We start from the raw sequence: 57671 nt of genomic DNA, 5'->3' as shown, positions 1-57671 counted from the left end.
CATGAGGTATGGGATTGCGTGGCCGACTACCCCGACAGAAAACGCCCATATGACGTGTGGGTAGCCGGCATCCTCGATGAAGATGTTGTCTACGGGGTCAACCCTTTGGCGACTTTCCCCATGCCGAATGGATTGGTTGAGGTGCGCTGGAGAATGGAGGCTGAGCGCGTCGGTCTTTACAACTTGGGCAATGGACCTTTCTTCGCAGCAGATCTATCTAGTGGGCGGCTGGAGTTCACCATCACCAAGCTCGACGCCGAGGGTAATGAGATCGCGCCTGTTGTTCGCGAAGTGTTCTTTGAAGAGTTGGGTGCGGGCATTCAAGGGCCGACCACCGGACTTTTTTCTATCGGTGAAATGCACATCATGTTTCCGCCAACCAGTAGCTACAAGCTCTGGTCGATGAACCCGATGTTTGTGGCACTCAGTGACCATGAAATAGGGTTTGTCTGTTACGAGCAGTGGCAGGATTTCTCGCCAGACCTGCCATCAGCCGTAAAACTTGGGGTGTTGAACACTGAGACTGGTGTTGCCGAAGTTCGGTCTGAGCTGGGTTTTATGCATGACCCAAAGCTGCAGTATGAGCGGCAGATTCACCTGAACTGTATGCAGCGCACCATCTACGACGAAGAGGGTGAGGTGATTGTTGAGGGCGTCTTGTTTGTCAGCGGTGAACCGATAACCGCAGTGCTAATCAGCCGAGACAGCGGGCGGACGTGGCAGGAGTATTTGACGTTTCCACAGCCACTAGCTGGCGCTTATTACCTGGCCAATCCGCTTATGCCGCCAAATAGGGCAGGTTCTGCCGTCATGAAGGAATGAGCATGCCTACCCCACAACGAGGTGCCATATGGCCAATCAAGATCAAGTTGTAGCCTTCCTGCAGGACAATGTTGGTGATGTGCTTAGGACGGCGCGGGAGACAGCTTCTCGCATTCAGAACGGGGGGCTGGTACCACTACAAGGTGTTTCGCTTAACTATGAGGCGAATATCCCGGTTCTCGCGCCGCCACCCAAGTTCAGCGACTTGTTTCCGGGGGCAGACGGCACCAGCGCGGAGCTGCAACGCCTGGACTCTGAAACTGATAAGTGGTTTGAGCGTTACTTTCCTGAGTTTTCTGTTTTGCAGAACGATAGCCCGGAGGCCTGGGCCTGCAAGATCCTGTCGGGTAGTGATCCTTATGCAGACAGCAAGGCAGTGCTTGACCTGCTTTGGCATGAGGCGCGCGATCGCGCATATCGCGTCGGTGCAAGTGAGCGGCGTTCAATTGATGCTTCGTTTGCTGAGCGTGGTTTCCCGCTGCCACCAGGTGTTGCTGTTCGTCTGGGTGTTGAGGCCGAGCAGCGTGCTACTCAGGCCATCGCAGACATAAATCGACAGCAGACGGGCAGGATGCTGGAGCTGAAAGTAGAGCTGATCAAATTCGCTGAGGAACAGGCCGTGCGCTTGAAACTCGGTGTGATGGATGCGCTACGGGCCTTCTACACGACCTGGGTCAGCTTACCCGACAAGGACATTGAGCGTGCGAGGGTGCAGGCGCAGGCGCAGGCCTCTTTGTATGGCGCACTTAGCAGCTATTACAACGTGCAACTTGGCTTCGAAGGGTTGCGGTTGCGGGCGGCAGAGGCTGATGTTGAGGCCGCCTTGGGCATTGACCGTAACAAGATCGCTGCATTCACCAGCAACCGCTCTGCCAGTGCATTAAGCGACACGGTTCGTGGATTCACTGAGGTCGCATCTTCCGGGTTGAATGCCCAGTCTGCATTGTTTGCGGAAATAACAACGGGGTGATGAGCCATGGTTGCTGCTGTCTTTCAGGTCTATGGCATTGGTGATGATCACCACGTCGTTATGTCCAGATCCTCGGCCTCTCCGGCTGTTGTGACGAGATATGCGGAGAGTTGGGTTGTAGAGACATTTGCAAGTTTCGGGACGGCTGATTGGTATGCCCAGAACCGTGGCGTGCAAGCCGAGTTAAGCGGTGCCCGGCTGCTCGATGTGGATACGGTGCCAGCCAACCAGGGCGATGCCCAAAATTTTGGCCTGCCTTCGGTAGGCGGAACGGTGTTGAGCTTGCCGCTCAACGACAGCGAGTTTCTGGTGGCTCAGGGCATTTTTGTATATGTCACAACACCGGATAGTCCTGGGTATTCGACCAGGCTGACACTGAGCAACACTGTAAATTATCGGCCCGTAGCAATGTCTCGGCAGGGTGATACTGCACGCGTGGCGTATGCGACACGCGGTAATACAACCCGTGACCTGCGTGTTATCACTGTTGACCTCTCTGCACCGTTAAGTGGTACGGCCAATCTGTTAGCAGCACCGTCCTATGGCAGCAGTATTGCCGGCCCAGCGCCCTGGCAGGTATCTGAGGATTACCTGCTGAACTGGTACACCGGGCTTTTCCCATTCGCTATGGGAGCGTTTGAGTACTGCACCTTCTGTAGTGCAGACCGATCTGCTGATGGCCAGACAAAACACATGCTCGGCGTGGCAATCGGCTCGCCTTATGTGTCCGGTGGCGAGACGCTGATGGCGGGTTACCACGTAGATGTTTTCGAAAGTGTTGCGCGCTTTCAGGCTGTGACAATTGGCGGTGTGCTTTCGGGTTCAAACTTGACGGCGCAGAGCATTCTGGAAGTGCCCATCGCTGACAGTAGCGCCGTGCTGAACGCTGCCCCTGGTATAGACCCTGCCGATTACTACATTGATCCGGGTTACGCCGGCCTAGGACTTTCGTTCGAGCCGTTACCGGGACCGCCAGCGTTTTGGACAAACCTGCGGTTGGCTGTTGAGGTGATTTAGCCAACCCCCTGTAAGGTTTGAATCAGTTTCCGGTGGCGCAAACAATCGCAGCACATCATCAGGGGGATTACCTCATGTACGGCGTTCCCCATTATTCGATGAAGGCCAGTGGCGGCCTGGTAGAAGGCCCAGGCACTGGAACTTCTGACTCGATCAAAAAAGAGATCCCCACCGGGAGTTACATCATGCCTGCAGACTCGACAGCCAAGCTCGGCCTCAATCCCGAAATGATTAAGAAGTACAAAGAATCACAGGCCGCAAAGGAGGCCGAATTGCCGCGGCTGGGGGTGCCTGGATATGGCAAGAAGGTGCCGGTGAACCTGAGTAACGGTGAGTACGAACTGCCGCCAGAGCAGGTGCATGCAGTTGGTGTGGAAGCGCTCAATCAGGTCAAGGATGCAACCCATTCGCCAGAGGCGCCTGGACTCGGCGTCGATTTGGAAGCGCTCAAGCGGTTCAAGCAGGAAAAGGAAAACCTGCCGCGCCTGGGTGTAAGCCCAGAAATGCGCCGTCAGTACCAGGAGAGGCAGGGCAAAGAGCAGTTCTTTGCTGACGGCGGACTGGTGGATGATCCTGATAAGTTGCCACGGTTTGGCGCACGGCCTCAGAAGCCTGGGTTTACTGATGGCCTGGCAGGCGGTGCTAAGGCGCTAGTTGGTGCCGCGCTGGTGCCACAAGCAGCGATCGCTGATGGTGTGCGTGCTGGTGCTGCGCGGTTGGCTGGCGGTGACCCAGCAACCCTTGAGGGTGGCGCTGGGAAATATCGCGATATGGCCACAAGCCTGGCTAGTGAAGGCTGGAAGCAAGCTTCAGGTGCTGCTGAGCAGATCCAGTCTGCAGGACGCGAAGCGTTGGGCGTTAAGCCGTTGGCCAAGCCTACTGCACAACCTGCTGTTGCAACTCAGCCTGTCGGCGGTGTGCCGGGTTACAACGGCATACCGCGTCCTGCTGCGCCAGAGTTGCCGCGCCTCGGGGTGCCTGGCTGGAACAAGACCGGCGTTGGAGCTGATCGTCAGGGTGGTGAAATTGCCACCCGTGCAGGTGCTGGTGGGGTGCCTGAGTTCAGCAACGATCAATCTGCTGTTGCCGGGGCTCAAGAGCTGCCGCGACTGGGAGTCGGCCGTGTTGGTAATGGCGTCGGTACGTTCTCGCAGGCAAATGCCGGTGATGCTCAGTTGGCATACGGCCGCAACGAGCGGGCTATTACCGAGCGCGACAAAATGATCGATATCAGCCGTCGCGGTGAGCTTGGCGAAGGTGGTGGCCGGGTGACAGTTGTGGCGGATAGCTCGCGGGCGCCAACCTTGGCCGAAGTCCAGCGGGCTAAACTTGAAGGCCGTCAGGCCCAGACAGCAGCACTGCAATCTCAAACCCAGCAGAGTGGCGCTGAGTCCAGTCAGCGGATGACAACCGCGCAGCTGGAGCAGCAGAAGCTCCAACAGGATCTGGCTACTGGCCAATACAGCGTGCAGGACCGCCAGCGCATCGCAGAGTTGCAAGCGCGCATGGTCGACCCAGCCCTGAGCGAGGAAGAGCGCACCAGCGCCCGTGAGGCCTATACCGCGCTGAGCACCCAGGCGAAAGACCGTTACCAGTCGCAGGACGTGATCCTGGGCCGTGATGAGAGCGGTAAAGATATTCGTGGTACGCAGCTGATCGATGTGACTACCGGGCGCCCGGTAGCGGGTGGGCAGCCGGTTGGGAATATGCCAGCGGGTGTAACCAGGGAGTCTGCGTTGGCTGAGGCGCGTGCTGCTGTTGATTCAGGTGTGAGCAGAGATGCAATCAACCAGCGGCTGCAACAATGGGGGTTGGAGCCGATCTAAGTTATTCGACTGGCTTTAAGTCATCGAATAAGCCAACAGGCTTGTTGTAAAGGCGGTTGCAGGCGACTCGCATCATGCCTGCTGCCGTGTTGCTTTGGGTTTTTGCTGCCTTATCTAGTGCACATTCAGCACCTGACTTATATGAAAAGAGCCCACGGCCTGATCCTTGAGCGATCGATTCATAGCCGCCGGGGTACTCAGCACGGCAGACTTTTGCGGCAGCATATGCGGTGGTGTCGTTGTGTACGCCAGGCAGTGCGCTCAGCAGGCATTCTGCGTAGTTGTCCGCCATAGCCAGGGAAGGGCATACGAGCAGGGCGATGATGGCTAGGTGCTTTTTCATGATGAGGTCGCGGCCTTTCCTTGATTAAATTGCCAGCCAGATCAGGCTACACCACTTAGCCATCGCTAGGCGATCCGCCCGGGCGTGCTGTTGACTACCATATGTTGTGTCCCTATAATTTGCGGCGTGCGCAAGTAAAGCCTAGGGAACCCGCGACGCGTAAGTATCGTAAGCGCTCTGTAAGAGCGTCGGGCCTAGGGGTTGCGCCACCAATTCCCCAAACCGCTTTCCTAATGACAAAGATATTCATCTATTTAGACGAAAGCGGCGACCTTGGCTGGAAGTTCGATGCCCCATATAGGCGGGGCGGTTCCAGCAGGTATCTCACCATCGCAGCGTTGGTTGCGAGCGAAGAAAAGCGTCATCTTGCCAAAAGGCTAATCAAAAAGCTTTACCAGAAATTCAACTGGCCTACCGGCGAGGAGAAGAAATGGTCTGGCATGTCTGCTGACGAGAGATTGGCGTTTGCTAGCACAACAAAGCGCTTGCTTGCTGATAATCCCGGGCATTTTCGCTTTATCTCCATTACGGTGAAGAAAGAAAACGTGCGGGATCACATTCGTCGAGATGAAAACAAGCTCTACAACTACATGATCGCTAAGGCGCTGCTGAACGAAATGAGCCGGCATGCTGAGGTTCATTTTGTTCCGGATCCGCGAAGCGTGAAGGTTAAAAGCGGTAATAGCCTTCATGACTACCTTCAGACGCAGCTTTGGTTTGAGCATAAGAGTGAGGCTGTGATCACGACTCTTCCATGCGATAGCTCGCAGTGCTCTCAGATCCAGTTTGCCGACATGTTGTCAGGATTGGTGCAAACCCACTTTGAAGATGGAAACTCTGCGCCATGGGCTGAATTGCGAGACAGCATCAGCTACCAGACCCTGTTCTTCTGAGCCCCGCTAATGCGGGGCTTTTCATTTCTGACGTATACGATTCCGTCCCTCGTCACCCCCTGTAGGGTTCGCCTTTCCAGTACCACCCCAAGAGACTTGACCCGCTACGGCGGGTTTTCTTTTTGGAGGGTGGATGATGGCTGGTTTGTTTGATGACCTGAAAGACGTCGCCCCGGGTGGTGCGCCGAGAAAGCAAGGGTTGTTCGACGACCTGAAAGCCCCGATTCAAAACACCTCGCTGGCCGGCGACCTAGGCACTGACCTAAAGCGCGGTGTGCAAAAACTGCCAGGTATTGCCACCGGCCTTGCCGATATCCCCGTTGCTGCCATTACCAACAAGCGTTTTGTTGACGAAACCGCCGACAAGCTAGGGGAAGTCACTGGCTTCCAGCCAAGCCAGTGGGCGGAAGAGGCGCGGGACGAATACAGCCCAGAGCGCCAGGCGGGCAGCGCTGAAATCGATCAGGCTTGGGAAGATGGCAGCGCTATGGATGTGGCCGGCGCGTATGCCTCTAATCCTGGGAATGTTGCCGGGCTGGTTGCTGAATCGCTGCCTCAGATGCTGGCAGGCGGTGTGCTTGGCCGTGGTGCCTTGGCTGCTGGCCGCGTGACTGGTGTTATTGGTGCGCCTGCTACTGCCGCGCAGGCCGCCACTCAGGGTGCGATCGCTGGTGGTGTTGGTGAGGGTGCTGTAATTGCCGGCGGCACCATGGATCAGATTAGCGACGATGTAGATCCTCGCCGGGCGGCTGCAGCAGCTGCTGGTGCTGGCGTTGCTGGTGCTGCGCTTGGCGTGCTGGGCGCAAAAGCAGCGCAGCGCCTGGGCGTGCTGGACGCGGAGAGCGCGATTGCTGGTGGTGCTGGTCAGGTTGCCGGTGAGGCGCCAGGTCTGGCGCGGCGTGTTGCTGGTGGTGCGCTGACCGAGGGCGTGCTTGAAGAGCTGCCGCAGTCCGCTGCTGAAACCGTGATCCAGAACTGGGCCGAAGAGAAGGATCTGACTGAGGGTCTGGCGCGGGCTGCAGTTGAAGGAACCCTTGCCGGTTCGGCTATCGGTGCCGGCGTGAACGTGATGCCTCGCAAGCGCTCGGAAGAAATGGGCCTCGACCCGAATGCTGGACCGCTTTCTGCAGCTGCAGTCACTGCTGTTGATAGCGAACAGGCACTACTGCCAGCTCCTGAGCGCCTGGCACTGCCGGCGCCAGACCAGACCCTGTACGCCGATGAGCAGGGCAATGTCAGCGAGCAAGGCACGGCGCGTGACGTGGACCGTGAGCAGCGGCCAGTACCAGGGCGTGAACAGTCGGTGCGTGACTTTGGCCCGGGGATGGATCAGCAAGTTGAGCGCGGCACTGTGCCGGTCGCTGGTGAGCTGATGCCAGCTGCACAGCCAAATGCGCCAGTGCAGGGCAGTGCAGAGCCACGGACCTTTGATGCTCAGCCTGAGCGCCAGGGCATTCCTGATCTGCGCGAAAGCTCGATCACCGTGGATGCTGAAGGCAATGCGGTACCCGGCAGAATTCCAACCCCACGCCCAGCCGACTATGTACCGGGCGGTCGCGGTATGGACCAGCAAACGCCAATCGGCAAGAAGTACAGCAACCCTCTGGCTGCAAAGAACGCCATTCAAAAGTCTGGTAAGGCTGATGTGTTGGAGGCTGTTCAGGTTGGGCCAAAGCAGTTTGAGGTTAGGTCTAAGCAGCAGCCCAAGCGCAAACCAGTGAACCGCGACCGTGACTCTGTAATGCAGGCCGCCATCCGCCTGGGCGGGATAAAAACCGAGTGGCGCCAGGACACAACCGGCGACAGCAAAGGCAATAAATTTGTGCCAGGTGTGGGTGCGCTCTGGAGCGATAAAACCGGCACCAGTTTGGACGATATGGCTTCGCTGTTGGACCAGCGTGGATATGTGCCTGCCGGCGAAATGCAGCGCGATGGCGGTGTGAGTTGGCTACAGGCAGCTTTACGCGATGAAGCTGGCGGTATTAGGAAGCATGCTGCGCCAGGGTCTAAGCTGCAGGAAGAAATAGCGCTCCAGGCTGAGGCGCGGCGTCAGGCTGATATAGCTGCGCAGGAAGAGGCGGCCGGCGATTTTGATTCGGCGGAATCAATCAAGTCGGATTTGCTTGATGATTCGGATATTCTGGAAATACGCGCGACCCGTGCGGCTGCATTTGCCGCCGAACTCGATGCGCTCTTTGAGGACAACAGCAATGAACCTGTCGCCAGCACGCAAAGCGGAGATAGCAGCTCTGCAGAAACACAACGCGCTGAAGCTGAATCGAGTCGAAGCGCTGGAGCGCGAGAACAAGGCGCGTTACGACGCTCTGACGCCCGAGCAGAAGGCGAAGATCAAGTTGCCCCTGCCTTGGAACTCAGAAGCCAAACCGAGCAAGAGCTAGCCCAGCAGGCCGACGCTCAGGCGACTGCGCGCGCTGCTGAAGCTGCGACAGTAAAAGCCGAGCAGGACAAGGTCCAGGCCGATAAAGACCGCAGCGACTTCACCCTTACTGGATCTGATCGCGTATCTGATATGGCCGCTGCGCGCGGCCAGAACGATATGTTCGCGCCGCCGACCCGTGGCCAGGCTAAGGCCGAATGGGTCAGCTTCCCGGCCAACTCTGGCACCCTCAATATTCCCCGGGCAGAAATGCCGCAAATCAAGGCCGAGCACCGCGGTGCGATGGTCAATTTCCTTAATGCGCGCGGTGTGGCGCATGCCGAGGAAATCATTGCGGCCGATCAGCTGAAGCCAACCCAGGCTGAGTACTCGACCAAGAAGGTTGAGGCAGCCAAAGCTTTCGAGGGCGGCGATCGCTCCATTCTGATTTCCGGCGATGGGCATGTGCTGGACGGCCACCACCAGTGGTTGGCCAAGCGTGATGCCGGCCAGGATGTGAAGGTGATCCGCCTGGATGCGCCTATCCGCCAGTTGCTGGACACGGTCGCCGAGTTTCCCAGCGCCACCGTCGACGAAGCCAGTGCGCCGGCCGCCAGCAGCGCGCCGAAAGCCTCAGCTGCCAAGGTAGAGGACTTTGGCGAGAAGATCGGTGGTGCTAGAAAGGACACGTCTACCCCAGGCAAGAAGAAGGCAGCCAAGGAAGCGGACAGCCGCCCAGCCTGGCAGCGCCGCTACGAGGTCACTCAGGTGGTCACCAGCACTGTGCCTGGAGAGGCGGGGCGCTGGGTAATCAGTGATACGCGCAAACTCGACTGGAAGAAGCAGCCAAAGCAGCTGCGCGGTAACTACGCGACCGAAGAAGAAGCCATGCAAATGCTGCCGGTAATCGCGGTGGCGCAGAAGCATCGTGTTCTGTCTGTTCGCGACGGTGATGGTACCGGCTTTGAAATCTGGCGGGATGTTACTGACCGCAAGCGCGTGAAGGTTGTTGATCAGGTATTCCCGTCCAGAGAAGCCGGGATGGAATACATGGCCAGGAACGCCAAGGCAATCATCGAAACCAACACCACGTTCGGTGAGGCTGACTTGCCGCGGCCGGATAGCACTGTGCGCAAGGGTGCTGAGCGCCGTACCGGCCCGGTGAAGGACAGTGCATTTACCGAGGCCTTTGGTTTCCGTGGTGTGGAGTTCGGTAATTGGAACAACCAGGAAGAGCGTCAGCAGCTTCTGGATGATGCCTACGATGGCCTGATGGATCTGGCTGAAGTGATGGGTATCCCGCCGCGCGCCATCAGTTTGAATGGTGACTTGGCGCTGGCATTCGGCGCACGGGGTCAAGGCCTGAGTGGCGCCAGAGCGCACTATGAGCCTGGTAAGGTAGTGATCAACCTGACCAAGCTGAACGGCGCCGGCTCGCTGGCGCATGAGTGGTTCCATGCGCTTGATCACTACTTTGCCCGTCAGGATGGAAAGTCATCGTCCGCATGGGCGGTTGATAAGGACGGCACGCGGTCGCTGAAGATTACGAGCAACTTCGAGAACGATGCGGCCAGCTCGGGCTTTTTGCGTAACAACTCTGGTGTGCGCGAGGTGCTGCGCGATTCGTACACCGACTTGATGAAAACCATGTTCAGCAAGGGCGAAACCTATGTTGAGGACACGGCTCGCGTTGACGAGTTTGTGGGGCGCTCACGTAAGGAGTTGACCGACCGTCTTGATGAAATTCGCCGTGACCTGACCGAGCAGAAAGATCCAAAGTACTGGAAGCGGAACAACAAACCGGCTAGCGCTGAGCAGCTTGCCGAGTTCGATACCGTTGCCCAGCTTGTGCGCGATGGCACTGCACTAAGTACCGAGCTGCGCCCAACCCCAGGCAAATCACGCTCTGTTCTAACCAGCATGCGTTGGACCAATGACGCGCTGGAGAAGATGAGCGAAATCTACAAAGCGGTGCGTGGTCGTACAGGGTTTAACGCAGAAAACAACGGTGTATTCGATCGGCTGCGCCAGACCATGAGCGCGTATTCATCCCGCCTCAAGCTGCTTGCTGATGCGCAGAACGGCGAGGAAAAGGTCAAGAAGGTGCCAACCCAGTTTGCGATGGACGCCAAAGAGCTGGATCAGGGGCGAGGCACCGACTACTGGACCACGCCGCATGAAATGGCAGCGCGAGCTTTCCAGGGGTATGTGGAAGATAAGGTCGCTGAGCGTGGCGGTCAGAGCCCATTCCTGAACTTCGGCCCGGAGAATGTGGGAATCCTTACGCCGTGGGGGTGGAAGCGACCATTCCCGGCAGGTGAAGAGCGGCAGTCGATTAATCGCGCCTTCGACAAGCTGATAGGCGTGATTCAGACCCGTGAGACTGAGGGGGGCAATGTAGCCCTGTATCGGCTGAGTTCAAGCCAGGCAGCAGGTATCCCGCTGTTCAGTGCTCGCGCCATCGCTAACAAGATCAGCAAAGCCACCGGCCTGCAGGTTGAAACGGTAGCCAATGAGGCAGGCTTGCCGGCGGCGGTGCAGGCGCAGATCAAGCGCGACGGCGTGAGTGGGCGCGTGGCCGGGGTTTACCACAACGGTACCTCCTACCTGATCGCCAGCAACGTGCGCGACACGAAACACGCCATGAGTACTGTGCTGCATGAGGCCGTAGGCCATGGTGGTGTGAAAGCCGTGCTGGGCAACCGGATCAACCCGGTGATGCGCGGGATCTACCGTGATATGCCGGCGGCGATGAAGCGTGAGCTGGAGCGCCGGTATGCCGGGCAAACTGCAGGCATGAACACTTTGGATGCCCAGGTGCTGATCGCTGAAGAGTATGTGGCGCACCTGGCCGAGACAGACCCGAAGAACGGGATCATTGATCGACTGGTGGCCATGTTGCGCCAGTTTATCCGCTCGACTTTCGGCGATTCGGCTGCACTGAAGTGGAGCCGCAACGACCTGGTGCAGTTATTGGCCCAGGCGCGGCAGGCTGCTGGCACTGGTGGTGCGGATGCCCGGTACCGCCAATCTGCTGCTGCAGAAGCTCTGGCTGCATTGCCTGATGTATCCGAGGCCAGCGAGGCCGAGTTTGTTGAAAGTCTGAGCGATCAGCAGGCCAGCTCCTTTGCTCGAGCAATCTATAAGGCGCGCGGCACTGATTCGCCATTCTTCCAGCGCTGGTTTGGTAAGAGTCGAATGGTCGACAAACAGGGGCAGCCGATTGTCTTTGTGCACCGCAGCTACGGCGAGCGCGATACCTTCAATGATGCCGACCTTGGCAAAAATACTGGCACACCGACTGCAACGCTCGGGCACTTCCTGGCGCGTAAGGATGTGGGCAATGTCGATCGCTACGGCCCGGTAGTTGAGCAGTTCTATATCCGCATGGCCAAGCCGAAGGTCGTCACCCAAGACCAGTTCGAGGCTATGGGCGATTGGTCGCTGACCAAGGTGAAGGCCTACCGCAAGACCCTGATGGACCAAGGCTATGACGGCATGTACATCCAGGGCCTGGCCTGGCCGGTTGTGTTTGAAGGAAAGAACATCAAGGCCAAGCGCAATGCTGGAACCTTCAACGAAAGCGCCAGTGCTCGATACAACGTCAACGACCAGACCAAAACCCCAGCGTTTGTGCGTTGGTTTGGTGATTGGCAGGCCGCCCGTGCCGAAGCCAGGCTGGATGCTATGAAGCCCATCACCATCCGCACACCTGCAGAGTGGAGTGGTCTGCCGTTGGCGGATCTGCGTCGTCGTGTTGAGGCTTCACTAGAAGCGCTTGGCGACTCCAATAAGCCGCTGCAGCACCCTGAGATTGGCGAAGTCAGAATTGTGAAGCGCGGTATCAGTAAGGCACTGTCTGCTAGTGCAGACCCGGCGAAGTTGCTGGTTCTGGGCGATCTGCGTAAGGCTTTCGAGGGCAGTATCTACGCATCATCCAAACCGGCAGAAGGCAAGCCAAATGTGATGGGCTACGACAAGTTGCTTGCGCGGGTGAATGTCGATGGCCAGGAAATGGTGGCGGTGCTGACAGTGGAAACCCTGCGCAATGGGCAGCAGTTCTACAACGCGGTGACCCTGAATGACGGGCAAAAAAAAGCCCCAGTAGCATCTCCGCGGGATACCCCCATTGCTGGGGAACGCGCCACATCGGCCAATACTGGGACCACGAACTTTGTACGCCGAGAGCTGGAGCGAGTCAACCCGGATAACGTCTCGAAGGTGGTAGATGCCGATGGACGGCCGCTGGTGGTGTATCACGGAACTACTGGTGATTTTTCTGCGTTTTCCAGTGAGTTTTTTGGTGATGGTGATGGGCGCCTTGATTGGGGTGAGGGTTTCTACTTCACCGATCGTGCCGACGCAGCCAATGGCTATGCGAGTGGTGACGGTGGCAATGTGATGCCGGTGTTTCTTAGCATCAAGAATCCAGCAACGAATCAGGTGATGCTTTCGCCAGAAGTGCAGGATGCTCTGGGTGATGATATGGGCTTCGAAGACATTTCGAGTCTATTGGAGTCGAAAGGCTACGACGGGGTTGAGTTCACTCATCGCGACGGAGCCAAAGAGTATGTTGCTTTCCGCTCTGAGCAGATTAAGTCAGCCACCGGCAACAACGGCGACTTCGACCCAGCCAACCCCGATATCCGCTACAGCCTGAACGATGACGCGGCCACCACCGAAGCGCTGCGCAAGCTTGGCCTGGGCGGCAAGGATGCTGATGGCGTAGTCGAGCAGATCCGCAACATGACGCTGGGCGGCCTGCAGGCGAAGCTTAGCGAATGGTCTACCCGCTCTGAGGAAGGCTTGTTCGATGGACTGGCCGGTATTCGCCTTGCTGAAGAGGCTGTAGGCGTTACGGACGCCAACAATCAGGGTTATGTATCCGCACGGATGGCTAGCGGTATTGCTGACGTGATGCATGGCGTACTGCATTACGCTGCACCCGAGTGGCGCAATGGCGTGATTGCTGGCAAAGCGGACACTCGCGGCGTGCTGGAGATACTGGGTGATCTGGGGCAGGACAACCTGACCCCTTGGTTGGCCTGGCTGGGCGGTAAGCGTGCGCAGATGCTCAAAGCGCAAGGGCGTGAGAACAACCTGACCGATGCCGATATCGCCGAGCTGATCGCAATGGGTAATGGCAAGGAAGTACTGTTCGAAAAGGTGTACCAGGACTATGCCAAGGTAAACGAGGCGGTGCTGGACCTGGCTGAGCAGGCGGGGCTGATTGACCAGAGCGCCCGGGCGAAGTGGGCGACCGAGTACTACGTGCCGTTTTACCGTGTTGATGAGAGCGAAGGCCTGTTCAGTGGCCCGCGCTCGAAAAAAGGCCTTTCCCACCAGTCGGCCGCGATCAAAGCGTTGAAGGGCGGCACACTGCCGACCAATGATCTGCTGACCAACATGCTGCAGGGCTGGACCAAGCGCATTGACGCCTCGATGAAGAACAAGGCGCTGATGGAGGTGGTCGATAACCTGCAGGGCAGCGAGTATCTGACGGACGAGAGCCCGCGCTACCAGCAGGTGCTTATATCCCGCAGCCAGATTGCCGACCAGATCCGCAAGGATCGGAAAGCGCTGGCCATGGCCGCTGAAATGCTGGGGCTGCCGGCCGAGAGTAAGTTCCTCAAGGTGGCAAACCAGCTAATGAAGCCAGAAAACGAGGGCTTTGAGCAGCTTTGGACGCGGGTGGCGCCGACTGATCCGGACATCATCCGGCTGCAGCGTGGCGGAAAGAATGAGTACTACCGCGTCAACGATGAGAGCCTGCTGCGCGGCCTGAAGTTTATGGAAGGCAGTGTGTTCAATGACCCGATCACCCGCATCGGTCGGACGTTTAAGCGCCTGCTGACCACGGGTGTTACGGCCTCGCCTGATTTTATCCTGCGCAACTTTATCCGCGATGCGGCGCATGCCTGGATGATCAACAAAGATGGCTTTGTGCTGGGCAAGGACTCGATCAAGGGTATGCGCGACGCGCTGCGTGAGGATCAGGACTATCGCGATTTGATGTTTGCCGGCGGCAGTTTCCAGGGCGGTTATGTTCACGGTACCGACCCTGAGGCCTCGGCGCAGATCATCCGTCGCGCGCTAGAGAAGAAAGGCTTAACTAGCGAGCAGCAGAGCGCCTACATGGGCAGCCTGGTGAATACCCCGGCCAAGGTGGCGGGCATGTTGGGTAAAGGCTGGCAGGCTTACCGCACGCTGGGCGACAAGGTGGAGAACGCCAACCGGTTGAGCACCTACAAGGCAGCACTGGCCGCCGGCAAGTCACCGCGCCAGGCCGCTTATGAGGCGAAGGATCTGATGGACTACAGCCTGCGCGGCAACTTCGCCGCGGCGCAGTGGTTTACCGACGTGGTGCCATTCCTCAATGCGCGCATGCAGGGCCTGTACAAGCTGGGTCGGGCGGTTAGGGGTGACAAGACTCTGATCGCCAAGGAGGTGGCCATGAAGGGCGGCTATATCGCGCTGTTCTCGCTGATGCTCGCCGGGCTGAATGATGACGATGAGCGCTACCAGGCGCTGATGGACTGGGACAAGGATATGCATTGGCACATCTTCTTAGGTGACCAGCACTTCCGCATTCCCAAGCCGTTCGAGCTGGGGCTGATCTTCGGTACCGTGCCTGAGCGTCTGCTGCACACGCTGACTGGCACCCAGGATGGTGGCGACTTGGCCAAGGCCGTTTCGCAGGGCGTGTTCCAGACCCTGGCATTCAACCCGGTACCGCAGTTCTATCAGCCGATCCGCGAGCTGCAGGCTAACCGCAACTTCTTCCGCGATTCGCCGATCGAGGATATGAGCGACGAGGGCAAGCTGCCAGAAGCGCGCTTTGATGAACGCACCAGTGCACTGGGCCGGGTACTTGGCCAGGTCACCGGGCCGACACTTGGGCTGTCACCCAAGCAACTTGACCATCTGGTGCAGGGTTACACCGGTACCCTTGGTGGTTATGTGCTGGGGATGTCGAGCCTGATCGCCAGCGCCTTTGATGGGGTGGATAGCCCAACAGCCCGCGCCAGTGATCTGCCTGTGCTGAAGGTGCTCTACCAGGGTGACGCAGTGCGTTCGACTCAGTATCAGTCGCAGTTCTACGACATGATGCAGGAAGCCGATCAGCTGCACCGCACGGTCAAGGCATACCGGGATGAAGGGAAGGTCGAGGCCGCTGCGAAACTGCTGGAAAGCAGCAGCGACAAACTCAAGCACCGTGCGGCACTGGGCTTGGCACGTCAGCAGTTGGGTGCTGTGCGCCGGCAGATGGACGCTGTGTATCGGGATGCGCAGATGGATGGTGATGCTAAGCGTCAGCGGTTGACCGAGCTGCAGCTGCGCTCGAATCAGATTGCCGAGCGGGTTGTGCGACTGGCTGGAAAGGACTTCTAGAGGATCATGCCAAGGATGGCAACGACCGTAACGATGGCGCCGCAGAGCAGGGCAAGGCCCCAGAAGGTAGATTCGGCAGCGGCGCGGGTAGACTTTTTAGTGGTGGCGAACAGGCCGTAACCCACTGCAAGGACGATACCGCCCAGCACGGGATTGGCCAGCAGCGAGAACATGCCAAGCACCATAAGGATTCCGCCGATGTAGACCTGAGCCATGCTGGTTCTCCCGTTAATTGAAGAACCAGTTTAGGGCTGTGGGGTAGGTGGCGGCGAGGGCCTGTTCAGGCCCTTTTGCTGAAATCACCTATCACTACGTTGCCTTTCTCCAGGGCATCGAGGTGATCGGCATACCACTGCATCATGGCGCGGCGATGCTCCAAGTACTTGGCTTTGTTGTAAACGCCGGCCGTGCCTTTCTTCTTGTGGGATAGCTGGGCCTCGATGTGGTTTTCGTCGAAGCCCTTTTCGTTCAGCAAGGTGCTGGCAATGTGGCGGAAGCCGTGGCCGGTTTGTTCGCCCTGGTATCCCATGCGGCGCAGCGCCATGTTGAACACCATATTGCTGAGCGGCTTGGTGCGATCGTTACGCCCGGGGAACAGTAAGCCGTAGCCTCCGGACAGCTGTTTTAGCTCCTGCAGGATGGCCAGTGATTGGGTAGACAGTGGCACCAGATGCTCGCGGGCTTTCTTCATGCGCTCGGCAGGTACCGTCCACAAGGCGCCGTCCAGATCAAACTCACTCCAGTGGGCCTCGCGCACTTCGCTCGGGCGCATGCCGTTGATGATCAGCAGGCGCAGGCCTAGCTTCACCGCACGCGCGCCGCTGTAGGCAGTCACTGCACGCAGCAGCTCGGGTAGGCGTTCCTCGCTGACGTGGGCATAGTTTTCAGATTGCTTGGTCTGTAGGAACTTATCGAGCCCGTCGACCGGGTTGTTTACTGCGCGGCCGGTGACCCTGGCTAGGTCGTAAATCTCTTTGCAGTAACGGCGCACATTGCCCAGCTGATCGAGGATGCCTTTCTTCTCCATGCCACGGAACAGATCCATCCACTCCATGGAAGTGATATCGAGATAGGAGCGTTTGCCTAGCTTCGGGAATACATGCAGATCTAGGGCGCCGATCACCCGCTTGGAATACCCATCGCCCCAGCCAGTTTTGCGCGTGGCATACCACTCGCGTGCCAGTAGCTCGAAGGTGTTTTCGATTTTGGCCTTTTCCGTGGCTTCGTCTGCCTTGCGCTGGGTTGATGGATCAACGCCTTGGGCAATGAGCGTCCTGGCCGCTTGCGCTTTCTCGCGTGCGGCGGCAGCGCTGACGCTGGGGTAGGGGCCTAAGCCAAGCCAGGATCGGGCTTTCGATCCTGGTTTCGAGTAGCGAAGTTCCCACAGCTTCTGGCCGGACGGTTTGACCCGAAAGTACAGGCCCTGGCCGTCGTGTTCACGGTAGGTTTTATCCTCTGGCTCAAGGCCGGCGAGGGTGCTGTCGGCCATCGGCCGGCGCTTGATATCCGCTCTTTTCATGCCTGTTTGGTATGCCGTGTTCTATTGAATCGGCAGCATACCAATCGGCATACCAAATTGTTAGGGATAAGCTGAAACAAGATGGGATTATCTGAAACAACAAAGCCGGCTACAGAGGCCGGCTTTATTGGTGTTTCGAAACATGCTGGTACATGGTGAAACAAGCAAGTGGTCGGAGAGACAGGATTCGAACCTGCGACCTTCTCGTCCCGAACGAGACGCGCTACCAAGCTGCGCTACACTCCGAATGGGTCGAAATTTTACTGAGAAAGTTTTACCGCACAAGGGCTTAGGTTTTAATTTTTTCTATTGGCCAAGCGCTTTGAATATATCGATCAGAGCCCAGGCGCTGAGCAAGTAGTACGTGGCAACGCCTGGGTTATCGGCTTACAGCTCTTTGACGGTACGCACTTGATCCTTGTTGACCTTGGCGCGTTTGCCATCGAGTTGTTCGAACTCGTAGAAGCCCGAATCCTCGTCAAAATTCGGCTCGTCGATGGTCTGAATTTCGCGGCCATCATTGAGGGTGATTACCGTTGGCGACGCGCAACCAGTCAGCGCGACCAGGCCCAAGGTAAGCAGCAATGCTGGAATAATCCGCTGAGACATGGGTTTCTCCTTGATTGGATAGATGTTTTTACCCTGCTTGTGACGAAACTTTGCCGGTCAAGTTCCCTTGCCGATGTTTATCCGCGTGTCGTCAACAAGTCGGGCGTGTTGAAGTTGGCCAGGCGAGGGTCACCGAGTGGGCACTCCACTGTCAATGGATTAAGGCTGCGCAACCAGCGTTGCGGGCTGCGTTCGCCGGCTTGCCAGGCCTGCTCCAGGTCAGCATGCAGTGCACGGGGAAAGACGCTGAACAGCGGTTCGAGAAACTCGCCCTGACGCACTACAACTGCGCGCTCACCGGCCAGGCTCAGTAGCGCCTCCAGCAGCGGTCTGTCGAGTTGCGGGGCATCACACGGCAGGATCAATACATTCGCCTGGCGTGCGGCGCGCAGGCCGGCGCGAATGCCCGCCAGCGGGCCTTGAAAGTCCGCCTCGTCATCACTGACCAAGCGATCCGCGAAGGGGGCATAGCGCTCGGCGTTGCGGTTGCAGGAGATAAGCAGGTCATCGGTTAGCGGCCTCACCAGCTCGTGCAGCCAGGCGATTAGCGGGCGGCCTTGCCAGTCGAGCAGGCCCTTGTCGGCGCCGCCCATGCGTTGCCCACGGCCGCCCGCAAGCAGCAAAACAGAACAGCGGGGCAGGGTCGTGGGAGCGGGCATGCGCAGTCTCCGAAAGCGGGCCTGTGATATAACGGCCGGCATTATCGCCCATAACTGGAAGCCTGCCATGAACCACAAGGCCGAGGCACATTTCGTGCCCTTGAATATCGCGGTGTTGACCGTCAGCGACACCCGCAGCCTGGAAACCGATACCTCCGGCCAGCTGTTTGTTGACCGCCTGCAGGCGGCCGGCCATCAGCTTGCCGCCCGGGTTTTGCTCAAAGACGATCTGTACAAGATTCGCGCCCAGGTCGCCACCTGGATTGCCGAGGATCAGGTGCAGGTGGTGCTGATTACCGGCGGTACCGGCTTTACTGGTCGTGATAGCACACCGGAAGCGGTGAGCTGTTTGCTGGACAAGCAGGTCGATGGTTTTGGTGAGCTGTTCCGGCAGATTTCTGTGCCTGATATCGGCACCTCCACCATTCAGTCCCGCGCTCTGGCAGGCCTGGCCAATGGCACCCTGGTCTGCTGCCTGCCGGGCTCGACCAACGCCTGCCGCACCGCCTGGGATGGCATCCTGGGTGAGCAGCTGGATAACCGCCACCGCCCATGCAATTTCGTTCCGCACCTCAAATCGGTGGCCGCCTGCGAGAGCCGTGGATGAGCTGCTGTGACAAGCCGGGATTGATGCCCGTTGAGGCGGCGCTGGCGCGGTTGCTGGCGCAGGCCGAGGCCAGCGCGATTGTTGAATGCGAGCGGGTCAACCTGAGCGACGCCGCAGGCCGGGTGTTGGCCGAGCCGTTGCTGGCCGAGTTGGATCTGCCGCCCTGGGACAACAGCGCCATGGATGGCTACGCCCTGCGCTTGGCCGATTGGAATGGCCAGCCGCTGGTCGTCAGCCAACGCATTCAGGCCGGCAGTGCGCCGCAGCCGTTGCAGCCCGGCACCTGTGCGCGGATCTTTACCGGCGCGCCGCTGCCAGCCGGCGCTGATACTGTGGAAATGCAGGAAAACGCCGTGCTCGGTGAGGACGGCCGCGTTGCCTTTAGCGAGCCGCTCAAGCGCGGGCAGAACGTGCGCGCTCAGGGCCAGGAAACCCGTGTTGGCGATAGCGTTCTACCCGCCGGCACGCGTCTAGGTCCGATTGAGCTGGGCTTGGCGGCGTCCTTGGGTTGCGCTGAATTGAATGTACGCCGCCGACCTCGGGTGGCGGTGCTGTCCACGGGGGATGAGCTGGTCGAACCGGGTCAGCCGCTTGGGCCCGGGCAAATCTACAACAGCAATCGCCGCGTGCTGATCGCTTGGCTGCAGCGACTGGGCTGCGAAGTCGTGGATGGCGGCATTCTGCTCGATGACCTGGAGCAGACCCGCGCAGCGCTGGCTGCGTTGAGCGACGTTGACCTGATTCTCTCCACCGGCGGCGTATCGGTGGGCGAGGCGGATTTCCTGGGTATGGCCTTGCGTGAAGAAGGCGAGCTGGCGCTGTGGAAGTTGGCAATCAAACCGGGCAAACCGCTGACCTGCGGGCAGTTTCGCGGCGTACCGGTGATCGGCCTGCCGGGTAATCCGGCTTCGACGCTGGTGACTTTCGGCCTGCTCGCGCGGCCTTATCTGCTGCGCCGTTTAGGTGTGCAGCGGGTCGAGCCGCTGGGCTTTCCGATGCCGGCGGGTTTCACCTGGAGCAAGCCGGGCAATCGCCGCGAATACCTGCGCGCGCGTCTGGAAAACGGACGCGTGGTGCCTTATCCAAATCAAAGCTCCGGGGTGCTACGCAGCGCTGCCTGGGCTGAGGGCTTTGCCGAAGTGCTGGAGGGCACCACGCTTGCCGAGGGCGACAGCCTGAGGTTTATTCCGCTCAGCGAGATCCTCGGGTAGGTCAGCGTACTTGCTGCCTCCTTGTGGGGGATGGCGCTTTACCCATCCACCAAGGTAGTCAGCTATTGCGCCGGCTCTCGCGAAATTCGCCTGGGGTCTGCCCGGTCCAGGTCTTGAAGCTGCGGTGGAACGAGCGCGACTCGGTAAACCCTAGATAGCTGGCGATATCCTGAATCGCCAGGTCGCTGCGCAGCAGGTAATGTTCGGCCAGTTCCTGGCGTAGTTCATCGAGAATCTGCTGGTAGCTGGTGCCGGCCAATTGAAGGTGACGCTGCAGGGTGCGCACCGTCATGTTGAATTTCTCCGCCACGCGTTCCTTACGTGGCAGGCCATCCTTGAGCAGCAGGCGCAGGGCGTTTTTTACCCGCTGCGGCAGTGGCTCGTTGTCGTCCAGTCCAGCCATCAGGGTCAGGGCGTGTTCTTCCAGGGTGCGCAGCAGGTTGGCATCGGCCTGACGCAGCGGCACAGCGAGGTATTCCAGCGGCACGATCAGCGCATTGCAGCTTTGCTCGAAGCGGATCGGGCAGCCGAAAATCGTCTGGTACTCGGCACTATCGGCGCCCTCAGGTAGGGCGTGCTCGAACCACACCTCCCGTGGCGAGCTATCTGAGTCGGAGATCCAGCGCGCATACAGCAACCACGAAGCCAGTACGTTTTCCACCATATGCCGGCGGATCGGCTCAGCCTGATGGCGACAGGTCCAGATCAGGCGAACGTGGTCTGCGCCGGCCTCGACCCGGCTGACACCCATGTCCCCCACCAGTTTCTCGTAAGGCACGATGCGGCTCATGGCCTCACCGAGGGTTGCACAGTTCATGGTGATATAGCCCAGCACGCTCCACGAACCCGGCTGCACAAAGCGCGCGCAGTGCAGGCCAAACAGCGGGTCAGCCGACACCTTGAGCAAGTGATCGAGCAGGCGCTCATGGGTTTCACTGGGGATGCGTTTGCTGTTGTCGGCCAGGTCCTCGGTTTTGATGCCGGCGGCCGCCAACGCCTGGTCGATATCCAGGCCCAATTGCTCGGCGTGGCGCAGGTACTTGAGCAGGGAAGGGACAGAGGTATAACCGAGGTTTTCCATGAACTGTTCTTATTCTGAATGTCTTGATTGGCGATATCGCCTGGCTCGATACGACAGTGACGCCTTGAAACGGCCAGCTAGTATAGGCAGCCATCGAGGGTGACTGAAATATCCGGGAGATACAGATGCGACGTTGGAACGGCTGGGGTGATGACGCAACAGTGGTGGAACTGCCGGCCCATGGCGAGGCTTTTCTTGCCGAACTGGTCGGCTCGGGTCAGTTGCTGGCCGATGCCAGCCTGGAGCAGGTTCTGGCACAGGTGCCGGCCTCGCGTCTGCAGGCCCACCCGCTGATTTGCCTGAATGCCGAAGACCGCGTGCGTCACGCCCGCGGCCAGAGCCTGCCGGACTGGCTGGCGATGCGTTCCGGCGATTTTGGCGTGTTTCCCGATGGCGTGGCCTACCCGGAAAGCGCTGCGCAGATCCGCGAGTTGCTGGCCTGGGCCAGCCAGCATGACCTGATCGTCATTCCTTACGGCGGTGGCACCTCGGTGGCCGGTCATATCAACCCACAGGCCAGCAACAAACCGGTGCTGACCCTGTCGCTGGCGCGCATGAGCAAGCTAATCGAGATCGACCACGACAGCCTGATTGCCACCTTCGGCCCTGGCGCCAATGGTCCGCAAGTGGAAAGCCAGCTGCGCGCTCAGGGCTACACCTTGGGCCATTTCCCGCAGTCCTGGGAGCTTTCGACATTGGGTGGCTGGGTCGCCAGCCGTTCCAGCGGGCAGCAATCGCTGCGCTACGGACGTATCGAGCAGCTGTTTGCCGGCGGCAAGGTCGAGACCTTCGCTGGCACCCTGGAAATTCCGACCTTCCCGGCCTCTGCCGCGGGGCCAGACCTGCGCGAAATCCTCATGGGTTCGGAAGGGCGCTTCGGCATCATCTCCGAGGTCAAGGTACGCATCACCCGCCTGGCCGAGCAGGAAAATTTCTACGCGGTATTTTTGCCCAACTGGCAGCAGGCGCTGAGCGCCATTCGCAGCCTGGCCCAGGCGCGGGTGCCGTTGTCGATGCTGCGCCTGTCCAACGCCATTGAAACCAAAACCCAGCTGGCCCTGGCCGGCCATCCGCAGCAGATCGCCTGGCTGGAGAAATACCTGGCCCTGCGCGGCGCCCGCGAGGGCAAGTGCATGCTGACCTTCGGCGTTACCGGCAGCCGTACGCAGAATGCCGCCTCGCTGAAGCAGGCGAAGAAGTTGCTGAAGAGCTTTGGTGGCGTATTTACCGGCACCTTGCTGGGCAAGAAATGGGCAGAAAACCGCTTCCGTTTCCCCTACTTGCGCCACGGCCTGTGGGCCGCCGGCTACGCGGTGGATACCCTGGAAACCGCCACCGACTGGAGCAATGTCGATAACCTGCTGAACAAGGTCGAAACGAGCCTGCGCTCAGGCCTGAGTGAGGAGGGCGAGCAGGTGCATGTGTTTACCCACCTGTCCCACGTCTACAACGAAGGCTCGAGCATCTACACCACTTACGTGTTCCGCCCAGGTGCGAACTACGCCGAGGCCATGGCGCGCTGGCAGAAGCTCAAGCATGCCGCCAGCCTGACTATCGCCGAGAACCGCGGCACCATCAGTCATCAGCACGGTGTCGGCCGCGATCATGCGCCTTACCTGCCGGTGGAGAAGGGCGAGCTGGGTATGGCCACCCTCAAGGCGCTGGCTGGGCATTTCGACCCTGAGCAGCGCCTGGCTCCCGGCGTGTTGCTGCAGGATTGATGATGAGCCAGTGGAACGCCGCCTGGCGTGAACAGGCCTTGCCTGAGCTGGCTGCACGCGACTGGGACCTGATCGTCGTCGGCGGCGGCATCAGCGGTGCCGGAATTTTGCGTGAAGCGGCGCGGCGCGGTTGGAAATGCCTGCTGCTGGAGCAGCGCGACTTCGCCTGGGGCACGTCCAGTCGCTCCTCGAAGATGGTGCATGGCGGATTGCGCTATATCGCCAAGGGCCAGTTCGGCCTGACCCGCGATTCGGTGCGCGAGCGCGAGCGCTTGCTGCAGGAAGCGCCGGGGTTGGTCGACCCCTTGAGTTTTATCATGGCGCATTACCAGGGCGGCTTTCCCGGCCCGCGAGTGTTCGGCGGGCTGCTGGCGGTCTATGACGCCCTGGCCGGCAAGCGCAATCACCTGTACTACCCGTTGCAGCAACTGCTTTATCTGGCCCCAGGTCTGAAGGAAGACGGTCTGCTTGGTGGTACGCGCTTTTTCGATGCGGTCACCGATGATGCGCGCCTGGTACAGCGCGTGCTGGGTGAGGCCCGCGCCGAGGGCGGCGAAGCGCTCAACGGCATGCGCGTAGTCGAGTTGCGGCGCGAAGACGGGCGCGTTACTGGCCTGCTCGCCGAAGACAGCGAAAGCGGCCTGCAGTATCGCTTCAAGACCCGCGCGGTGGCGCAGGCCACAGGTGCTTGGGCCGATCAGCTGCGGCAGAAAACCGGGCTGGAGCATATCCGTCCGCTGCGCGGCAGCCACCTGCTGGTGCCGGCCTGGCGCCTTCCGGTGGCACATGCGTTTAGCTTTATGCATGCGGCGGACAAGCGTCCGGTGTTTGTCTTCCCCTGGGAAGGCGCGACCGTGATTGGCACCACCGACCTGGATCACCCGGCGCCATTAGCCGAAGAAGCGCGAATCAGCCCGGATGAAGTTGACTACCTGCTGGCCGCCTGTGGCCAGCAGTTTCCTGCTGCCGCGATCAACGCGGCGGATGTGCTGTCGACCTGGGCCGGAGTGCGCCCGGTGGTCACGGATGGCAGTGAAGGGCGCAAACCTTCGGATGAAAAACGCGAACATGCGCTGTGGGTTGAGCCCGGTTGCGTGACCCTGGCCGGCGGCAAGCTGACCACTTTCCGCCTGTTGGCGCTGGAAGTGCTGCAGGCTTGCGCGCCGATGGTTGGCCGTACGCTGGATGATCAGGGCGCGGCGACCTTTGCTGTCGTACCGCAGCAGCCGATGCCGCAGTTAAGCCCGGCTCAGCAGAAGCGCCTGATTGGTCGTTATGGTCGGGCGCTGCCGCGAGTACTGGCGTTGTTCGATGAGCTGGGTGTCGAGCAGGTTTCCGGCACGGACACGCTGTGGGCCGAACTGGCCTGGGCGGCCGAACAGGAGCTGGTGCTGCACCTGGATGACCTGCTGCTGCGCCGCACCCGTTTGGGCCTGTTGTTGGCGTGCGGCGCGGCGGCCGAACTGCCGCGTATCCGTGCGCTGTGTCAGGCCCGCCTGGGGTGGGATGACGCGCGCTGGCAAGAGGAAGAACAGGCGTATCGGCAACTTTGGCAGCGTTGCTACAGCCTGCCGGCGGAAGATGGATCACGAGTAAGGACGGCGTCTTGAGCGAGAAAAGTTATCTGCTGGCTATCGACAATGGCACCCAGAGCATTCGGGCGCTGTTGTTTGATCTTCAGGGCAATCTGCTCGCCAAGGGCAAGGTGGAACTTGAGGCTTACTACTCCAAGCAACCCGGCTGGGCCGAGCAGGATCCGGAATACTACTGGGCCAGCCTCGGTGAAGCCTGCGCACAGCTATGGCAGCAAGTGGATATCGACCGTAGCCTGATCAAGGGTGTGTCACTCACCACCCAGCGTGGCACCCTGATCAATGTTGACTCGCAAGGCCAACCGCTGAGACCCGCGATGCTATGGCTCGATCAGCGTCAGGCCAAGGTCGAAGGGCGGATCACCGGGCCTTGGGGGTGGCTGTTCAAGATCGCTGGGGTGCAAGCCACGGTGGATTACTTCCGCGCTCAGGCCGAGGTTAACTGGATCGCCCAGAACCAGCCGGACATCTGGGCCAAGACGCACAAGGTGCTGCTGCTTTCAGGGTTTCTTACTCACCGGCTGTGCGGCCAGTTTGTCGACTCGCTGACCAGTTGCGTGGCTTATCTGCCATTCGACTACAAACGCCTGCAGTGGGCCAAGCCCGGCGACTGGAAATGGCAGGCCATGCCGGTGCGTCGCGAGCAGTTACCGGAGCTGTGCAAGCCTGGCGAATTGCTCGGCCACATCACGGCGGCTGCCAGCCGACATACCGGGATTCCTGAAGGCCTGCCGCTGATTGCAGCGGGTGCCGACAAGGCCTGTGAGGTGCTTGGCGCGGGCGGCGTAGAGCCGACCATGGCGTGCTTGTCCTACGGCACCACGGCGACGATCAACACCACCCGCAGTAAGTACCTGGAAACCATCCCGCTGATCCCGCCATACCCGTCGGCGATTCCTGATCACTTCAACACCGAGGTGATGATTTATCGCGGTTTCTGGATGGTCAGTTGGTTCAAAAAAGAATTTGGTCTACGAGAAATGCAGCGGGCTAAGGAGCTGGGCGTAGAGCCCGAGGCGCTGTTCGATGAGCTGGTCAACAGCGTGCCGGCCGGCTCTATGGGCCTGATGCTGCAACCCTACTGGTCGCCGGGCATCCGCGAACCGGGGCTGGAGGCCAAAGGCTCGATCATCGGCTTTGGTGACGTGCACACCCGCGCGCACATCTACCGGGCGATTCTTGAAGGCCTGGCTTATGCCCTGCGCCAGGGCAAGGAGAAGATCGAGAAGCGTTCGGGCACGCGCATCACCCGCCTGCGCGTTTCTGGTGGTGGTTCACAGAGCGATGCGGCGATGCAGCTGACGGCCGATATCTTCGGCCTGCCTGCCGAGCGCCCGCATCTGTATGAAACCAGCGGCCTGGGCGCGGCGATCAATTGTGCGGTGGGGCTTGGTCTTTACCCGGATTACCCAACAGCCATTGCCGCGATGACCCGGGTGGGCCAGGTGTTCGAGCCTAATGCGGAGGCGCAGCGCACCTATCAGCAGCTGTACACTCAGGTTTATCAGCGCATGTACAAGCAGCTGAAGCCGCTGTATCAGACCATTCGCAAGATTACTGGGTATCCGGCGTAAAGCCGCTTAGCGGCGCACAGGTTCTGCTGCGCCGCTAAGCCATCTCTGCTGGTTATGCCACATCCACCAGGATGATTTCGCTGTCTTCGATGGCCGTCACCCGGATCACTTCTACATCGCTGACTGCCACACCATCACGAGCCTGGGCGCTAACGCCGTTGACCTCAATGCTGCCGCTGGCGGCCACCAGATAAGCCTTGCGAGAAGCACCAATCGGATACTCGGTGCTTTGGCCCGCTTGCAGGGTGGCTGCGGCCATCCGTGCATTGGTACGGATCGACAGGGCGTCCTGATCTTCAGCAAAGCCGCTGGCCAGGGTGACGAAGGTGCCCGCGCGCTCACCTTTGGGGAACGGCTTGGCGCCCCAGGACGGCGGTAGGCCCGACTGGTTGGGTTGAATCCAGATCTGGAAGATCTTGGTGGTGGTGTCTTCCAGGTTGTATTCGCTGTGGGCAATCCCGGTACCGGCGCTCATCACTTGCACATCACCGGCTTCGGTACGGCCATGGTTACCCAAGTTGTCCTTGTGGGTGATTGCCCCTTGGCGTACATAGGTGATGATTTCCATGTCGCGGTGTGGGTGGGTCGGGAAGCCGGTGTGCGGCGCGATTTCATCATCGTTCCAGACCCGCAGCGGCCCCCAGTTTATGCGCGCTGGGTCATAGTATTCGGCAAAGGAAAAATGATGGCGGGCATTCAGCCAACCGTGATGGGCACCGCCGAGCTCGGCGAAGGGGCGTACGTCGATCATCTGCATATCCTCATTTAAGGAGCACCGGCTTTCAGCGGCGGTGTTCATTGGCGATGTAAGGATGATCTAATAAATTAATGCGATTAAAAATGCGTAAATATTGAGCCTAATAATCTATTTAGTTGATGTTTATTTCGTCACTTGCCGGTTGGTGCAACCTCAAGCCCTGTCGCTCAATCTTTGTGTTGAAACGTGAAAGGATGCTGTGAATGCAAGAACGTAAAGCGCTGCTGATTCTGCATGGTAAGCAAGCTCTCAATGCAGAGGTGCGTGCTGCGGTGCAGGCGCGTCGTGAAGAGGGCTGGCACGTGGATGTGCGGGTCACCTGGGAGGGGGGCGATGCACAGCGTCTGGTCAATGAGGCATTGCAGGCGGGCTACCCAACCCTTATTGCCGGCGGTGGTGATGGCACTCTGCGTGACGTGGCTGAAGCTATGGCGTTGGCAAAAACCAAGGCCAGTCTGGCGCTGTTGCCGTTGGGTACAGCCAATGATTTTGCGCGTGCGGCCGGTATTCCGCTCGAGCCACTGGCTGCTTTGAGCTTGTTGGATATACCGGCGCAGCCGATCGATCTGGGCGAAGTGGATGGTCAGGTGTTCCTGAATATGGCCACGGGCGGTTTTGGCTCTAACGTCACCGCCAACACGTCGGAAGACCTCAAACGCATGCTCGGCGGTGCGGCTTATTTTTTGACGGGCTTGACCCGTTTTGCCGAAGTGCAATCGTCGTTTGGCCGCTTTACCGGACCGGATTTTCAGTGGGAAGGCGAGTTTCTCGCGCTCGGCATCGGCAATGGCCGACAGGCCGGCGGTGGGCATGTGCTATGCCCGCAGGCGCGAGTCAACGATGGTTTGTTGGATGTCTGCATCGTGCCGGCGGCAGCGGATGTGGTAGGCACCCTCGGTACGCTGCTGTCTGGCGGAATCAATGGCCTGCAGAGTGTAGCCCTCAGCGCACGGCTGCCTTGGCTGAAAGTCGAAGCCCCCGAAGGCCTGGATCTCAATCTGGATGGTGAGCCGATGGAAAGCCGCAAACTGCGGTTCGCGGCCAGGCCGAAGGCGTTACGTGTGCATTTGCCGGAAGACTCGCCGCTGCTGGTTGAATAAGTCGAGCGGCTTCTGCCGCCTGACTGGCCTAGTCGCCGCGCTTATCGCATGATGGCGCTGCGCCATCTGCCTTCAGATGCACGGCAGATGGCCGATACACCCGGGTATGGCTATTTGAGCTAGGCTAGATCGATAAGTGAACAGGAGCGCATGATGGCCGGCATTCTCGACTCAGTGAACCAACGCACCCAGCTGGTGGGTGAGAACCGCTTGGAAATTCTCATGTTCCGCCTGGCGGGTCGGCAGCTGTTTGCGATCAACGTCTTCAAGGTGCAGGAAGTCCTGCAAATGCCCAAGCTGACGCTGATGCCGCAGCGCCATCGTTTTGTCTGTGGGGTGGTCAACCTGCGTGGGCAGACGTTGCCAGTGATCGATCTGTCCCAGGCCATCGGCATGCGCCCGATTGTGCCGGATGAGCGCAGCACCATTATCGTCACTGAGTACAACCGCTCTGTGCAGGCTTTTCTGGTCGGTGGGGTTGAACGCATCCTCAACCTCAATTGGGAATCCATCTTGCCGCCACCCGGTGGCGCCGGGCGTCAGCATTACCTGACCGCCATCACCAAGGTTGAAGACCAGATCGTCGAAGTGATCGACGTGGAAAAAGTCTTGGCGGAAATCAGCCCGATGAGTACCAAGGTCTCTCCGGAAAAACTCGCCGATCCGTTGCTGGAGCATGCCAAAGGACGCGAAGTGCTGCTGGTGGATGACTCCAACGTGGCCATGAGTCAGCTCAAGGGCACCATGGCGCAATTGGATATCCGTTGCCATGCCGCCAGCGATGGCTTGCGTGCCCTTAACCTGCTGAAGAGCTGGGCTGATGCCGGCGTCGATGTGCATGAAAAGTTGTTGATGGTGATCACCGATGCGGAAATGCCGGAGATGGACGGCTACCGGCTGACCACCGAAATTCGCAACGACTCACGTCTCAAGGACTTGTACGTGGTGCTGCACACCTCGCTTTCAGGCAGTTTCAACGAGGCCATGGTTAAGAAGGTCGGCTGCGACAACTTCCTCTCCAAGTTTCAGCCGGACAAACTGGTGGATGTGGTGCACCAGCGTTTGGCCCTGCTGCACCCCGAGGAATAAGCCTGACGCGGGCGTCAGGCTGGCATGCACCTTCTGTTTATTCGCTTAGCCGCTGGCGCAGGTGTTCAATGCGCTCGCGGTTAACGTCGAAATCCGCGTAGCCCAGGCGCGATGCCGAGCGCACATCCACCCCGGCCGCGCCGATCATAAATTCCACATCATCGACAAAGCGCATCAGCCTGCTGCTGAATTCGGCGCGCAAATACCCCGGAGCCTCCTCCACCACGCTCACGCGTGGCTCTGCACTGAGTAACGCCTTGAGGCGTGCCTGGGTTTCTTCGGCGGTACCTCTCAGTGGCAGCGGTTCAATGGCGTGTCGCGCATCGCTGGCCTGGCTGTTTACGCAGTTCGGTGAGTCTGGGCAGGCGCTCAGTTGTCCATCATGGATGCCCAGGTTATCCGGCGCAGTACCGCTGCAAGCGCTTAGCAACACCAGTAGCGGCAGGGCTAAAGCGGGCTTGTAGGTACGTCGGGTTGCTCGTATAAGTGCGTTTTGCCAAACGGAAGCTGGACTCATGTTGCATCTCTCCGGGTTGTACCGTTATCCACTGAAGTCGGCGGCGGGCGAAGCCCTGCGCGAAACGATGCTGGACGCTTTGGGCGTGCAGGGTGATCGTCGCTGGATGGTAGTCGATGCTGAATCCGGGCGCTTCCTTACGCAACGCTTGCTGGCGCAGATGACTCAGTTGCAGGCGCGCTGGGTGGGCAGCACGCACCTGCAACTGAGTGCACCGGGCATTGCTGATCTGCAGGTAGCAGTGCCGGATGACAGTGCGCCGCTGCGCGGTGTGACCATCTGGCGCGACAGCCTGCAGGTGCCGGACGCCGGTGATCAGGCGGCGCATTGGCTTAGCCAATTGCTTGGCCGTGCCTGCCGTCTGGTTCAGGTCTCAGAATCGCTGGCGCGGCAGGTCGATACGGCGTATGCCGAGGCGGGCGACAAGGTGGCGTTTGCCGATGGCTTTCCTCTACTGCTGATCGGTCAGGCGTCGTTGGATGACCTCTCGGCGCGCGTCGGTCGACCGTTGCCGATGCTGCGTTTTCGCCCGAATCTGGTGGTCAGTGGCAGTGAGCCCTATGCCGAAGACAGTTGGAAGCGCATCCGTATTGGTGAGCTGGAGTTTCGGGTGGTCAAGGGCTGCTCGCGCTGCATCATGACCACCCTCGACCCGCAGACGGGCGAGCGCAGCGCCGATCGCGAACCGCTGGCTACCCTGAAAACCTACCGTGAGCGTGAAGGCGAGGTGTATTTCGGGCAGAACCTGATCGCCTGTGGCGAAGGGCAGCTACGTCTGGATATGCCGGTGCAGGTGCTGGAGTAAGCGGGAAATGCACGCTCAACCGTTGCAGTTGAGCGTGCCAATTTAGCCGTTACTGGTCGAAGTAACGCTCGTGCCATGCCACCAGTGGCTGCGGCGCGTTGAGCTTCTCGCCGTAGATCACCGAGTAGGACAGCACGTTCTGTACGTACTGGCGGGTTTCATCAAACGGGATGTTCTCGATCCACACGTCATACGACAGATGATCCGCGCCGCGCAGCCACTGGCGCACGCGCCCTGGGCCGGCGTTGTAGGCCGCAGAGGCGAGCACGCGGTTACCGTTGAACTGGCCGTATATCTGGCTCAGGTAGGCTGCACCCAGTTGGATATTGACTTCCGGACGGTAGGCCAGCTGTGGCGATGACAGCGGAATGCCAAAACGTTTGGCGGTTTCCTTGGCAGTGGCTGGCATCAGCTGCATCAAACCCATGGCGCCGACGTGGGATTTGGCATCGGCCATAAAGGCGCTTTCCTGGCGGGTGACGGCAAATACCCAGCTGGAATGGATGTCGCGGTTTTTCGCTTCACGCACCAAGTGTTCGCGGTGCGCCATGGGGAAGCGTACGTCCAAATCGTCCCAATACTGTGCCTGGCTGATGGTGCGGATGGCCGGGAAGTACCAGCCCATCTCATAGGCCAGGCGCGCCTGGGCAACCATCTCATCGCGGCTGAACAAGCGGCTGACGTTGTACCACTCGCGCCGGCCATCGGCGACCTGACCCCGGGCGTGGAACTCCAGGGCACGGCGAATCGCTGCCGAATTACGCACCTTCTGGATGGTCTGTGGGCTCAGGGCCAGTGGCTTATTGTTCAGTTGATAGGGCGCCTGCACCTGGTCGGCGGCCATAAAGCCGTAGAAGTCACGTTCCTTGGCCAGTGCCTGGTACAGCGCTTTCGGTTCTTGGCTGTTGGGCTGCGCCAGTTGCAGGCTGCGCGCCTGCCAGTAACGCCAGCGGTTGGTATTACCCAGTTCCGCAGGCATCCGGCGCGTCAGCTGGTTAGCCTCATCCCAACGGCCCAGGCGCAGCAGCAGGCGGGCGCGCCATTCGCTGACGGTGTTGTCCCGTAACTCGGGGTCGTACTTGGCCATGACCTGTAGAGCGCGGGAGTCGAAGCGCTTGGCCAGGGTCAGGCCGATTTCGCGGGCAATAGCCACCTGCTCGTCGCTGGAGAACTTCATCCGTTGGGCGTAGCCATCGAGCAGCTTGAGTGCGCTTTCCGGGTCCTGGCGGGCCAGGCGGCGCAGGCCGAGGCCAACTACATCGGCCATGGCCGGGTCGGTCTGGGTAAAACGCGAGGTCTGCTTCAGCAACTCAGGCTTCTGCACCACTTCTAGTAAGCGCTGGCCTTGGTTGCCCAAGGTTGGCATCGTCTTGATCAGGTGGGTGACCAGGCCGTAGTTACGTGCTTCGGCCGCCAGCTTGGCGCGCTGCCAACGCTTCTGTTCGGTGAGTTGGCCTTCTGCGGCCCACAGTGCGAACAACGGATCACAAGCATTGGGCTGTGATTTGCCGACCAGCCAGAGTTTCTCGGCGGTGGCGTTGCCTTCGGCGCGCATGCCGTGGCTCAGCTGGTACTGGCCATACAAACAGTCAAGCTCAGTGAAATTCAGCTTCGGGTCGTAGTAATTAATGAAGGTTTGCCACTCGCCACGTTCAGCCAGCCAGCGCAGCCAGCGCAGCTTCATCCAGCTGATTTGCGGCAGATCGCCGTGTTCGGCGAGGAATTTCTCAATTTCGTCATTGCTGGCCCACTTCAGCCGGGCGGTCAGCTCGTCATACGCCAGGTAAGGCTCCAGCGGATAATCACGTAGAGCACTGGCATAGCGCTGGTAAGGGCCTTTGTCGCCTTTGGCCAGTGCAGCTTTGGCTTGATCGTAATATTGACGTTGTTGCGTCAGGGTAGCGGCCTGCGCTGCAGAGACGCTCAAGGTGGAAACCAACAGGCAGGACAGCAAGCTGAACAGGGGACCGCGCATGACACTTCCAGGCAAATAGTGCGTATGGCCCTAGCTTAGTCGTTTGCCTATGGGCGGTGAAGGTGCAATGCGTTTCAACGCGTAATTGATCGCGCGCACCGCTGTTTTAGCCTGGGTAAGCGTGCTAGAGGGCTTGGCGCCAGGTGCGCCAGGAATCGCAGCGGAATTTACTGCGTGCACCGTTGAAATTGCCTGCTTGGTCGATGCGCTTCTCGGTTAGAATGCGCGCCCTGTTTTGTGGGTGCTTCCGGCAGCCATAGATGATTTTTTGGGTGTTTCAGGTTGCCGCTGTGCCCTGGATGCAACGAAGCCCGTTGCTCGGTTGCGGTTAAACCGGCTTTCACCCGTCGTTTTTTGTTGAGGCGTGCCATGACCCTGCTCAAGTTCACCGATATTTCCCTGGCTTACGGCGCAATGCCGCTCTTGGACAAGGTGTCTTGGCAGATCGCCCGTGGCGAGCGGGTGTGCATCATCGGCCGCAACGGCACCGGCAAGTCGAGCATGATGAAGCTGGTCAAGGGCGACCAGAAGGCGGATGACGGCGCTGTTTGGCGTGCTCCCGGGCTGAAAATTGGTGAGTTACCGCAGGAATTGCCTGTGGCTGACGATCGCACCGTATTTGATGTGGTCGCTCAGGGTCTGGACGGCGTGGGCGAGTTACTTGCGCAGTACCACCACCTGGCGCAGAACTGTGTCACTGAAGCTGATCTGGACAAGTTGATGCATGTGCAGCAAGACCTCGAAGCCCGTGACGGCTGGCGCTTGCAGCAACTGGTCGATAGCACCTTGAGCCGCTTGCAGCTGCCGGCTGACAAGACGCTGGCCGAGCTCTCTGGCGGCTGGCGTCGCCGCGTCCTGCTGGCTCAAGCGTTGGTTTCCGAGCCTGATCTGCTGCTGCTCGATGAGCCAACCAACCACCTGGATATCGGCGCGATTGCCTGGCTGGAAGAAGCCTTGGCGGATTTCCAGGGCGCAGTCCTGTTTATCACCCACGACCGTTCTTTCCTGCAGAACCTGGCCACACGCATCCTTGAATTGGACCGTGGCGGCCTGATCGATTGGAACGGCGACTACGCGAGCTTTCTGGTGCACAAGGAAGCCGCATTGGCCGCTGAAGAGACGGCCAACGCGCTGTTCGACAAGCGCCTGGCCCAGGAAGAGGTGTGGATTCGACAGGGTATTAAGGCTCGCCGCACCCGCAACGAAGGCCGTGTACGCGCCCTGAAAGCCTTGCGGGTTGAGCGCAGCGAACGCCGTGAGCGCACTGGCAAGGCCAATATCCAGCTGGAAACCGCCGAGAAATCCGGCAAGCAGGTGATGGTGCTGGAAAACGTCAGTTTTGCGCATCCAGGTGGGCCGTTCCTGATCAAGGACTTCTCCATGGTGCTGCAGCGCGGCGACCGCATTGGTCTGCTCGGCGCCAACGGCACCGGCAAAACCACCTTGCTCAAGCTGATGCTTGGCGGCTTGCAGCCCACCAGCGGTGAAGTGGCCGAAGGCACGCGCATTGATGTGGCTTATTTTGACCAATTGCGTCACCAGCTTGACCTGGAAAAGACCGTGATCGACAACGTCGCCGAAGGCCGCGACTTTATCGAGATCGACGGGCAGAACCGCCATGTCCTGAGCTACCTGGGCGACTTCTTGTTCAGCCCGCAGCGTGCGCGCACGCCGGTCAAAGCGTTGTCCGGTGGTGAGCGGGCACGTCTCTTGCTCGCCAAGCTGTTCAGCAAGCCGGCCAACTTGCTGGTGCTGGACGAACCGACCAACGACCTCGATGTGGAAACCCTGGAATTGCTTGAGGAAGTGTTGCTGACCTTCCCAGGCACCGTGCTGATGGTCAGTCACGACCGGGCATTTCTCGACAACGTGGTAACCAGCACCCTGGTGTTTGAGGGTGAAGGGCTGGTGCGCGAATACGTGGGGGGGTATCAGGATTGGCTGCGGCAGGGCGGTTCGCCGCGCTTGCTTGGCGTCGGAGAGAGCAAAGCCGGTAAGCCTGAACTAGCCTCAGCAGTGGTTCCGGCAACCGTTTCAGCGGAGCCTGTTGTGGCCGAGGTGAGCAAGAAAAAACTCAGCTACAAGCTGCAGCGCGAGCTCGAAGCCATCCCAGGGCAGATTGATCTGCTGGAAGGCCAGGTTGCCAGCTTGCAGGAGCAGATCGGCTCGCCGAGCTTCTATCAGCAGCCGGCAGAAAAAACCGCCGAAGTGTTGGCGAAGCTGCAGGCCGTGCAGCTGGAACTGGAGCAATTGGTCGAGCGTTGGGCTGAGCTGGAAGGCTAACCCACCGTATTAGGAAACGTGCTCAAACAGGATTTTGAGACTTCTGGCGGAGACAGTCATGGCCATCGAGTACCGCATCACTCTCGACGACAATCATCAGTTCAGCTACAGGATCGAGCCGAACCGAGTCTATGAAGTAGAGGTTGCGCAAAGCGCACCAGCCTGGACACGCCTGGAGTATCAGCAGTGCAGTAACTGCCCCTTGAGTAAGGATAACTTCAGTCACTGTCCTGCTGCTGTTGACCTGCATCGGGTTATCGAGGATTTCCAAGGGCTGCCGGCGTTCAAGAAAGTAGCGGTGTGGGTACGCACGCCCGAACGCGAGTACAACAAGCTGGTGGGGTTGGAAGAGGGCTTGCGTGCACTGCTCGGGGTGATCATGGCCACCAGTGCCTGTCCAGTGCTGGGTAAGCTCAAGCCCATGGCGCAACACCATCTGCCGTTTGCCAATAGCCAAGAGTTCATTTTGCGCACGGTATCGTTGTACCTGACGCAGCAGTATTTCAACCTGCGTGAAGGACGTGCTGCGGATTGGGAGTTGAAGGGGCTGGTGCGGATGTTCCAGCAGTTGCAGCTGGTGAATCAGGCGTTCTGGCAGCGTATTCATGCCACCTGCGAGGGTGATTCCAACCTCAAGGCGTTCCTCACCTTCTTCTCCATGGCTTCGAGCATGACCTATTCGCTGGAAACCCAGCTGCAGAAGATTCGCCCTTTGGTCATGAGCTCACCCGATAGCGGTGAATAACGCAGCCGCGTTATTCACCCATCGCTCGCTTTATTCGGCTTTTTTCAGGCGTACGGCCAGTACATCGCAGGGTGCGCCGTGCAGTACGTCATTGGCCGTCGAGCCCAGTAGCAACGCCAGACCATGACGGCCGTGGCTGCCGACAACGATCAGGTCGCATTGCTGTTCTTCCGCCAGGCGATGAATTTCCTGACGCGGTTGGCCGTAGGCCAGATGGCGATGCTCGGCGCTCAGGTCGGGGTACTTGCCGGAAAATTTGTCCAGGCGCTCGCGGGCCTGGTCGAACTGTTGCTGTTGCAGCATCGACAGGTCCATTGGTACATCGCCACCAAAGGCCATGGCCATGGGTTCGACGATATGCACCACAGACAACTTGGCCCCGCTGCTGGCGGCTAGTTTCTGCGCGCGGTGCATCACCGGGTCGCATTCCTCGGTAAGGTCGACGGCGACCAGAATGTGCTGGTAGGGCATGGGGTAACTCTCCTTGCAAGTGGTTCAATGGTTTTAGTATGGCCGTCCTGAGCGCTGATGACAGGCTTTTGCCGGTGAGATAACGATATGAGTCCCTGGTTTCTGCTTTTGCTCCTGGCTTTTTTGCTCAGCCCGCTGGCCTGGCTGGTGCCCTCGCGCCATCAGCGTGGGCAGATGGATGTGCGTCTGCAGGCGCGGCGTATGGGCGTGGCAATGCAGTTGTCGCGTCAGGAATGGCCGCATTGGCTGTTGCGGCAGCCGCCGCACGCCTGCCCGCAATACCACCGGGCGCGCAAGCGCGGCCAAGTTGATAGTTGGTGCTTCTGGCAGATGGAGCCGGGGCAGTGGGTGAATAAATGGCGCGAACCTTGTGCCGATCAAGCCCTGCTGGCGCAATTGCAGACCTTACCGGCGGATGCGTTCAAGGTTGAGGCGACCGATCAGATGCTGTCGGTCTGCTGGGGAGAGCGGGGTGCTGGCGAGGCGCTGGAGGCAATTGTCGCGTTTCTCCAGGCCAAAGCCTGAATAAAAGAAGGCCCAGTGCGAACACTGGGCCGGAGTACGGCCAGGCAGGCCGGTAAAACGAATGCGGATGGCGGCGGTCGTGATTAGAGGTTGGCGGCCGCGTACTGGCCGGAAATCTGCTCAATGCCTTGAATGATGGTGTTGGAGTACTTGTTAACCAGAAACGGCACGCTGTTCTCGTTATAGTTGATCAGCGACTTTTCAATATAGCGCCATTTCGTGGCCACACTTTCCCAAGATTGCTTGAGCTGCGGTGTGTTCTTCGGGTCCTTCTCTAGCGCCGCCATCTTGCTGGCGAACTCACTGACCAGCTCCTCAATCGGTCGTGCATCGCCGCCGCCCATAAACGTAGCGCCCACGGAGGCGCTGCGTGAGGCGTAATCCACTGCAATGCCCTGCATCAGAATGCTCTGCTCACGGCTGCGTTGCGTCAGTGTCGGCACGCTGTAGCTGCCTTCCTGCTGGATCTTGGTGTACAGCTCTTGGCTGAGAGCCATCAGTTGCTGGTTGCGACCCGCCAGGTCAGCCACCGGCTGCAGGTCGGTATAGCCTTGGCTTTTCAGTGCGTTGATCAGGTTATTGAGATCAATTTGGTAACCCTTCCACTGCTGGTCGAGCTGCGAGCGCAGTGCTTTTGAGCCTTCACCGGGCATGTCGACCAGCGCCGTCATCTGGTTGTTCACTTCGCTCAGCGAGTCGTTGATCATGCGTGCGTAGCGTTGATCGCCTTCCATGCCGTTAAACATGTAAAAGTCACCAAGCGATTTTTGCGCAGCCAGGCGTATCTGGTGCAATTTCAGCAAGCTGGTGGCGGCATCTGCAGCATGGGTTGCGGCGCTGAAAAGGTGGAGGGTGATTGCGAGCAGGGTGCTCAAAGCAATGGCAAGCATGCGGCTCGACATGGGGAAACTCCGTGCGCCCTTGATTGGGCTCTAATTGTTTTTGTTTTGGCTACGGGCGGTCTAAAACGGCCGTATTGAGACGACTGTACCTGCAGCTAAATCATTTTGCTAGGTATGCGCTGGATCACACTTCTGTTCGCATAGTTGGAGAACTGCCGGCATATCGCTGCGGATAGCGGCGTTTTCGCTGCAGAGTAATCTGTGCGTCGGCAGATGCTGGAACGTAATTTTTTGTACGCCCAAGCAGTCACTACAGGCCAATTGACAAGTAGGGGCTTTTCCTTGAAGGTGTGCACACCCAAATCAAACGGGCGTATGAATTGAGCGTTTGCCTTCAAAGGCACCGCCTTTACAGCCCGATTATCGCGTCGGTGGGTGTGCCAGGCTGATTGGGGCTACTCTGAGACGGCTATGCCGTGGAGTAGCTTGCTGGTTGGCTCCGATGTGTACTGTTCAGCTTCCATACCGTGGAGATCAGTTGATGATTTACGAAGGTAAAGCCATCACGGTTAAGGCTCTTGAGAGTGGCATCGTCGAATTGAATTTCGACCTCAAGGGTGAATCCGTCAACAAATTCAACCGTCTTACCCTCAATGAACTGCGTCAATCCGTTGATGCTATCAAGGCCGATGGTTCGATCAAGGGCGTGATTGTCACCAGTGGCAAAGACGTATTTATCGTCGGCGCCGACATCACCGAGTTCGTCGACAACTTCAAGTTGCCGGATGAAGAGCTGGTGGCTGGCAACCTCGAAGCCAACAAGATCTTCAGTGATTTTGAAGACCTCAATGTTCCGACTGTTGTCGCGATCAACGGCATCGCCCTGGGCGGTGGTTTTGAGATGTGCCTGGCGGCGGATTACCGCGTCATGGCCGAAAGCGCCAAAGTTGGCCTGCCGGAAGTCAAGCTGGGCATTTACCCAGGCTTCGGCGGCACCGTGCGTCTGCCACGCGTTATCGGTACCGATAACGCCGTTGAGTGGATTGCCGGTGGTAAAGAAAACAAAGCTGCTGACGCTCTGAAAATGGGCGCGGTGGATGCTGTGGTTGCCGCTGACAAGCTGCAAGCTGCTGCCCTGGACCTGATCAAGCGCGCCATCTCTGGCGAGCTGGACTACAAGGCCAAGCGTCAGCCGAAGCTGGAAAAGCTCAAGCTCAACGCGATTGAGCAGATGATGTGCTTTGAAACCGCCAAAGGTTTCGTTGCAGGTCAGGCTGGCCCGAACTACCCAGCGCCGGTTGAAGCGATCAAAACCATTCAGAAAGCCGCCAACTTCGGTCGCGACAAAGCGCTGGAAGTGGAAGCTGCTGGCTTCGTCAAACTGGCTAAAACCCCGGTTGCTGCCAGCCTGATCGGCCTGTTCCTGAACGATCAGGACCTGAAGAAGAAAGCCAAGCAGTACGACGAAATCGCCAAAGACGTGAAACTGGCTGCCGTACTCGGCGCTGGCATCATGGGTGGCGGTATCGCCTACCAGTCCGCTTCCAAGGGCACCCCGATCCTGATGAAGGATATCCGTGAAGAGGGTATCCAGATGGGTCTGGCCGAGGCTTCCAAGCTGCTCGGCGGTCGCGTTGCCAAAGGTCGTATGACTCCGGCGAAGATGGCTGAAGCCCTTACCGCTATTCGTCCGACCATGTCCTACGGCGACTTCGGCGCTGTCGATATCGTTGTCGAAGCCGTGGTTGAAAACCCGAAGGTCAAGCAGATCGTGCTGGCTGAAGTGGAAGGCGTGGTTAAAGAAGACGCAATCCTCGCTTCTAACACCTCGACCATCTCCATCAACTTGCTGGCCAAGGCCCTCAAGCGTCCGGAAAATTTCGTCGGCATGCACTTCTTCAACCCTGTGCATATGATGCCGCTGGTTGAAGTAATTCGTGGCGAGAAGTCCAGCGACGTAGCCGTAGCGACCACTGTTGCTTACGCCAAGAAAATGGGCAAGACCCCGGTTGTGGTCAACGACTGCCCAGGCTTCCTGGTTAACCGCGTGCTGTTCCCGTACTTCGGTGGCTTCTCCAAGCTGCTCGGTTTCGGCGTGGACTTCGTGCGTATCGACAAAGTCATGGAGAAGTTCGGCTGGCCAATGGGCCCGGCGTACCTGTCCGACGTAGTCGGTATCGACACCGGTCACCACGGCCGTGACGTAATGGCTGAAGGCTTCCCGGATCGCATGGCTGTTGAAGGTCGCACTGCGGTTGACGTGATGTATGAAGCAGATCGCCTGGGCCAGAAGAACGGCAAAGGTTTCTACGCCTACGAAATGGATAAGCGCGGTAAGCCGAAGAAGGTTTCTGATCCGGTTGCCTACGACCTGCTGAAGTCCATCGTGACCGAGCAGCGTGAAGTGACTGATGAAGACATCATCAACTTCATGATGATTCCTCTGTGCATGGAAACCGTGCGTTGCCTGGAAGACGGCATCGTTGATACCGCAGCTGAGGCCGATATGGGTCTGATCTACGGCATCGGCTTCCCTCCGTTCCGCGGTGGTGCACTGCGTTACATCGATACCGTCGGTGTAGCCGAGTTCGTTGCCCTGGCCGACAAATACGCCGAGCTGGGCGCGCTGTACACCCCGACTGCCAAGCTTCGCGAAATGGCCGCTAACGGCCAGAAGTTTTTCGGTTAATCGCGGACAGACTAGAGCGAGAGTGAATTTATGAGCCTGAATCCTAGAGATGCAGTCATCGTCGACTTCGGTCGTACCCCGATGGGTCGTTCCAAGGGCGGCATGCATCGCAACACCCGTGCCGAAACCATGTCGGCCAACCTGATCAGCGGCGTGCTGGCACGTAACACCAAGCTGGATCCAGCTGAAGTGGAAGACGTGATCTGGGGCTGCGTTAACCAGACCCTGGAGCAGGGCTGGAACATCGCGCGCATGGCATCGCTGATGACCCAGATCCCGCACACAGCTGCTGGCCAGACTGTAAGCCGCCTGTGCGGTTCGTCCATGAGCGCTCTGCACACTGCTGTGCAGGCTATCCAGACCGGTAACGGTGACGTGTTCGTCATCGGCGGTGTGGAGCACATGGGCCACGTTGGCATGATGCACGGCGTCGATCCAAACCCGCACCTGTCGCTGTACGCAGCCAAGGCCTCGGGCATGATGGGTCTGACCGCTGAAATGCTCGGCAAGATGCATGGCATTAGCCGTGAGCAGCAGGACGCATTCGGTGAGCGTTCGCATCGTCTGGCCCACAAAGCTACCGTCGAAGGCAAGTTCAAGGATGAAATCATCCCGATGCAAGGCTACGACGAGAACGGTTTCCTGAAGGTGTTCGACTACGACGAAACCATTCGTCCGGAAACCACCTTGGCAAGCCTGGCTGCGCTGAAGCCTGCGTTCAACCCGAAAGGCGGCACCGTGACTGCAGGTACGTCCTCGCAGATCACTGACGGCGCTTCCTGCATGATCGTCATGAGCGCCCAGCGCGCGCAAGACCTCGGCATTCAGCCAATGGCAGTGGTTCGCGCCATGGCTGTGGCCGGTGTTGATCCAGCGATCATGGGTTATGGTCCGGTACCGTCGACTCAGAAAGCCCTCAAGCGTGCTGGTCTGACCATCAATGACATCGACTTCTTCGAGCTCAACGAAGCCTTCGCTGCCCAGGCCCTGCCTGTGCTGAAGGACCTGAAAGTGCTCGATAAGATGGAAGAGAAGGTCAACCTGCACGGCGGCGCGATCGCCCTGGGTCACCCGTTCGGTTGTTCCGGTGCGCGTATCTCCGGTACCCTGCTGAACGTGATGAAGCAGAATGGCGGCACCTTCGGTGTGTCCACCATGTGCGTAGGTCTCGGCCAAGGCATCACCACCGTCTTCGAACGCCTCTAAGCTTCACCGGTGTAAGAGATGGTAAAAAACCGGGGCCCAGTGCCCCGGTTTTTGTTTATCAGCAGAAAATCTTCAAGGAATTCACCCATGCAGCTACAGCCCGGCCTCTACCGCCACTACAAAGGTCCTGAATACCGTGTGTTTGGCGTAGCCCAGCATTCCGAAACGGAACAGGCGATGGTGGTCTATCAGGCGCTGTACGGCGAGTTTGGCCTATGGGTGAGGCCATTGGAGATGTTCTGCGAAAGCGTTGAGGTGGACGGCGAGACGGTTCCACGCTTTGCTTTGATTCAGGCTGAAACCGCACTGTTTACTCGGCCTTGAGCTGACATCGGGCCACTGCTGCGCTTGACCTCGGCCGGACCACCACTATATATAGCGGTGCCGCGCTAGCAGGCAGTACAGCGCCTCCCGCATTTATTTACCGAATTTCAGGAATTTTCCAATCCATGGGCAAATCGCTGGTCATCGTGGAATCCCCGGCCAAGGCCAAGACCATCAACAAGTACTTGGGCAACGAGTACGTGGTGAAGTCGAGCATCGGCCACATCCGTGACCTACCCACCAGTGGTTCGGCGAGTACCGCCAAAGAGCCGGTCAAGCGTGGCAAGGCCGCTGCAGGTGAAGTGCCGGCGCTGTCGCCCAAGGAGAAAGCCAAGCGCCAATTGTTCGCGCGTATGGGGGTTGATCCCGAACATGGCTGGAAAGCCAAGTACGAGATCCTTCCCGGCAAAGAGAAGGTGGTCGAGGAATTGCGCCGTTTGGCCAAGGATGCTGACACCATCTATCTCGCAACCGACTTGGACCGCGAGGGGGAAGCCATTGCCTGGCACCTGCGCGAATCCATTGGTGGTGACGACAGCCGCTACAAGCGCGTGGTGTTCAACGAAATCACCAAAAAGGCTATTCAGGAAGCTTTTTCCAAGCCTGGTGAGCTGGATATCAACCGGGTCAACGCCCAGCAGGCGCGGCGCTTCCTCGACCGCGTAGTGGGCTATATGGTTTCGCCACTGCTGTGGGCCAAAATCGCTCGTGGTTTGTCGGCCGGCCGTGTGCAGTCGGTAGCCGTGAAGCTGGTGGTCGAGCGTGAGAAAGAGATCCGCGCGTTTGTTCCGGAAGAATATTGGGAAGTGCACGCCGACCTGGGCACCGCCAAAGGCGCTAACGTGCGCTTTGAAGTGGCCCGTGAGAACGGCGCTGCGTTCAAGCCGCTGAGCGAGGCCCAGGCCATGGCGGCCCTGGCCACGCTGAAAGCCTCCAGTTACAGCATCAGCAAGCGTGAAGATAAGCCGACCAGCAGCAAGCCTTCGGCGCCGTTTATCACCTCCACCCTGCAGCAGGCCGCGAGTAACCGCCTGGGCTTCGGGGTGAAGAAGACCATGATGATGGCCCAGCGTCTGTATGAGGCCGGTTACATCACCTACATGCGTACCGACTCGACCAACCTCTCGGCTGACGCCGTGAGCATGGTGCGCGGCTTTATCGAAGGCGAGTTCGGCAAGAAGTACCTGCCGGCCAACCCAATTGCCTACAGCAGCAAGGAAGGCGCGCAGGAAGCGCACGAAGCGATCCGTCCTTCCGACGTCAACCTCAAGCCGACTCAATTGTCGGGCATGGAACGTGACGCCGAGCGCCTGTATGAGCTGATTTGGCGCCAATTCGTTGCCTGCCAAATGCCGCCTGCTGAATACCTGTCGACCACAGTTACCGTGACGGCAGCGCAGTTCGAGCTGCGTGCCAAGGGCCGTATTCTCAAGTTCGACGGTTACACCCGCGTATTGCCGCAGCTGAGCAAGCCGGGCGATGACGATGTATTGCCGGAAATGAATCAGGGCGAAGTGCTCAAGCTGGTCAAGCTCGACCCAAGCCAGCATTTCACCAAGCCGCCAGCGCGTTATTCGGAAGCTAGCCTGGTCAAGGAAATGGAGAAGCGCGGTATTGGTCGTCCGTCAACCTATGCGGCGATTATCGGCACCATTCAGGACCGTGGCTATGTGGCGCTGCACAACCGTCGTTTCTACTCCGAGAAAATGGGCGACATCGTCACCGAGCGTCTGGCCGAGAGCTTTTCTAACCTGATGGACTACGGTTTCACCGCCGGCATGGAAGAGCACCTGGACGATGTGGCCCAGGGCGAGCGTGAGTGGAAGCACGTGCTCGACGAGTTCTACGGTGACTTCAAGAAGAAGCTTGAAGTGGCTGAGGCCGGCGAGGGCGGCATGCGTGCCAACCAGCCGACGCTGACCGATATCGCTTGCCGCGATTGCGGCCGACCGATGACCATTCGTACCGCATCAACCGGGGTATTCCTCGGTTGTTCCGGTTATGCACTGCCGCCGAAAGAGCGCTGCAAGGCCACCGTCAACCTGGTGCCGGGTGACGAAATTGCCGCGGATGACGAGGGTGAGTCTGAGTCGCGCGTGCTGCTTGGCAAACACCGCTGCCCGATCTGCTCGACGGCGATGGACGCTTACCTGCTTGATGAAACCCGCAAGTTGCATATCTGCGGTAATAACCCCGATTGCAGCGGTTATGAAGTGGAGCAGGGCCAGTACCGTATCAAGGGCTATGAAGGTCCGAGCCTGGACTGCGATAAGTGCGGCAGCCAGATGCAGCTGAAAACTGGTCGTTTCGGCAAGTTCTTCGGTTGCACCAACAGCGAGTGCAAGAACACCCGCAAACTGCTGAAAAGCGGTGAAGCGGCGCCACCTAAAATGGACCCGGTGAAGATGCCGGAGCTCAAGTGCGAGAAGGTCAACGACACCTACATCCTGCGTGATGGTGCTTCGGGTCTGTTCCTGGCTGCCAGCCAGTTCCCGAAAAATCGTGAAACCCGTGCGCCGTTAGTGATCGAGCTGATTCCGCACCGTGATGAGATCGACCCCAAGTACCACTTCCTTTGCGATGCACCGAAGAAAGACCCGCAAGGTCGCGCAGCGGTGATCCGTTACAGCCGCAAGACCAAAGAGCAGTACGTGCAGACCGAAGTCGACGGCAAACCGACGGGCTGGCGTGCGTTCTATGATGGCGGCAAGTGGAAAGTCGAAGACAAGAGCTGATCAACAGCTGATTTAGCACGATGCGCGCTTGCCGCTGGCCGGCGCGCGTATGCTTATCTAATCCGTTATGGAGGGAGCCGCAATGGCCAATGAACTCTATACCCGCACCAATCAAAAAATCTTCTACGCAGGCCTGGCGCTGGAGTCCTGGCGTAAGGCTGAACAAAGCCAGAGCATGAATGCCTTGGCTTTGATCCAGGCTGAGCGTGAGGCTGCTTTGTTTCATCTCTACGGTGCTCTGTTGGGCTTGTGCCATGAGATTGCCGGTTACTACCGCTTGCCGGACAGCGCCGCGCCACGGGCCGAACGCTTTCTCACTGAGGACGTGTTGCAGGCGGCGCCTAGCCAGGAGCTGGGTGAGCTGGTCGAGCTGGCACAGTCCGCCGACAGCTGGGTTGCTCAGCTGCTCAAGGCTTATGCCGAGCTGTTTCAGCCGCCGCAGGCTCGCAAGAAGGCTAAGGTCGATCCCGCTACACCGTTGATCACCGCGGTCAGCCTAGATGAAGAAGTTATGCCGTTGACGCAGGAAATGCTGGAGACGTGGCGTCAGCAGCTGAAGGCTCTGGCGCAGCGGTTTCGAGAAACCTTGAGCGAGTGGTAAGGCGCTGATTGGACCGGCGGACTAGGGCGAGCCCGAGTCGGCTGTTACACTGTCGGCCTATTGTGGAGAGCTAAGCCAATGCCTACATCATTCCTGGAAATTGTAGAATTGCCCGACGGGCGTATCGCCCTGCGTCGTGCAGAGGATGAAGAATCACTGGTGGTGCTGGATTTCTCTGCCGATGCCAAGGCCTTTCTGCAGGGGCAGCATGTTGAGGTGGCCAAAGCCATGCTCAATGTGGGTGTACAGATGGCGGGGCGGTTGGCTGAAAATAATTTTCAGCAGGAAGAAGGCCCTCGAATCCTGCATTGATTGCAGTTCTCTTGGGGGCTGAAATTACAACGATCTGCCAGCGTTTTGTTGCCTAGACCTCTTTTCGGCTAAGCCGCACGCTCCTTGTGCGACCTGAGGCCAATTATCCCAAACTGATATTTAGGCTTTGCGCTTTTCCCTGTCGTGCGGCCTGCTCAAGCTGTTGCCGCGCCTGACGCTCAAGTGGATGCAGCCAGCTGACAACGGTGTGGCTGCGTCCTAGCATCAGGGCCTGCTGGGCCAGTTCGAGCGCGCTTTGTGTGCCCCGGGGATGCAGCAGCAGGATGCGTTCACGGTTCAGGCCCGCGTCGCGTAGCCAAGTTTGGGTCAGGCTTGATGGCGGCGCGATAAGGGTCAGCCAGCGTTCATCGTGGTTGTCACTAAGTTCACGCAAAATCGGCGCTAGAAGGTTCAGGCAGTGCCCAGCTGCACCGCGCAGCGATAGCTCACTGAAAGCCTCTGTTTCATCATCCGGCCAGGTTAGCTCAGCGCTATCGGCAAATAATGGTGTCACCGTCGATGCCAGGAATGCATCGAACAAAGGCAGTTGTGTACGGTTCAGTGATTGCGGGAACTGCATAAATCCTCCACTAGCGGCGGATAACGCCGACGCTCAAGCCTTCAATAATCAGGTCCTGTTCTTCCAGGTCTACTTCGATCGGCGCGAACTCCGGGTTTTCCGCAATCAGCCAGACCTTGTTGCCTTCACGCTTGAAACGTTTGACCGTTACTTCGTCATCGAGACGCGCCACCACCACTTGCCCGTTACGGGCTTCACGGGTGGTATGTACGGCCAGCAGATCGCCATCGAATATGCCAATGTCTTTCATGCTCATGCCGCGTACACGCAGCAGGTAATCAGCCTTGGGATGGAAGAAATCTGGGTTGATCTTGCAGGACTCTTCAACATGCTGTTGCGCCAGGATCGGCGCACCTGCAGCGACGCGACCAATCACCGGTAAGCCTTCGTCCTCTTCAGCATTAGGTTCGAAGCCGGGAATGCGGATGCCGCGTGAAGCGCCAGGGGTCATTTCGATGGCACCCTTGCGAGCCAGGGCCTTGAGGTGCTCTTCCGCTGCGTTGGGGGATTTGAAACCCAGTTTCAAGGCGATTTCCGCACGGGTAGGCGGGTAGCCGTTGTCTTCAAGGCACTGCTTGATGAAAGCGAGAATTTCAGCTTGGCGCGGCGTCAGTTTTAGCATGGTCGGCTCTGTTTTTTTGTACAGTGACTGGGATTATATACAGTGATCGGCGATTGGCAATCCTTGTGTTCTGATCTCTACTCAATTCACCTTCATGCCTTGTGTTGCAGTGCCCTGTTACTCAGGCTTCTTATGGGGCGTCTAGCTAGGGTTAGCACGTGCCCTTGGTGGATATCTGTGACCACCCGGCCACAAGATGGTTTGCCCGGCTTGACAAGCCGGGCAACTGAAACGTATGTTTCAAACAAGTGTTTGTTCAGATGAAAAGAGTCATGGCCCAGTCGGAAACCGTTGAACGCATTCTTGATGCGGCAGAGCAGCTTTTTGCAGAGAAAGGCTTCGCCGAAACGTCGCTGCGCCTGATCACCAGCAAGGCAGGGGTCAACCTGGCGGCGGTGAATTACCACTTTGGCTCAAAGAAAGCCCTGATTCAGGCGGTGTTCTCGCGTTTTCTCGGACCGTTCTGTGTAAGCCTTGAGCGCGAGCTGGATCGCCGTCAGGCGAAGCCGGATAGCAAGGTCAGTCTCGAAGAGCTGCTTGAGCTACTGGTTGAGCAGGCGCTGGCTGTAAAGCCGCGCAGTGGTAATGACCTTTCAATCTTTATGCGTCTGTTGGGCTTGGCCTTTAGCCAGAGCCAAGGGCACCTGCGCAAGTACCTTGAAGAGGTGTACGGCAAGGTGTTCCGCCGTTACATGCAACTGGTGCATGAAGCCGCTCCGCGCATTCCTCCTCTGGAACTGTTCTGGCGCGTGCACTTTATGCTCGGCGCCGCAGCGTTCAGCATGTCCGGGATCAAGGCCCTGCGGGCCATGTCGGAAACCGATTTCGGTGTTAACACCTCGATTGAGCAGGTGATGCGCCTGATGGTGCCATTCCTGGCCGCCGGCATGCGTTCGGAAACCGGCCTGACCGATGAAGCCCTGGCCAGCGCACAGCTCAAGCCGCGCACCAAGACTCCAGCCATCCCCAGCAAAGTTTGACCTCGGCGGGTGGGCTTGGTTGATGCTATCCGCTAAGCTAGCCGCCCATGGTTGCTCTCGATTTTCTGCATATTTCCCTCGCTGATCAGTGCCTGTATGGCTTTGCCAATGGGCAGCTGCAGCTGCGCCTTAGTGTTTCCGCTGCGCTGAATGGCGCCGGTGAGCGCAATGGTTCCGGCTGCACGCCGCGGGGCTTGCACAAGGTGCGGGCGAAGATTGGTGAGGGCTTGCCGAGTGCTGCCGTGCTGCGCGGACGGCGCTGGACCGGTGAGATCTGGTCGCCCGAGTTGCATGCGCAATTTCCTGGCCGCGACTGGATTCTTACGCGCATTCTCTGGTTGAGTGGTTGTGAGCCCGGACGCAATCGTCTGGGCGCTGTCGATACCTTTCGCCGCTATATCTACATACACGGTACGCCGGACAGCGAGCCTATGGGCGTGGCGCTGTCGCATGGCTGCGTGCGCATGCGCAACAGCGACGTGCTGGAACTCTTTGCGCGTGTCCCGGTTCAATGTGCGGTACAGATTGATGAGGCTGCTTGCCCCGATTGGGCTACGGCGCCTCTTATTTAAGGACGAGTTGTGAGTTCACCCATGCAAGGTTCATTGATGCTGGATATCGCCGGCACCTGGTTGACCGCTGAGGATCGCCAGATCCTCCGTCAGCCGCAGGTGGCTGGGCTGATTCTGTTCGCGCGCAATATTGAAGATCCGCGCCAGGTGCGCGAGTTGTCTGCGGCTATTCGTGCGGTGCGGCCTGATTTGCTGCTGGCGGTGGATCAGGAAGGCGGGCGCGTGCAGCGACTGCGTCAGGGCTTTGTGCGCTTGCCGGCGATGCGTGCGCTGGCTGATAACGCCAATGCCGAGCAGTTGGCTGAGCAGTGCGGCTGGATCATGGCCACCGAAGTGCTGGCTGCAGGTCTGGATCTGAGTTTTGCGCCAGTACTGGACTTGGATCATCAGCGCAGCGCCGTGGTTGGCAGCCGTTCTTTTGAGGGAGATGCGCAGTGTGCGACCTTGCTGGCTGGTGCGTTTATCCGTGGGATGAACGCTGCGGGCATGGCCGCGACTGGCAAGCATTTCCCTGGGCACGGCTGGGCCGAGGCAGATTCCCATGTGGCCATCCCTGTGGATGAGCGCAGCCTTGAGCAGATTCGTGCAGTCGATTTACAGCCTTTTGCCCAGTTGAGTCAGAAGCTGGCTGCAGTGATGCCCGCCCATGTGATCTACCCTCAGGTGGACAGTCAGCCTGCCGGTTTCTCCCGGCGCTGGCTGCAAGATATTTTGCGTGTGGAGCTGGCCTTTGATGGGGTGATTTTCAGCGACGACCTGTCGATGGCCGGTGCCCATGTGGTGGGTGATGCGGCTTGCCGTATTGAGGCGGCGCTGACTGCTGGTTGTGACATGGGCCTGGTATGTAACGACCGAGCAGCGGCAGAGCTGGCCTTGAGTGCCCTACAGCGTCTTAAGGTGGAACCGCCGAAAGGCTTGGGGCGCATGCGCCGGCAAGCGTTTCCTGGGGTTGAGTACCGGCAGAGCCCGCGTTGGCTGGCTGCGTTGGGCAGTCTGCGTGATGCGCAATTAATCGACTGAGGAGTTAGGGATGACGGTTTACGCGATTATCGGCGGTACGGGGCTGACCAAGCTGGATGGTCTGACCATCAAGGCCGCGCTGCATATCGACACGCCCTATGGCGCGCCCTCTGCGGCGGTGCTCAAGGGCGACTATGCTGGCCGCGAGGTGTTGTTCCTCGCACGCCACGGGCATCCGCACCGCATCCCGCCGCATCAGGTTAACTATCGCGCTAACCTCTGGGCGCTGCGTGAGGCGGGGGCCAAGGGCATCATCGCCGTGAACGCGGTGGGCGGTATTCACTCGGCTATGGGCACAGGGCACTTCTGCCTGCCGCACCAGATCATCGATTATACCTACGGCCGCGAACACACCTATTTCGAGGGTGAGCTGGAACATGTCACCCATGTGGATTTCAGTCATCCCTATGACGCTGGGCTGCGCACCAAGCTGGCCAATGCACTGACTGCCGAACACTGTGCGTTCAGCAATCATGGGCTGTACGGCTGTACCCAGGGCCCGCGCCTGGAAACCGCTGCGGAAATCGCACGAATGGAGCGCGATGGTTGCGACATTGTCGGCATGACGGGCATGCCGGAAGCGGTACTGGCCCGTGAGCTGGCCTTGCCCTACGCCTGCCTGGCGCTGGTGGTAAACCCGGCCGCTGGCAAGTCCCGTGCGCTGATCACCATGGCGGAAATCGAGCGCGCCCTGGAAGAGGGGATGGGGACGGTCAAGGCCGTGCTAGCACGGGTGCTGACCAGTTAGCTGGTCACCCTGCATTCACAAAAAAGGGCCGCATAATGCGGCCCTTTTTTGTACCTGACTGTTCAGAGCGGGCTGACGCGAATCAGCATGCCTAGGCTGCCATTATCCACAAAGGTTAATTCGCCGCTGGTCAGGCGACTGCTTTGTTTGATGCGTTCGCTGTCCGCGATGGTGCCACTGGTGTCGATCTGATTAACCCAGATGTCGCTCTCTAGTTCGATCACGCGGCCACCTTTGAGGCCGATGGTGCCTTCGATCGGGAAGTGACCGAACTGTTCGTCGCCGGCGCTGATAGCGGCGCGGCTGATCGATTCACCCAGGCTTTGGGACCAAGCTTTGTGCAGCAAGACCTCATAGCCGTTCGACGGGTTGAGTTTGCCGGCTTCGGCATTCAAAGCGGGTGTGCGACTGTTCCTACCGTCTACTGGCAGCGCATTCTGTGCCCAGTTATCGGGTGGCAATTGGCCGGCGGAAATCGGCGTGGCGGCCTGGCGGAATACGATGACTTCAACCTGGTAGAGGCTTTCAGCCAGGGCGGCAGTGCTATTGAGCAGGCTCAGTAGAATGAGCTGCAGCAGGGCCAGGTTGCGGAGTGCGCGCATGGGGTAATCCTTTATGTAGAGGGAGTCAGGCGCTCGAACAGCGCTTCGAGTGTGTTGAATCGTTCTTCCGGGCGCTCCATCGGCACCTGGAATTTAAACAGCGTCGCACCTTCGAACTTGTAGCGGTTCGGTGCACCCTGAATCAGCTTGATCAGCGTCAGTGGGTCGACGCAGGTGTCGGCAGTGAATTCGATGCGGCCACCTTGCGGGCCCGCGTCGACTTTTTTGATGCCAAGCTTTTCTGCCTGTAATTTCAGCAGGGTGATGCGTACCAAGTTCTTGGTCGGCTCCGGCAGCAGGCCGAAGCGGTCGATCATCTCCACCTGCAGCTCTTTCAGGCCATCCTCGTCAGCGGCGTTGGCAATGCGCTTGTACATGATCAGTCGTGCGTGTACGTCAGGCAGGTAGTCGTCGGGGATCAATGCCGGCACGCGCAGGTTGATCTCAGGGCCGCCGCCAAGCGGTTGATCGAGGTTGGGTTGCTCACCTTTGCGGATGGACTTCACTGCGCGTTCGAGCATTTCCATATACAGGGTGAAACCGACCGCTTGGATCTGACCGCTCTGGCCATCGCCGAGCAGCTCACCGGCTCCACGGATTTCCAGGTCATGGGTGGCCAGGACGAAGCCGGCGCCAAGGTCTTGGGCGTTACTGATGGCTTCTAGGCGCTTCTGCGCGTCGTCGGTCATCTGTTTGCGTGGTGGAGTCAGCAGGTAGGCATAGGCCTGGTGGTGGCTGCGGCCAACGCGACCGCGCAACTGGTGCAGCTGGGCCAGGCCGAACTTGTCAGCGCGCTCAATGATGATGGTGTTGGCGCTCGGCACGTCGATCCCGGTTTCGATGATGGTCGAGGCGATCAGCACGTTGAAGCGCTTGTGATAGAAGTCACCCATCACCTGTTCCAGCTCGCGCTCGCGCATTTGCCCGTGGCCGATGCCGATACGCGCTTCGGGCACCAGTTCAGCCAGGTCGGCGGCGCACTTCTCGATGGTTTTCACATCGTTGTGCAGGTAGTACACCTGGCCGCCACGCAGCAGTTCGCGCAGCAGGGCTTCTTTAATCGTCGGATTGTTCTGCTCCATGACGAAGGTGCGAACCGACAGGCGCCGTGCCGGCGGCGTGGCGATGATCGACAGATCACGCATGCCCGCCACGGCCATGTTCAGCGTCCGTGGAATGGGCGTGGCTGTGAGGGTGAGGATATCCACCTCGCTGCGCAGGGTCTTCAGTTGTTCTTTTTGGCGGACACCGAAGCGGTGCTCTTCGTCGATGATCACCAGCCCCAGGTTGCTGAACTTGACGTCGTCCTGCAGCAGTTTGTGGGTGCCGATGACGATATCCACTTTGCCTTCTGCCAGTTGCTGCATCGCGTCACTGACATCTTTGGCGCTCTTGAAGCGGCTCATCACCTCGACTTTGACCGGCCAATCGGCGAAGCGGTCGCGGAAGCTGTTGTAGTGCTGTTGGGCGAGCAGGGTGGTGGGCACCAGCACGGCTACCTGTTTGCCACCATGTACGGCAATGAACGCGGCGCGCATGGCCACTTCAGTCTTACCAAAGCCGACATCGCCGCACACCAGGCGGTCCATTGGTTTTGCAGTGAGCATGTCGCTGTACACGGCTTCAATGGCGGCTTGCTGGTCAGGTGTTTCCTCGAAGGGGAAGCCGGCGCTGAAGGTGGCGTAATCGGCCTTCGGATCGGCAAAGGCATAGCCTTCGCGGGCGGCGCGGCGGGCATAGATGTCGAGCAGTTCAGCGGCGACATCACGCACCTGTTCGGCTGCCTTGCGTTTGGCTTTTTGCCAGGTTTCCGAGCCGAGGCGGTGCAGTGGGGCAAGGGCGTCATCGCTGCCGGTGTAGCGGGCAATCAGGTGCAGGCTAGCGACCGGGACGTAGAGTTTGGCTTCTTCGGCGTACATCAGGGCGAGGAATTCGGCGGCCTGGCCGTCGAATTCCATGGTCACCAGGCCCAGGTAACGGCCGACGCCATGGTCGATGTGCACCACGGGTGCACCTTCGCGTAGTTCGGTGAGGTTTTTAATGACGTTGTCGCCGCCATCACGCGATTTTTCGCGGCGCCGGCGTTGCATCACTCGCTGACCGAACAGAGGGCTTTCGGCTACCAGGGCGAGGTTCTCAAGCAGCAGACCGTCATCCAGCGGGGCGATGCAGATACCCAGGCGCTGCTTACTGGCCGTGAATGCCGGCCAGCTCTCGAATTCGTTCGGCTTGAGCTTGAGGCGTGCAAGGAGCTCCAGCAGCACTTCGCGTCGTCCGGCAGACTCGGCACAGAACAGCACGCGGCCGGGGTATTCCTCGATAAAGCGCCGCAATGCTGCCAGCGGCTCACCGGCCTTGGCCTGGATTGCCAGGTCAGGCAGCGGTTTGGCGTTGAAGCGCAGGCGACCGACGCCTTCTTCGATATCGTCCTGGCTGACCACCACGCGCGGCCAGTTTTTCAGCCTGGCGAAGCAGTCTTCCACTGGCAGGAAGATATCGGCTGGCGGCAGCAGCGGGCGTTCCGGATCGACGCGACGATCCTCGTAACGGCTGCGCGCATCCACCCAAAACTGTTCAGCGGCTTTTTCGATGCCTGGCAGGGAAAATACCTGAGTGTCGGCGGGTAAATAGTCGAAGAGGGTGGCGGTTTCTTCGAAGAACAGCGGCAGGTAGTACTCGATACCGGCCGGGGTGATGCCGGTGCTGAGGTCCTGATAGATCGGACAGCGGCGGAAATCCACGTCGAAGCGCTCGCGAAAACGCCCGCGGAAATCGGTGACGGCTTTCTTTTCCAGCGGGAATTCGCGTGCTGGCAACAGCTTGATTGAATCAACCTTGTCGATCGAGCGCTGGGTTTCCGGGTCGAAGGTGCGCAGGGTTTCAATTTCATCATCGAACAGGTCGATGCGGTACGGCTGGCTGCTGCCCATTGGGAACAGGTCAATCAGTGCACCGCGCACGGCAAACTCGCCGTGTTCATACACCGTATCGACGCAGCGGTAGCCGGCGGCTTCGAGGTTGCCACGCATCTGGTTGACGTCGAGCTGCTGGCCGACTTGCATGACCAGGCTGCTGCCAAGCAGAAAGCGTTTCGGCGCTAGGCGGTGTAGGGCGGTGGTGATCGGCACTACCAATACGCCGTGCTTGAGCTCCGGCAGGCGATAGAGCGCTGCAATCCGCTGGGAAATGATGTCCTGGTGCGGTGAGAACAGGTCGTAGGGCAGGGTTTCCCAATCGGGGAAATGCAGCACCGGCAACTCCGGAGCGAAAAAACTCAGCTCCTCTTGCAGGCGCTCGGCACTCTGGCTGTCGGCAGTCAGCAGCAGGGTGAAGCGTTTGGCATTGCTGGCGGCTTCGGCAATTGCCAGGCTCAGCGCGGCACCGGGCAGGTTGCCCCAGTGTTGTTTGCCGGCAGTGGCCGGCAGGGACGGTAGACGCAGTACAGGCACGGGCGGCTCACGGTCAGGACACAAGGTCGCCGATTGTAGCGGGCGTTTATGTGTGGTGTCAGTTACGACAGCCGTGCATTGCTCAAGCACGCGTGCGCCGTCATAATGTAGCCCCTTTTTTCAGCCCCTACATGTGGAAGGTACTGCCCGTGACTCAGAAGCCCGACCAGTGTCTCGGTGAGTGGATCGATCGAGAAGCCCTTGCGGAAGCGATGATTCCGATGATTGGCCAACTCTACCGTAACAACAACGTGGTCACCTCGATCTACGGCCGTGGTCTGATCAACCGTTCGGTGATCGACATTCTCAAGGCCCATCGCTTCGCCCGTCACCGCCTGACCGGTGACAGCGAGCTGTCGGTGCACGACACCTTCCAGGTGCTCAAGGCCATGAGCGAGCTCAAGCTGGGTGCTGCCTCTGTTGACCTGGGCAAGATGGTCAGCAAGTTCAAGGTTGAAGGCCAAGGCCGTAGCATCGAGCAGTTCGCCAAAGATGAACTGGTGGAAGTAGCCGGCAAGCAGAACAGCGAAGCCCGTGAAGGCACTGACGTGGTGCTATATGGCTTCGGTCGTATCGGCCGTCTGCTGGCGCGCATCCTGATCGAGAAAACCGGTGGCGGCGACGGTCTGCGTCTGCGCGCCATTGTTGTGCGTAAAGGCGCGACCAATGACCTGGTCAAGCGCGCCAGTCTGCTGCGCCGCGACTCGGTACACGGCAAGTTCGATGGCACCATCACCATCGACGAAGAGAACAACACCCTCACGGCCAACGGCAACCTGATTCAGGTGATCTACGCCAAATCGCCAGCCGAGGTGGATTACACCCAATATGGCATCAAGAACGCCCTGCTGGTGGACAACACCGGTGTATGGCGTGATGCCGACGGTCTGGGCCAGCACCTGGCCTGCCCAGGTGTCGATCGCGTAGTGCTCACCGCGCCTGGCAAGGGCGCGCTGAAGAACATCGTGCACGGCATCAACCACGGCGAAATTACCGCTGACGACAAGATCATTTCGGCCGCTTCCTGTACCACCAACGCCATCGTGCCGGTGCTCAAAGCGATCAATGACCAGTACGGCATCGTTAATGGTCACGTCGAAACCGTTCACTCGTACACCAACGACCAGAACCTGATCGATAACTTCCACAAGGGCGATCGCCGTGGCCGCAGCGCACCGCTGAACATGGTAATCACCGAAACCGGTGCTGCCACTGCTGCTGCCAAGGCACTGCCCGTGCTGAAAGGCAAGCTGACCGGCAACGCTATTCGCGTTCCTACGCCGAACGTGTCGATGGCCATTCTCAATCTCAATCTTGAGAAGGCCACCACCCGTGAAGAAGTCAATGAGTACCTGCGCCAGATGGCCATGCACTCCGACCTGCAAAAGCAGATCGACTTCGTCCAGTCGCAGGAAGTGGTCTCCACTGACTTCGTTGGCTCGCGCCACGCTGGTGTAGTCGATGCTGAAGCCACCATCTGCAATGACAATCGCGTTGTGCTGTACGTGTGGTACGACAACGAGTTCGGTTACAGCTGCCAGGTGGTACGCGTGATGGAAGATATGGCCGGGGTTAACCCGCCAGCCTTCCCGCGCTAAGCGCAGGGTGAATAAAAAAACGGGAGCTTCGGCTCCCGTTTTTTATTGCGCGCCGTGTGGCGCTTTAATCAGCCAGCAAGCTGGTGCGCAACTCATCCGACAGACCATCGGGCGAGAGCCATATGCCCAGGTAGGCCCTGGCCAGTGCCAGGTTCAGGCTGGTGTAGGCGACTTTGCCGTTGATTTCCAAGGTGAGGCCGCTGCCGGCAGTGAAGTTCAGGGCGTAGCGATCACCGGGCTGAATATCCTTGAATGTAGCGTGCAGGGCATCCAGTTCGGGGCGTAGGCGTTGCAATGTGGCAGCGTCATGTTGGCGCTCAAGGGTGACCCACGCCGCTTTGACCACGTCTTGGCTGTCGATGTTGCGGAAGTAATAGAGCTCAAGGCGTTGCGTTAGCGGCGTACTGACCGCCTGGCGGGCGCTGGCTTCGGTCGGGGCATAGAAGGCTGCAGCGTAGACATCCGCCCACAGGTAGGTCAGTACGCTTTGGTTTTTGCGTTCCAGATTACTTTGCGCGAGTTCGTGAGTGGTGGCGAAGTTGGCCTCTTGCAGGCGTTCGCGGTTGTTGGCGAATACATCGCCGCTGAGCAGCAGTAGGGTGGTAAGCGCAATTAGCAGGCGCATGTTAAGGCTCCGGGTTGGTCTATTAGTCTTATGTCGCGCGCTGCGGCTTGGCCGTCAAGTTGCCATCTGTTGCCTTCTGTTACGTTAAACCGGATAAAAGCAAGCGCTTGGGTGGCCAGTGGCCGAAGGTGCGACTTATAATCGGCCAGATTTTTTCCCGCGACCGACATCCTGTCCAGCGCCTAATGCGTTATTTGGCGTTGCGCCGCATTTTTCTGCGTTGGTGTCGTCCGTATTCTAAAAAAGTTTATAAATCAGTGGTTAGGCAAACCTATGATCAAAATAAAACATGGGCTTGATTTGCCCATAACAGGCGTGCCGGCGCAGCGCATTGAGGCTGCAAGGCCGGTGCGCAGCGTCGCCGTCATAGGCTTCGATTATCACGGTATGAAGCCTTCGATGGAGGTTCAGGTCGGTGATCGGGTCAAGCTTGGCCAGGTGCTGTTCTCGGACAAAAAGTCGCCAGGCGTGCAATACACCGCTCCAGCTGCAGGCGTGATCAGCGCCATTCATCGCGGTGAGAAGCGGGTGCTGCAGTCCGTGGTGATTGATGTCGAGGGCGATGAGCACATCACCTTTGATCAGGTAGCAGTGGATCAGCTGGCGACTGTTGGCGATGCCAAAGTGCGCGAAGTGCTGCTGCAATCGGGTTTGTGGACTGCGCTGCGTGCACGTCCCTTCAGCAAGGTGCCGGCTGCTGATGCGAAACCCAGTTCGATTTTCGTCACGGCCATTGACACCCATCCGCTGGCCGCTGACCCGGCTGTAGTGATTGCCGAGTACGCCGCCGACTTTACCCATGGTTTGCAGGTGCTGAGTAACCTGGCCAAGGTGTTTCTGTGCAAAGCCGAGGGTGCGAGCCTGCCTGGCGAGCAGTTGGGTAATGTGCACACTGAAGCCTTTGCCGGCCCACACCCTGCAGGCTTGCCGGGTACGCACATTCACTTCCTGGATCCGGTCAACGCCACCAAGAGTGTCTGGTCGATCAATTACCAGGACGTGATTGCCATCGGCAAACTGTTCACCACAGGACAGCTGTGGACCGAGCGCGTTGTTGCGCTGGCCGGTCCCGTGGTCGAGCAGCCACGCCTGCTGCGTACCCGTCTGGGCGCGAGCCTCAGCGAGCTGACTGCCGGTCAGCTGCAGCCTGGGTTCAACCGGGTTATTTCCGGCTCAGTGCTGGGTGGCCGTACTGCGCAGGGTGCTTTTGCCTTCCTTGGTCGTTATCACCTGCAAGTGTCCTGCCTGGCCGAAGGGCATGAGCGTGAGCTGATGCATTACCTGCGTGCCGGGGTGAACAAGCATTCGGTGTTGAACATCTTTGTCTCCAAACTGAGTGCTGCGAAGAAGTTCGCGTTCTCCACCACCACCAATGGCAGCCCACGCGCCATGGTGCCGGTGGGCAATTACGAAGCCGTAATGCCGTTGGATATCCTGCCAACTCAACTGCTGCGCTACCTGATTGTCGGTGACACCGAGATGGCCCAGAAACTGGGTTGCTTGGAACTCGACGAAGAAGACTTGGCGCTGTGCACCTACGTGTGTGCCGGCAAGTACGAGTACGGCCCGATCCTGCGCGATAACCTCGCCCGTATTGAGAAGGAGGGTTAAGTCATGGGTATCCGTGCATTCCTCGATAAAATCGAGCACAACTTCGAAAAAGGCGGCAAGTACGAGAACTGGTAT

Annotated in this window: 46 protein-coding genes and 1 tRNA gene (2 of these 47 running past the window's edge); 30 read left to right on the top strand and 17 right to left on the bottom strand. The window is 59.1% G+C overall.

The genetic code is table 11. From position 1 onward, the window contains the following. From HCI85_RS01385 to HCI85_RS01370, 4 genes are all read left to right on the top strand, one after another. Nucleotides 1-822, top strand: the 3' portion of a protein-coding gene (locus HCI85_RS01385) for a hypothetical protein (protein WP_167141265.1). It extends 945 nt beyond the left edge of the window; only the last 822 of its 1767 coding nucleotides appear in the window; the start codon falls outside the window, past its left edge; the stop codon is at nucleotides 820-822. A gap of 28 nt (nucleotides 823-850) precedes the next feature. Further along, entirely contained in the window at nucleotides 851-1792 is a 942-nt protein-coding gene (locus HCI85_RS01380; protein ID WP_167141263.1) for a hypothetical protein, read from the top strand. 6 nt (nucleotides 1793-1798) lie between these two features. Then, nucleotides 1799-2809, top strand: a complete 1011-nt coding sequence (locus HCI85_RS01375) for a hypothetical protein (RefSeq protein WP_167141261.1) — start codon at nucleotides 1799-1801, stop codon at nucleotides 2807-2809. A 185-nt stretch (nucleotides 2810-2994) separates the two neighbouring features. Next, complete coding sequence (locus tag HCI85_RS01370; protein ID WP_167141260.1) at nucleotides 2995-4635, top strand: hypothetical protein; 1641 nt, start codon at nucleotides 2995-2997, stop codon at nucleotides 4633-4635. Nucleotide 4636: 1 nt separating this feature from the next. Here the strand turns inward: HCI85_RS01370 and HCI85_RS01365 are convergent, their stop codons facing one another. After that, nucleotides 4637-4978: a hypothetical protein gene (locus tag HCI85_RS01365; protein ID WP_206677973.1), complete on the bottom strand. Its 342-nt coding sequence runs from the start codon at nucleotides 4976-4978 to the stop codon at nucleotides 4637-4639. 233 nt (nucleotides 4979-5211) lie between these two features. On the opposite strand from HCI85_RS01365, the gene HCI85_RS01360 reads away from it, so the two are divergent. Both HCI85_RS01360 and HCI85_RS20910 read left to right on the top strand, forming a co-directional pair. Beyond that, nucleotides 5212-5871: a DUF3800 domain-containing protein gene (locus HCI85_RS01360; RefSeq protein WP_167141258.1), complete on the top strand. Its 660-nt coding sequence runs from the start codon at nucleotides 5212-5214 to the stop codon at nucleotides 5869-5871. 136 nt (nucleotides 5872-6007) lie between these two features. Next, nucleotides 6008-15640, top strand: a complete 9633-nt coding sequence (locus HCI85_RS20910; RefSeq protein ID WP_206677972.1) for an LPD38 domain-containing protein — start codon at nucleotides 6008-6010, stop codon at nucleotides 15638-15640. Here the strand turns inward: HCI85_RS20910 and HCI85_RS01335 are convergent. The 5 genes from HCI85_RS01335 to mobA all read right to left on the bottom strand — a co-directional run bounded on the left by HCI85_RS01335 (nucleotide 15637) and on the right by mobA (nucleotide 18427). Next, on the bottom strand, nucleotides 15637-15855 hold the full coding sequence (locus HCI85_RS01335) for a hypothetical protein (protein ID WP_167141256.1): 219 nt from the start codon (nucleotides 15853-15855) through the stop codon (nucleotides 15637-15639). The two genes, HCI85_RS20910 and HCI85_RS01335, sit on opposite strands and share 4 nt — an antisense overlap. Nucleotides 15856-15920: 65 nt before the next feature. Beyond that, nucleotides 15921-17159: a tyrosine-type recombinase/integrase gene (locus HCI85_RS01330; protein WP_167141254.1), complete on the bottom strand. Its 1239-nt coding sequence runs from the start codon at nucleotides 17157-17159 to the stop codon at nucleotides 15921-15923. Between the two features lie 169 nt (nucleotides 17160-17328). Then, nucleotides 17329-17405: transfer RNA gene (locus HCI85_RS01325), tRNA-Pro, on the bottom strand. Nucleotides 17406-17546: 141 nt separating this feature from the next. Next, nucleotides 17547-17768, bottom strand: coding sequence for a YgdI/YgdR family lipoprotein (locus HCI85_RS01320; protein WP_160015517.1), 222 nt, complete (start codon nucleotides 17766-17768; stop codon nucleotides 17547-17549). 77 nt (nucleotides 17769-17845) lie between these two features. Then, nucleotides 17846-18427 (bottom strand): molybdenum cofactor guanylyltransferase MobA, encoded by a 582-nt coding sequence (gene mobA / locus HCI85_RS01315; RefSeq protein ID WP_167141251.1) that lies wholly within the window; start codon nucleotides 18425-18427, stop codon nucleotides 17846-17848. 67 nt (nucleotides 18428-18494) lie between these two features. Between mobA and moaB the strand changes: the two genes are divergently transcribed. Together moaB and HCI85_RS01305 are read left to right on the top strand one after the other, a co-directional pair. After that, nucleotides 18495-19034 (top strand): molybdenum cofactor biosynthesis protein B, encoded by a 540-nt coding sequence (moaB, locus tag HCI85_RS01310; RefSeq protein WP_090248092.1) that lies wholly within the window; start codon nucleotides 18495-18497, stop codon nucleotides 19032-19034. After that, nucleotides 19031-20245, top strand: a complete 1215-nt coding sequence (locus HCI85_RS01305; RefSeq protein WP_167141249.1) for a molybdopterin molybdotransferase MoeA — start codon at nucleotides 19031-19033, stop codon at nucleotides 20243-20245. Before moaB ends, HCI85_RS01305 begins: the two co-directional genes overlap by 4 nt. A gap of 58 nt (nucleotides 20246-20303) precedes the next feature. Here the strand turns inward: HCI85_RS01305 and gliR are convergent, their stop codons facing one another. Beyond that, nucleotides 20304-21326, bottom strand: coding sequence for an AraC family transcriptional regulator GliR (gene gliR, locus HCI85_RS01300; protein ID WP_090248088.1), 1023 nt, complete (start codon nucleotides 21324-21326; stop codon nucleotides 20304-20306). Between the two features lie 125 nt (nucleotides 21327-21451). On the opposite strand from gliR, the gene HCI85_RS01295 reads away from it, so the two are divergent. The 3 genes from HCI85_RS01295 to HCI85_RS01285 are packed head-to-tail and all read left to right on the top strand — an operon-like array spanning nucleotide 21452 to nucleotide 26213. Beyond that, nucleotides 21452-23047 carry an FAD-binding oxidoreductase gene (locus HCI85_RS01295; protein ID WP_167141247.1) on the top strand — a complete coding sequence of 532 codons (1596 nt, stop codon included), beginning with the start codon at nucleotides 21452-21454 and terminating at the stop codon, nucleotides 23045-23047. Next, on the top strand, nucleotides 23047-24657 hold the full coding sequence (locus tag HCI85_RS01290) for an FAD-dependent oxidoreductase (protein WP_446730767.1): 1611 nt from the start codon (nucleotides 23047-23049) through the stop codon (nucleotides 24655-24657). Before HCI85_RS01295 ends, HCI85_RS01290 begins: the two co-directional genes overlap by 1 nt. Then, complete coding sequence (locus tag HCI85_RS01285; RefSeq protein WP_167141243.1) at nucleotides 24654-26213, top strand: FGGY-family carbohydrate kinase; 1560 nt, start codon at nucleotides 24654-24656, stop codon at nucleotides 26211-26213. The genes HCI85_RS01290 and HCI85_RS01285 overlap by 4 nt, the downstream gene beginning before the upstream one ends. A gap of 52 nt (nucleotides 26214-26265) precedes the next feature. Here HCI85_RS01285 and HCI85_RS01280 read toward each other — a convergent pair whose 3' ends face one another. Continuing rightward, entirely contained in the window at nucleotides 26266-26964 is a 699-nt protein-coding gene (locus HCI85_RS01280; protein ID WP_167141241.1) for a pirin family protein, read from the bottom strand. Nucleotides 26965-27173: 209 nt separating this feature from the next. Here HCI85_RS01280 and yegS point away from each other — a divergent pair, with 209 nt between their 5' ends. Both yegS and HCI85_RS01270 read left to right on the top strand, forming a co-directional pair. Then, nucleotides 27174-28070, top strand: a complete 897-nt coding sequence (gene yegS / locus HCI85_RS01275) for a lipid kinase YegS (RefSeq protein ID WP_167141239.1) — start codon at nucleotides 27174-27176, stop codon at nucleotides 28068-28070. A gap of 153 nt (nucleotides 28071-28223) precedes the next feature. Then, nucleotides 28224-29159, top strand: coding sequence for a chemotaxis protein CheV (locus HCI85_RS01270; protein WP_090248080.1), 936 nt, complete (start codon nucleotides 28224-28226; stop codon nucleotides 29157-29159). Nucleotides 29160-29196: 37 nt separating this feature from the next. Here the strand turns inward: HCI85_RS01270 and HCI85_RS01265 are convergent, their stop codons facing one another. Continuing rightward, nucleotides 29197-29676 carry a DUF1499 domain-containing protein gene (locus tag HCI85_RS01265; RefSeq protein WP_167141237.1) on the bottom strand — a complete coding sequence of 160 codons (480 nt, stop codon included), beginning with the start codon at nucleotides 29674-29676 and terminating at the stop codon, nucleotides 29197-29199. Between HCI85_RS01265 and HCI85_RS01260 the strand changes: the two genes are divergently transcribed. After that, nucleotides 29675-30481, top strand: a complete 807-nt coding sequence (locus HCI85_RS01260) for an MOSC domain-containing protein (RefSeq protein ID WP_167141235.1) — start codon at nucleotides 29675-29677, stop codon at nucleotides 30479-30481. The two genes, HCI85_RS01265 and HCI85_RS01260, sit on opposite strands and share 2 nt — an antisense overlap. A 49-nt stretch (nucleotides 30482-30530) precedes the next feature. Here the strand turns inward: HCI85_RS01260 and HCI85_RS01255 are convergent, their stop codons facing one another. Then, complete coding sequence (locus HCI85_RS01255) at nucleotides 30531-32456, bottom strand: transglycosylase SLT domain-containing protein (RefSeq protein ID WP_167141233.1); 1926 nt, start codon at nucleotides 32454-32456, stop codon at nucleotides 30531-30533. Between the two features lie 369 nt (nucleotides 32457-32825). On the opposite strand from HCI85_RS01255, the gene HCI85_RS01250 reads away from it, so the two are divergent. Beyond that, on the top strand, nucleotides 32826-34739 hold the full coding sequence (locus HCI85_RS01250) for an ATP-binding cassette domain-containing protein (RefSeq protein WP_167141230.1): 1914 nt from the start codon (nucleotides 32826-32828) through the stop codon (nucleotides 34737-34739). Nucleotides 34740-34797: 58 nt separating this feature from the next. After that, the gene (locus HCI85_RS01245; protein ID WP_167141229.1) at nucleotides 34798-35484 is read left to right on the top strand and encodes a DUF6901 family protein; all 687 of its coding nucleotides are present in this window, start codon (nucleotides 34798-34800) and stop codon (nucleotides 35482-35484) included. Between the two features lie 30 nt (nucleotides 35485-35514). Here the strand turns inward: HCI85_RS01245 and HCI85_RS01240 are convergent, their stop codons facing one another. Beyond that, nucleotides 35515-35955: a universal stress protein gene (locus tag HCI85_RS01240; protein WP_167141227.1), complete on the bottom strand. Its 441-nt coding sequence runs from the start codon at nucleotides 35953-35955 to the stop codon at nucleotides 35515-35517. An 87-nt stretch (nucleotides 35956-36042) separates the two neighbouring features. On the opposite strand from HCI85_RS01240, the gene HCI85_RS01235 reads away from it, so the two are divergent. Beyond that, nucleotides 36043-36480 (top strand): hypothetical protein, encoded by a 438-nt coding sequence (locus HCI85_RS01235; RefSeq protein WP_167141223.1) that lies wholly within the window; start codon nucleotides 36043-36045, stop codon nucleotides 36478-36480. Between the two features lie 83 nt (nucleotides 36481-36563). On the opposite strand, the gene HCI85_RS01230 is transcribed toward HCI85_RS01235, so the two are convergent. After that, a complete protein-coding gene (locus HCI85_RS01230) occupies nucleotides 36564-37382 on the bottom strand; it encodes a hypothetical protein (protein ID WP_167141222.1) in 819 nt (272 codons plus the stop codon). Nucleotides 37383-37863: 481 nt separating this feature from the next. Between HCI85_RS01230 and fadB the strand changes: the two genes are divergently transcribed. The 6 genes from fadB (at nucleotide 37864) to HCI85_RS01200 (ending at nucleotide 45189) form a co-directional block, all read left to right on the top strand. Beyond that, a complete protein-coding gene (gene fadB / locus HCI85_RS01225) occupies nucleotides 37864-40011 on the top strand; it encodes a fatty acid oxidation complex subunit alpha FadB (protein WP_090248067.1) in 2148 nt (715 codons plus the stop codon). Between the two features lie 30 nt (nucleotides 40012-40041). Further along, nucleotides 40042-41217, top strand: coding sequence for an acetyl-CoA C-acyltransferase FadA (gene fadA / locus HCI85_RS01220; RefSeq protein ID WP_090248066.1), 1176 nt, complete (start codon nucleotides 40042-40044; stop codon nucleotides 41215-41217). 87 nt (nucleotides 41218-41304) lie between these two features. Continuing rightward, nucleotides 41305-41541 (top strand): DUF1653 domain-containing protein, encoded by a 237-nt coding sequence (locus HCI85_RS01215; RefSeq protein WP_090387350.1) that lies wholly within the window; start codon nucleotides 41305-41307, stop codon nucleotides 41539-41541. 125 nt (nucleotides 41542-41666) lie between these two features. Further along, a complete protein-coding gene (gene topA / locus HCI85_RS01210; protein ID WP_167141220.1) occupies nucleotides 41667-44276 on the top strand; it encodes a type I DNA topoisomerase in 2610 nt (869 codons plus the stop codon). A gap of 82 nt (nucleotides 44277-44358) precedes the next feature. Then, a complete protein-coding gene (locus HCI85_RS01205) occupies nucleotides 44359-44877 on the top strand; it encodes a DUF6586 family protein (protein WP_167141218.1) in 519 nt (172 codons plus the stop codon). A 78-nt stretch (nucleotides 44878-44955) separates the two neighbouring features. After that, a complete protein-coding gene (locus HCI85_RS01200; RefSeq protein WP_167141216.1) occupies nucleotides 44956-45189 on the top strand; it encodes a hypothetical protein in 234 nt (77 codons plus the stop codon). A gap of 103 nt (nucleotides 45190-45292) precedes the next feature. Here HCI85_RS01200 and sulA read toward each other — a convergent pair whose 3' ends face one another. Both sulA and lexA read right to left on the bottom strand, forming a co-directional pair. Continuing rightward, nucleotides 45293-45769, bottom strand: coding sequence for an SOS-induced cell division inhibitor SulA (sulA, locus tag HCI85_RS01195; protein ID WP_167141214.1), 477 nt, complete (start codon nucleotides 45767-45769; stop codon nucleotides 45293-45295). A gap of 10 nt (nucleotides 45770-45779) precedes the next feature. Next, a complete protein-coding gene (gene lexA, locus HCI85_RS01190; RefSeq protein ID WP_090248056.1) occupies nucleotides 45780-46391 on the bottom strand; it encodes a transcriptional repressor LexA in 612 nt (203 codons plus the stop codon). 272 nt (nucleotides 46392-46663) lie between these two features. On the opposite strand from lexA, the gene HCI85_RS01185 reads away from it, so the two are divergent. Genes HCI85_RS01185 through HCI85_RS01170 form a run of 4 tightly spaced genes read left to right on the top strand, consistent with a single transcriptional unit; the run spans nucleotide 46664 to nucleotide 49711 of the window. Next, complete coding sequence (locus tag HCI85_RS01185; protein ID WP_167141212.1) at nucleotides 46664-47371, top strand: TetR/AcrR family transcriptional regulator; 708 nt, start codon at nucleotides 46664-46666, stop codon at nucleotides 47369-47371. Between the two features lie 47 nt (nucleotides 47372-47418). Beyond that, complete coding sequence (locus HCI85_RS01180; protein WP_167141210.1) at nucleotides 47419-47943, top strand: L,D-transpeptidase; 525 nt, start codon at nucleotides 47419-47421, stop codon at nucleotides 47941-47943. Nucleotides 47944-47964: 21 nt separating this feature from the next. Continuing rightward, nucleotides 47965-48963 (top strand): beta-N-acetylhexosaminidase, encoded by a 999-nt coding sequence (gene nagZ / locus HCI85_RS01175; protein ID WP_167141208.1) that lies wholly within the window; start codon nucleotides 47965-47967, stop codon nucleotides 48961-48963. Nucleotides 48964-48973: 10 nt separating this feature from the next. After that, nucleotides 48974-49711, top strand: a complete 738-nt coding sequence (locus HCI85_RS01170; RefSeq protein WP_167141206.1) for an S-methyl-5'-thioinosine phosphorylase — start codon at nucleotides 48974-48976, stop codon at nucleotides 49709-49711. 62 nt (nucleotides 49712-49773) lie between these two features. Here the strand turns inward: HCI85_RS01170 and HCI85_RS01165 are convergent, their stop codons facing one another. Beyond that, nucleotides 49774-50313, bottom strand: a complete 540-nt coding sequence (locus HCI85_RS01165) for a CsiV family protein (RefSeq protein ID WP_167141204.1) — start codon at nucleotides 50311-50313, stop codon at nucleotides 49774-49776. 11 nt (nucleotides 50314-50324) lie between these two features. Next, on the bottom strand, nucleotides 50325-53762 hold the full coding sequence (mfd, locus tag HCI85_RS01160; RefSeq protein ID WP_167141202.1) for a transcription-repair coupling factor: 3438 nt from the start codon (nucleotides 53760-53762) through the stop codon (nucleotides 50325-50327). Between the two features lie 131 nt (nucleotides 53763-53893). Between mfd and HCI85_RS01155 the strand changes: the two genes are divergently transcribed. Continuing rightward, complete coding sequence (locus HCI85_RS01155; RefSeq protein ID WP_160084930.1) at nucleotides 53894-55360, top strand: glyceraldehyde-3-phosphate dehydrogenase; 1467 nt, start codon at nucleotides 53894-53896, stop codon at nucleotides 55358-55360. A 64-nt stretch (nucleotides 55361-55424) separates the two neighbouring features. On the opposite strand, the gene HCI85_RS01150 is transcribed toward HCI85_RS01155, so the two are convergent. Then, complete coding sequence (locus tag HCI85_RS01150) at nucleotides 55425-55985, bottom strand: chalcone isomerase family protein (protein ID WP_167141200.1); 561 nt, start codon at nucleotides 55983-55985, stop codon at nucleotides 55425-55427. Nucleotides 55986-56258: 273 nt separating this feature from the next. Between HCI85_RS01150 and HCI85_RS01145 the strand changes: the two genes are divergently transcribed. Together HCI85_RS01145 and HCI85_RS01140 are read left to right on the top strand one after the other, a co-directional pair. Beyond that, nucleotides 56259-57596, top strand: a complete 1338-nt coding sequence (locus HCI85_RS01145; RefSeq protein ID WP_160084928.1) for a Na(+)-translocating NADH-quinone reductase subunit A — start codon at nucleotides 56259-56261, stop codon at nucleotides 57594-57596. 3 nt (nucleotides 57597-57599) lie between these two features. Continuing rightward, nucleotides 57600-57671: the start of an NADH:ubiquinone reductase (Na(+)-transporting) subunit B gene (locus HCI85_RS01140; protein WP_167141198.1), read on the top strand. 1140 nt of this gene lie beyond the right edge of the window; only the first 72 of its 1212 coding nucleotides appear in the window; it begins with the start codon at nucleotides 57600-57602; the stop codon falls past the right edge of the window.

Source organism: Pseudomonas sp. OTU750018 (genome assembly GCF_011636575.1).
GTDB classification, from domain to species: domain Bacteria; phylum Pseudomonadota; class Gammaproteobacteria; order Pseudomonadales; family Pseudomonadaceae; genus Aquipseudomonas; species Aquipseudomonas peli.
The sequence above is the reverse complement of the archived record's forward strand: the minus strand, read 5'-3'. Positions and strand labels throughout refer to the sequence as shown.

Bases quoted from the DNA above. Each gene is read 5' to 3' on its own strand.
- yegS (WP_167141239.1), top strand. From the start codon at position 27,174: ATGCAAGAACGTAAAGCGCTGCTGATTCTGCATGGTAAGCAAGCTCTC.
- HCI85_RS01230 (WP_167141222.1), bottom strand. From the start codon at position 37,382: ATGTCGAGCCGCATGCTTGCCATTGCTTTGAGCACCCTGCTCGCAATC.
- HCI85_RS01375 (WP_167141261.1), top strand. From the start codon at position 1,799: ATGGTTGCTGCTGTCTTTCAGGTCTATGGCATTGGTGATGATCACCAC.
- HCI85_RS01295 (WP_167141247.1), top strand. From the start codon at position 21,452: ATGCGACGTTGGAACGGCTGGGGTGATGACGCAACAGTGGTGGAACTG.
- fadB (WP_090248067.1), top strand. From the start codon at position 37,864: ATGATTTACGAAGGTAAAGCCATCACGGTTAAGGCTCTTGAGAGTGGC.
- moaB (WP_090248092.1), top strand. From the start codon at position 18,495: ATGAACCACAAGGCCGAGGCACATTTCGTGCCCTTGAATATCGCGGTG.
- HCI85_RS01185 (WP_167141212.1), top strand. From the start codon at position 46,664: ATGGCCCAGTCGGAAACCGTTGAACGCATTCTTGATGCGGCAGAGCAG.
- HCI85_RS01150 (WP_167141200.1), bottom strand. From the start codon at position 55,985: ATGCGCCTGCTAATTGCGCTTACCACCCTACTGCTGCTCAGCGGCGAT.
- HCI85_RS01330 (WP_167141254.1), bottom strand. From the start codon at position 17,159: ATGAAAAGAGCGGATATCAAGCGCCGGCCGATGGCCGACAGCACCCTC.
- HCI85_RS01245 (WP_167141229.1), top strand. From the start codon at position 34,798: ATGGCCATCGAGTACCGCATCACTCTCGACGACAATCATCAGTTCAGC.
- HCI85_RS01165 (WP_167141204.1), bottom strand. From the start codon at position 50,313: ATGCGCGCACTCCGCAACCTGGCCCTGCTGCAGCTCATTCTACTGAGC.
- HCI85_RS01250 (WP_167141230.1), top strand. From the start codon at position 32,826: ATGACCCTGCTCAAGTTCACCGATATTTCCCTGGCTTACGGCGCAATG.
- HCI85_RS01290 (WP_446730767.1), top strand. From the start codon at position 23,047: ATGATGAGCCAGTGGAACGCCGCCTGGCGTGAACAGGCCTTGCCTGAG.
- HCI85_RS01280 (WP_167141241.1), bottom strand. From the start codon at position 26,964: ATGATCGACGTACGCCCCTTCGCCGAGCTCGGCGGTGCCCATCACGGT.
- HCI85_RS01155 (WP_160084930.1), top strand. From the start codon at position 53,894: ATGTGGAAGGTACTGCCCGTGACTCAGAAGCCCGACCAGTGTCTCGGT.
- mobA (WP_167141251.1), bottom strand. From the start codon at position 18,427: ATGCCCGCTCCCACGACCCTGCCCCGCTGTTCTGTTTTGCTGCTTGCG.
- HCI85_RS01240 (WP_167141227.1), bottom strand. From the start codon at position 35,955: ATGCCCTACCAGCACATTCTGGTCGCCGTCGACCTTACCGAGGAATGC.
- HCI85_RS01265 (WP_167141237.1), bottom strand. From the start codon at position 29,676: ATGAGTCCAGCTTCCGTTTGGCAAAACGCACTTATACGAGCAACCCGA.
- HCI85_RS01370 (WP_167141260.1), top strand. From the start codon at position 2,995: ATGCCTGCAGACTCGACAGCCAAGCTCGGCCTCAATCCCGAAATGATT.
- gliR (WP_090248088.1), bottom strand. From the start codon at position 21,326: ATGGAAAACCTCGGTTATACCTCTGTCCCTTCCCTGCTCAAGTACCTG.
- fadA (WP_090248066.1), top strand. From the start codon at position 40,042: ATGAGCCTGAATCCTAGAGATGCAGTCATCGTCGACTTCGGTCGTACC.
- topA (WP_167141220.1), top strand. From the start codon at position 41,667: ATGGGCAAATCGCTGGTCATCGTGGAATCCCCGGCCAAGGCCAAGACC.
- HCI85_RS01215 (WP_090387350.1), top strand. From the start codon at position 41,305: ATGCAGCTACAGCCCGGCCTCTACCGCCACTACAAAGGTCCTGAATAC.
- HCI85_RS01320 (WP_160015517.1), bottom strand. From the start codon at position 17,768: ATGTCTCAGCGGATTATTCCAGCATTGCTGCTTACCTTGGGCCTGGTC.
- HCI85_RS01255 (WP_167141233.1), bottom strand. From the start codon at position 32,456: ATGCGCGGTCCCCTGTTCAGCTTGCTGTCCTGCCTGTTGGTTTCCACC.
- HCI85_RS20910 (WP_206677972.1), top strand. From the start codon at position 6,008: ATGGCTGGTTTGTTTGATGACCTGAAAGACGTCGCCCCGGGTGGTGCG.
- HCI85_RS01200 (WP_167141216.1), top strand. From the start codon at position 44,956: ATGCCTACATCATTCCTGGAAATTGTAGAATTGCCCGACGGGCGTATC.
- HCI85_RS01365 (WP_206677973.1), bottom strand. From the start codon at position 4,978: ATGAAAAAGCACCTAGCCATCATCGCCCTGCTCGTATGCCCTTCCCTG.
- HCI85_RS01335 (WP_167141256.1), bottom strand. From the start codon at position 15,855: ATGGCTCAGGTCTACATCGGCGGAATCCTTATGGTGCTTGGCATGTTC.
- nagZ (WP_167141208.1), top strand. From the start codon at position 47,965: ATGCAAGGTTCATTGATGCTGGATATCGCCGGCACCTGGTTGACCGCT.
- HCI85_RS01170 (WP_167141206.1), top strand. From the start codon at position 48,974: ATGACGGTTTACGCGATTATCGGCGGTACGGGGCTGACCAAGCTGGAT.
- HCI85_RS01360 (WP_167141258.1), top strand. From the start codon at position 5,212: ATGACAAAGATATTCATCTATTTAGACGAAAGCGGCGACCTTGGCTGG.
- HCI85_RS01235 (WP_167141223.1), top strand. From the start codon at position 36,043: ATGAGTCCCTGGTTTCTGCTTTTGCTCCTGGCTTTTTTGCTCAGCCCG.
- lexA (WP_090248056.1), bottom strand. From the start codon at position 46,391: ATGCTAAAACTGACGCCGCGCCAAGCTGAAATTCTCGCTTTCATCAAG.
- sulA (WP_167141214.1), bottom strand. From the start codon at position 45,769: ATGCAGTTCCCGCAATCACTGAACCGTACACAACTGCCTTTGTTCGAT.
- HCI85_RS01205 (WP_167141218.1), top strand. From the start codon at position 44,359: ATGGCCAATGAACTCTATACCCGCACCAATCAAAAAATCTTCTACGCA.
- HCI85_RS01180 (WP_167141210.1), top strand. From the start codon at position 47,419: ATGGTTGCTCTCGATTTTCTGCATATTTCCCTCGCTGATCAGTGCCTG.
- HCI85_RS01145 (WP_160084928.1), top strand. From the start codon at position 56,259: ATGATCAAAATAAAACATGGGCTTGATTTGCCCATAACAGGCGTGCCG.
- HCI85_RS01305 (WP_167141249.1), top strand. From the start codon at position 19,031: ATGAGCTGCTGTGACAAGCCGGGATTGATGCCCGTTGAGGCGGCGCTG.
- HCI85_RS01380 (WP_167141263.1), top strand. From the start codon at position 851: ATGGCCAATCAAGATCAAGTTGTAGCCTTCCTGCAGGACAATGTTGGT.
- HCI85_RS01260 (WP_167141235.1), top strand. From the start codon at position 29,675: ATGTTGCATCTCTCCGGGTTGTACCGTTATCCACTGAAGTCGGCGGCG.
- HCI85_RS01270 (WP_090248080.1), top strand. From the start codon at position 28,224: ATGGCCGGCATTCTCGACTCAGTGAACCAACGCACCCAGCTGGTGGGT.